This is a genomic window from Brakhagea baltica (assembly GCF_052161605.1).
GTDB lineage: Bacteria > Planctomycetota > Planctomycetia > Pirellulales > Pirellulaceae > JBKCUI01.
On the sequence record NZ_CP197409.1, the window covers coordinates 3,287,276 to 3,344,946 of the forward strand.

Here is a 57,671-nt window from a genome sequence, read left to right on the forward strand (position 1 = left end):
GGAGAGTGCTTGCTCCGGACGGACCCCGCTGTTTTTCCAGGAACTCACGATGTTAAGGAACTCGCCTGGGGAGAGCATGGCTTCGTGGACCTTGATCTCTCGCAAAATCGTTCGTGCGACACTCTCCGCATCGCTCCGATCATAGATGGTGAACTTCTCGGGGTAACCAAGCACTTTAGCATGTCGCTTTAGGATTTGGACGCAATGCGAGTGAAAGGTACCGATCGCAGGGCGGGGAGGGCTGGGCTGGCCACGGCGAACTCGCTTGGGAATTTTTAGCTGGTGCGAAATGCGCTCATGCATCTCGTGGGAAGCTTTATTGGTAAAGGTGACTGCAAGGATACGATCGGCTTTGGTGCCATTGCGGATCAAGTTGGCAATTCGAAAGGTAACGACGCGAGTCTTCCCGGTCCCCGCTCCTGCCAAAACAAGAAGGGGGCCAGATAATGTGTCGACTGCACTTTGTTGTGGAGGGTTTAGTTCTGCCATGCAGCCCAACTTACTGACTGCATGAATTTAGAAAAGAGCAACTGGAAAAGTCATGTTCGCAGCAGCTGCAAACACTTCCACCCACCTACATTAGGTCAACTATTTCGAACTTTAGACTTCGCTAACGGGTTCTTTTTTGTGTGTTGCAGCGAAAATCATGTACAGCGCTGGAACCACAAAAAGGGTAAAAAATGTTCCGATAACCATCCCCGCGACTAGCACAATACCAATCGAATTTCTCGCCATTGCTCCTGGCCCCTCGACAATGACCAGTGGAAAATGCCCTAGGACCGTTGCCGCCGAGGTAATTAGAACAGGACGTAGGCGTGTCTTGGATGCTTCGTGGATCGCATCAAGCTTCTGTAACCCTTGCTCCTGAAGCTGGTTCGCGAACTCGACGATCAGAATTCCGTTCTTGGCAACCAACCCTACCAAGGTGATCAAACCAACTTGTGAGTAAATGTTAATGGTGGTTAACCCCAGGAAGGTCAAAGCTAACGCTCCCGAAATGGCCAACGGAACGGAGCCCAGCAACACGATGAGGGGATCGCGAAACGAATGGAACTGCGCTGATAGGACCAAATAAATTAATACGAGTGCAAAGCCGAGCGTGATGGTGAGCGATGAACCTTCATTGCGAATCTGCCGAGACTCTCCCCCGTAATCGATCGAAACGGATTCCCCAGCCACTTCGCGAATGATCTCTTCCATCTTTCTAAGGCACGATTCCTTCGTCAGCATCGGAATCGGTAGGGGCTCGCCAAATATTTGTATGGCGGCTTGTTGCTGGAATCGCTTGAGAGACCTAGGTGCAGTTATTGGTTCGATTGAGGCAAAACTAGAGACCGGGATAAGCTCTCCACTCGGTGTACGGATTTTGAGGTCCATCAACGAAGAGATCGACTTGCGTTCCTCCTCAGCTAACTGTGGGATGACTTGATACGATCGATTGAAATAGTTGAATCGGTTGACATACCCACCGCCAAGCAAAACACCTAGTTCCTGCGCGACGCTAGCCAAGTCCATTCCCAGGTCAGCCACCTTTTCGCGATCAACGATCACGCGGGCTTGTGGCAAGTCGAATTTTAGATCGGTATCCGCGAACATGAACATCCCAGTGGCCATTGCCTTTTGGACAATTTCCTGAGCGAGCTTCACGAGCTCCTCTGGCGGTGCCTCGCTTTTCAAAAGAATCTCAACGCCATAATTGCCCGCACCTGGCAGTGGAGGAACCACCACAGGAAAGGCCTGCAATCCTGGATTTTGCATCGCAATAGCCATGATGTCGGGCACCATGGCCATAGTGGTGCGACTGCGTTCCTTGAAGTCTTTAGTAATCACACCGCCAAAGCCACCTCCCGCACTTGCGAGAGCCCACATGTATTTGGTTTCCGGCAAGCTATCGAAATCGTCGGCAAGTCTGAGCGTTGCTTGCGTGGTGGCCTCTAACGTAGAATCGGGCGCCGCCTGCAGCATCACTGCAATGGCACTCTGGTCCTCGACCGGTGCCAATTCCTTGCCGCTGAGCAGATATAAAGGAACAGCTGCCAGTGCAATAACCAACGTTCCGAGCAGAATTCCCCATTTCGCTTGAATGGTGACGCCCAGAATAGAGCCGTATACCGACTGTAAACGCGAAAACTGGCGATTGACGAATCGAGTTAAGAATCCTTCTTTGCCGGAGGGACTAATCATGTAGGCACTCATTACGGGCGAAAGCGTTACAGCCACCAAACCGGAAACCAGAACCGCCGATGCCAGAGTAAAAGCAAATTCTTTGAAGAGCATCCCGGTCAAGCCGCTTTGCATACCGATCGGCGCATAAACCGTAGCCAGCGTAATCGTCATGGCGATAATGGGACCGACTAGCTCCCGCGCGCCGACCAAGGCGGCTTGAATTCTCGTCATCCCTTCCTGCACGTGGCGTTGGATATTCTCGACAACGACGATTGCATCATCGACCACCAGACCAACAGAAAGAACGATGGCTAACAGCGTGAGTAGATTCAGGGAAAAACCCATGATCAACATGATCAAAACGGCTCCTATGAGGGACACCGGCATCGCGATCAAGGGAACGATCGCCGTACGAAGCGAGCCCATAAACAGGAAGACAACGATGCCTACAATAACAATCGTTTCTACCAAGGTCTTAGAAATCTCGTTGATCGCATTTTCCATAAACATGGTCGCATCGAAAGCCAATTGCATATCGATATTCGTTGGTAGCGACTCCTTGAGTTTCGCCATCTCCCCTCGCAGATTATGAGCGACCTCGATTTCATTGCTACCTGGAAGAGGCCAAACGGAAACGTAGACCGCCGGTTTACCACCATAGATAGCGTTCATCATCGGCTCTTCGGAGCCCAGCTCGACTTTGGCAACATCGCCGAGTCGGATGGTGGCATCGTTCCTTTGAGCAACGATCAAGTCGCGAAACTCCTCCGGGGTTTTCAGATCGGTGTTGGTCAGCAAGTCGATTTGAACCGATTCGCTTTTAATGCGCCCAATCGCTGCTAGATAGTTATTGCGTCTGAGAGCGTTAAAGATATCCCCTGGGGTCAAATTGACTTCCGAGAGCCTCTCTGGGGAAATCCAGATTCTCATTGCAGGAAGCTGGCCGGCTTCGATCCCGATTCGTTGAACCCCGGGCAATGTCTTGAGTTGAGGTTGAATGTTTCGGATCAACCAGTCGGTGAGTTGAGAAATATTTAGATCGTCTGATGTAAAGCTTAAGTAAAACGATGCATACGGTCGATCCGCACGATTCAACTCCACTTGTGGCGGTTCTGCTTCGGCTGGGAGCTCACGTCGGACCTGCTGAAGCCTGGCGCTGATCTCCGCGAGGGCCGTGGTGCTGTTGTGGTTTAGCTTGAGCCGTACCGTAATCTTGCTGACCCCGGCGGTCGATTCCGATTCGATATAGTCGATTCCCGCGATGGACGAGACCGCTTGTTCGATCGGTGTTGTTAAAAAACCTCGTACGGTTTCGGCGGATGCACCGATGTAGACCGTTGTGATGACGATCGAGGTGCTCTCGAGCTTTGGGTATTGCTGCACAGGCAAGGAGAACATACCTCGGACCCCGATGAGAACGATCATCAAGTTGAGGACGATCGCCAGCACTGGGCGTCTGATAAAGATATCGGTAATCGCTTTCATGGTTCGCTGTCTAGTTCTTCTGCGATACGGGCTTTACCGATTTAGCTTCTGGGTTCGATTCCACAATCAAGCTGCCAGGCATTAGTTTGAACGAGCCAAGGGTGACCACGCGTTCGCCGGCTTTGACGCCGCTCATGAGGGCAACCTCGTTGCCGATCGACTTGATAACTTGAACCATTCGCTGGGTGGCACGCAATTGTCCCTTACCGTCATCCTCTGCCACAAACGCCAGGGCCCCTTCTGGTGTTCGGCGAAGGGCTTCCACGGGAATGGCAACTGCATGAATCTCGTCCCCGTATTCGATTTGGATTCGTACGCTGTCGCCTGGTTTTAGGAAAGCAGGTGCATTGCTGATTTGCGCTCGGGCCATGATGTTTCGAGTTGCCTTATCGGTCCGAGCATCGAGTGCAAGGATTGTGGCTGTGAGATGCGATTCCTCAGCGATGAGGTTGATCGATTGACCAGGCTGAACATACGGTGCCACGTTTTGGGGAATGGTAAAATCTACGAAGAGGTAGTCGTCAACACTTTGCAAGGACGTAATCTGTGTTCCCGACGGTAGATATTGGCCTTGGTGCGTATCGGACAAACCAACACGGGCCCTGAAAGGAGCCAGCAGGGTTTTCTTTGCGATGACGGCCCTAAGTTCGGCAACTTTCGCTTCGGCTTGCAACACTTGCGTCTGTGCTTCTTCGAGTTCAAGCTCAGTCAACGCGCGGCTTTGATATGCTTCACGCGTGCGTTCAAATCGAGAGCGAGCGATAGCTGCTGCTGCTTGTGCGCCCTCCAACTGGGCCTGCTCGATGCTAATGTCGAGTTGGAGAAGCACGGTTCCTGACTCAACAATCGCACCTGGCGCAAGGTTAGTCGTGACCACGGTACCAGGCACTTCGTTGCTGAGAAGAACCGATCGGGGCGCAATTACGGTCCCGATCGCCGTCGAAGTCGAACGAAACGATAACGGGTGAGCAACTCTCGTTTCAACGAAGCTGGGGGTTTCCGGGGGCGCAGCTTGAGCCCCCATTTGGGCGAATTGGTATTGTTTGATGGCGTACAATCCCACTCCGATTGCAGCGACTCCCACCAAGACAACAATGGACCCAACCACTGAGACAAGCCACTTAGGACGTTTCATTTTTAACACGATTGATCATTACCTGTTAGAACCTCAAGAAGCCTTTGAAGTGACTCACGAACTTGTGCGATGCGATCTGTTTCCAGCGGTGCCAATTGAGTGACCCATCGCAACCAAATACCATCGATCACTGCTAGCACCAAATCGGCGATCGCAGAGTCGTTCATCTCCGCTTTCATCTGAGCCAGTAAGTGACGATAGAAGATATGCAACGGCGTCTCTTTGCCTGAACAATGAACCATGACAGAAAGCAAGGCGGTCGAGGTCCGCCTCAGCTGCTCGTCCCACTCCGTCGCATCTCCAAGGCAACAGCTGATCACCCCCCTCACCGTGGGACAAGGACCGGCGGGTTGAGCCGCGATAACGCGATTCATGGACTCGCGCCAGCACTCTACGGTTCGGGCAACCAAAGCGTCAATTAAGACTTCTTTGCTAGGGAAATGGTGCAGCAGCCCACTTTTGCTCAAACCAGCGGTTCGAGCGACCACCTCGAGCGTGAGCTTTCCAACCCCCTGGTCGACCACAACCGCTTCTACCGCGTCGAGGATTTGAGTCCGGATTTCTATAGAAGTGGTAGCACACATAACTCCATCTTACAGACCGACCAGTCGGTCTGTCAAATCATTTTTATTCCTCGATCAATGCTGGATGGTCTACTCAGGTGTCGCAAACGAAACGGAAAAGCCTTCGCAGCCGGAAAACTCTATCTATCCTGCCAGATTTCCCAAAGGATTTCGGTCCCCGCTGTCGATACGAGATGAGACGGGTTGTCGACTGCCTCAGAGGAACATGAAACCTCCGCAGTCGATTGCCAGAACTAAAGCTAGCAGGGAGGTTGTGTCAGTGAAGAGCCAATCGGAGGAGCCAAAACGCGAAGTGTTGCTAATCGCTTTGCTCGTAGCGCTTTTGGCTTCCAGCTTGACAAGTTCAGCCGCTCTCGGCGGCGATATGGATCGAGCCGCTGGAATCATCCGGCTTCAAGCTATCCCCGGCAACACGGACTGCCCCGTCATTACAGCTATGGATATCTCGCCGGATGGAAGATTCCTTTCCGCAGCGGGTGATGATCACGCGGTCCGATTGCTCGAGCTACCAACACAGAACGGGAGCGACGCTACGGCCTACTCCCTCGCGGCTAACAATAGCACTGCTTCTGGCTCAGGTGCGACCGATGAGAGACTATGGGAACCGATTTCGCGATTCACCTGGACGTTGCACTCCGATTGGGTTCGCGCCGTTCGTTTCTCTCCATCGGGCAAACTCGTCGCTTCCTGCGGCAACGATGGGCGAATTCTGGTTCATGAGGTCGCGAGCGGGAACATCGCTGCGAATACGCTGGTCGACCATGCCTTACAGGATTTGTGTTTTGCCAGCGATGACACGATCTATGCTGTGGGATTCGATGCCAACGTCTACCGCTGGAACATCGCTCAGCCACATCCGACCGTTGACCACAGCGCGGACTGCCAAGACCTGCGCACGATCCAATTCTCTCCGGAATTGCAAATGCTAGCTTATGGTGGGAGAGATGGTGTACTACGACTTTATCACGTTCGAGAGGGTAAGACTGAGGTTTACGCACTGTCTCCAGCCCATTACAGCCGGATTCGCTCGCTTCAATTCTTGCCTGACCAACGAACCTTACTGTCGGTTGGTGAGGATCGCAGATTAATTCAATACGACATTCCGACGAAAGCTATCATTTCGACATCGGACTTTCCCGGTGGAAAATTATTTGGACTTACCAGCATAGATCCTGATCAGCTTGCCATCGCTGGTGCAGACAACACGATCAAGCTTCTTGATGCGAAAACAGGTCAGGTCCGAGCCAAACTTATTGGTCACGATGGGACTGTCACTCTTCTACATGCCAGAGGTGGCGTATTAGTTTCCTCTAGTTTCGATACTACCATTCGGATATGGAATATAGATCGAGCAGCCCGTGAATGTGACGATCAAAAACGTTACTACCATCCAGTCGCTGCTCAGTTCGAGGATTCTGGGGCTTTGGAGAAGCCGGGTATTCTCGTTAGCAAACCTAATCAATAAACAAACGTAACCACCGCACTTCATTTTAAAGACGAACCGAGGATCGATATCGTGTCTTGGAAACGACGCATTGATCAATGGAAAAAATACTTGACCGTGCGGGCTCCGTTCTGTCGCGAGACTTCTTCTAGGGCAAGTAGAAGTAGTGATGCGGGCTTCACGGCTCAAGCACGAGGGCGGGAATATGTTCGAAGATCGATTCTAGAAGCACTCGAGCCTCGAAATCTTTTCAATGCCGATCCCATCTGGGTCGGGGGGGTGTTTATTGAGGAGGATATGGGATCCGACCTTACGCCCGATCGCTTCTTCATCCAATTCAAAGGTGGGGCGGAGAACACTAGGCTCACTAAGATCGTGATCGACACGGATCAAATGCCTTTAGGCTGGTCACGCGGTGATATATTCTTTGATACAGAACCGGGCGGGCGAGGTGCAGATTATTCTCACCCGTTCCGAGTTGTCCCCAATGGAAAATTCTCGGAAGCGAATGTACGAGCTGAAGTCGAGGATGGCGGCAAATTGCTCGTCATCTATTTTGACAACTTCATGGCAGGTGACGTTTTTGAATTTACGATCGACGTCGACGAAGTTCAGTATCTAGAGGATGCGGACAACCTCGACATCTTCAACCGAGATGTCGATCCAGTAGTTTCTGGTGTTGAGTTCGCCAGGTCAAGGCTGACCGCGCACTTCGTAGCACCGCACTATGAGGATGCCCTAGTAACCACAGCCTACGTGAACGAATACGATTTCCAGATGATTCCGTCCGGGCTCGATTTGCCGCTTGACGATGATAACGGCCTGCGAGATCGAACCGCTGGTACCGCTGTTCAGTTGGTTCAGACTCCCAAGCCGATCTCACTGGCGGGAACAGTGTTCGTCGACAACAACCTCAATCTCATTCGAGACCCAGGCGAAGTCGGAATCGCCAACGTACCTCTGTCGCTGTATCGATTTGAGAATGGCCAATACGTGCCAACCGGGCATCAAACAGTAACAAACGCCCAGGGGCACTATGTTTTCGGCACTTCGCTCGGCTTGATGCCAGGCAAGTACCAAATTCGCCAAACCCAACCCACGGGTTTCTTCAGCGTTGGTGCGATTCCAGGCTTGCTCGACGGAACAGGCCCCCTGGGGGCAACGGTTTCCACGGATAAAGATATTCTGATCGATATCGAAGTCCCGTTGGGTGATACGCACGGCACCAATCTGGATTTCGCAGAAGCCCAGCCGATCGAAATTTCTGGGTTCGTTTATCACGATCGAAATAATAACGGTATCAAAGAAGCCGGCGAAGAAGGTATTGGCGATGTCGAGATCCAAATTATCTCCATAAGTAGCATCGGTGCTCCAGTTTCCCAAACGATTAGAACGGCAGCGGATGGATCCTATAGACTGACCGGCCTCCCTCCTGGGTTATATCGCATCGTCCAAACGCAACCCGCCGGTTACATCGACGGCAAGGATGCGCTCGGTCGTGTCAATGGCCAGCCGCGCGGTACCATGTCCAACGATCTATTTTCCAACATTCGCATTGATGGAAACGAAGTGGCTGTCGAGTACAACTTTGGCGAACTCCTTCCAGCCACAATTTCAGGAACCGTCTATCATGATGCCAACGATGACGGGATTATGCAACCTAACGAGGTCGGCATCCCTAATGCGCTGGTGCGATTGGTTGCCAGCGATGGTTCGATAACGGAAAAATTCACCGATGCGTTCGGACGCTATAGTTTCGGCGGACTTCACCCCGGAACCTACACAATCATTCAAACCACTCCCGTTGGATTCCTGGATGGAAAAGATCGCGTCGGTACCATCAACGGGCAAATCGTTGGTGTTCTGAACGAAAGCGATGTCATTGGAGCAATCGCAATCGCGTCGGGGCAACAGGGCGTTAACTACGACTTCGGCGAGATTCGCCCAAGCAGCTTGGCCGGTCAAGTCTTTGAGGATATTAACGGGGATTCGATTCGCAATCCTGGTGAACCATCCATCGTAGGCGTCAAGATCGAACTCCTTAATAGCAACGGGACCGTTGTCGCGGTAACGCACACAGATGCCCAAGGTCGCTACCAATTCAATCAACTGCGACCAGGAACGTACTCTGTCCGTCAGACCCAACCCGATGGATATATCCAAGGTGGCCATAAAGCTGGTACGGCAGGTGGTGATGCATCGATCACGGATCTCGTCCAGTCGATTGTTCTGGGGCAAGATATCGATGCACAAGAATACGATTTTTGGGAGCAACGACATGCTTCCCTCTTCGGGGCCGTATTTGTGGATACCGAACGAAACTGCACCTGGGATCCCGGTGAAGAGCCACTCGCTGGTGTGAAAATTGAATTGCTCAACGGTTCAGGAGCAGTCATAGCAACAACCTTTACCGATGCGAACGGTCACTATCGATTCGACAACCTGGTACCCGGTACTTACACCGTTCGTCAAACGCAACCAGATGGCTACTTCCACGGCGGTCAAAAGGCTCCACCAGGAGTTGGACTCACCGATCAAGCGGATTTGATCCGCGACGTTCGATTGCTGTCTGGTCAAAATCAAGGGGAACTGAATTTCTGCGAGGTACCACCCGCCGAGATTACGGGATTCGTCTTCCAGGATGGGGTTCCGCTCGTCACGCCAGACGGTGCACCCCCTCCGAATTTGCAAGACTATAAGACAGGCGTGCGTGGACAGTCGAGCATTCCGATTGCTGGAGTTCGATTGCAGTTGCGCACCCTGACTGGTCAGCAGATCCCCTCCGCAAATGCATTGCCCGGAATCTACGATGGTGAATTCATCGAGGTCATTACCGACGAGAATGGATTCTACGAATTCAAAGGCTTGCGAGAGGGGGCATACCATGTCTATCAAATCCAGCCGATTGGGTATTTCGATGGGATCGATCAACCAGGTTCGACGTTCGGTAGCTTTGCAGTGAACCCATGGTTCGAACTCGACCCAATGGCTTTAGGGATTCTGTCCATGCTTACGCTGTCGGCGGAGACGGATCCCGGCAACGATGCGATCCTGATGATCAATCTGATGGCGGGAGCTCGCTCGGTGGAAAACAACTTCAGCGAAATCCTGGTCACTATGGCCGAACCACCTCCACCTGAGGATCCTCCCGCGCCGCCGCCGCCACCGAGACCGAATCTGCCTGAACCACCACTAAGCGCAGGGACCTATCCTGGACCAATCGACAGGTATATTGTTCTGCCACCGATCTTGCCTGCCAAACAGTTCGAGCCTATCGGCGGGTACAAGGAGGAGTTTTCCTGGCAACTAAGCATCATCAACGCTGGGTTGCCGCGCGGTCATAAGCAAGAGAAAGCCGTGACTCGCGACAAAGTGAAAGACTCAGCAGTCGTACTCAATCCGGTTCAGTGGACGATCGATTCGGTTGACCGGGGACGTTGGACCTATGTCTCCACCAATAAGGTTCGCATGACCCGCGAAGCATTCAATGTATTGGGTGCCAAGCAATTGGCCGGTGACTTTAACGGTGACGGTCGCGCCCAGATTGCACTCTTTAAAGACGGAGAGTGGCTCATTGACATCAACGGGAACGGCATCTGGGACGAAGGAGATCTCTGGATCAAACTTGGAGAGCAGGGTGACCGCCCGATCGTCGGCGATTGGGACGGTGATGGCAAAGATGACATCGGTGTATATGGCAACACTTGGAGGGCCGACGAACTAACCTTGGAAAGAGAACCGGGGTTGCCCGATGCTACCAATCAGCGATTAACCCGCCCCAAGAACCTGCCACCCGATAGAGACTCCGTGCGCGAACGTCTAATGCAACGCAGTTCCGAGGGGACCCCTCGTTCTGATGAGGTTGATCACGTATTCCGGTTCGGATCGAACAACGACACACCTGTGGCTGGTGATTTCAACGGAGATGGGATATCAACAGTCGGCTTGTTCAACGCGGGGCACTGGACACTTGATACCGACGGCGATGGACGCCTAACCGAGAAGGACTCGTACTTCCAGTTCGGACAAGCGGGAGATATTCCGGTTGTCGGCGATTTTGACGGCGACGGAATCGATGAGATTGCTGTTGTCCGTGGCAACAAACTCATCGTGGATAGCAACGGTAATGGTGCTCTCGATGCTGCTGACAAGGTCTTTGAAATCGAAGGCGAAGGCGAAGACGTGATCGTTGGGGACTTCGACGGTGACGGAATCGACGAAGTCGCTTTCTATCTGAACCTGCCGGTTTCCGATCAAGCCGATGGCTATACCGCCGCCAGACCGTAACCCCAGGTTCAGGCTAAAAATAGGCTAAGCCTGGTGGTTGATCTCTATCTCAATGGGGTAAAATGAGGCTATCCGATCGCTCGGGTTCCTTGTTGTTTTTGACTTATACGCTACGACGGAACAGCAGCTTGCTGTACCGTTTTTTCTAAGTCATCTAACCAAGGGACCGTGTCTCGCGAAAAGTCCCCCCCTCCCATATTTTCAAGGTGCATCATGCAGCGTCACTCACGGTTAGTCGTATTGACCAAGGCCACGTTTGGTTTTCTCCTCGCAATGAGTTCCTTTTCCAGGCTCCTCTTCAGTCAAGAGCCAGTGGCAATCGACTCTCTCTCACCCGTCAAGCTCTTTGAGGTCGAACGCTACACCGAGGGGGTCGTGTTTGACCATGAAGGTAATGGCTACATCTCCTGGGACAAGACTATCACCAAGTTTACAATCGATGGAAAAACATCGGTGTTTGCTATCACCGGTGCACCCAATGGTCACAAGATTCTCGCCGATGGAACCCATTTGGTTTGCGATGCCAGTCATCGTGCGGTTCTAAAACTGGATGCGACGGGACAGATGCTGGAACCTGCGTCCACCTCTTGCGACGGAAAACCACTGCGAGGTCCGAACGATCTGACGTTAGATCCCAAAGGAGGTTTTTACTTCACCGATCCTGGCGATTCGAGTGCTGAGAGCCCGATCGGAACGGTCCATTATGTTGATGAATCAGGCGTAACTCACTTGGTTGCCGACAAGCTCGCTTTTCCTAACGGAATTGTACTAACCCCGGATGGCAAAACGCTGCTGGTTGCCGAAAGCCAACGGAATCGCGTATTGGCTTATCCTGTCCTGAGCCAAGGCAAGGTGGGAGCGATGTCGGTCTTTGCAGACTTGCCCAAAAGTGAGTCGGGCAAACTTGAAGACAATCAGCCTGACGGAATGTGTCTGGATGCCGAAGGAAACCTCTATGTGGCACACTTCGGAATGAAGCAGGTTCAAGTGCTCGATCCCAAAGGAAAACTGATTCGTCGATTTGACGGTGGGAACCAACTCACTAGCAATGTGGCCTTTGGTGGCCCGAAGGGTGACCAACTCTTCGTCACCGGAAGTATTAAATTCGATGGAACACCTGGAGCCGTATTTCGACTCGATATCGAAACAAAAGGGCTCAAAATATTGCCAGATCCTTTGTAATCGCTATCCGCCCCAGCTTACGGTTCGGTGAATTGAGCCAGGAGAATACCGGTTTTAGGTTCCAAAAAGTGGAATTTGTCCTACAATCCTGGCGACTCTTTTCGATTGATTGGAACCTGACATGCTAGAGCGAAAATACATCTTCCCCAACGTCATAGAACTCAATGTTCAGGCAGGGCACCTGATCGGCTGCAATGTTTACTTGATTCACAATGGTGAGGAGTGGACACTGATCGATGTTGGATACGAAGAAACCGTCGACGAAATCGTTGACCTGATTCGAGATCTCGATTTTGGATTGTCGAAATGTGCTACTTTGATCGCGACCCATGCTGACGTGGACCATTGCCAAGGACTGGCCAAGCTCAAACAGATTCTCAAAACGTCGGTATCCGCTCACCCGCATGCCGCTGAATTATTGGAATCTGGGGATAGATTAAAAACCTTTGCTGAAATTGAAGCCCAGGGAATCCACGAGGAAATGCCCCCTGTCAAAGTGGAGCACCATCTATCGGACGGTGATATTATCAAAGTGGGTAGCTTGGATTTGGAGGTTTGGAGTACCCCCGGTCATGCCGACAGCCAACTGGCGTTCCGTTTGGGGAATCTTCTCTTCAGCGGAGACAACATCTATCGCGATGGGGGAGTGGGAGCCATCGATGCCCACCACGGGAGCGATATTCCCGCCTTTATCGAATCCTTGACCCGGATCCGCGACTCCGATGTCGAGTGGCTTCTACCAAGCCACGGTCCCTATTTCCGCAAAGATAAAGCTATGATCAACAAAGTGATTCAGCGGCTTGAGGGATATCTCCACCTATCCGACTTCGGAACCTGTGCCATCGATTGGCCCCTGATGGATCAATGGGAACGCGAAATCGCCGAAGGCAAATTGCCAACGTAATCGATCGGATGCTTGACTGCTAAACAGAATGGTGAATTGTGGCTAACCCGGGCGAACAACTAGACGATCAATCACTTCGCGCCGGCGATTCCCAACAAGTTCGCGGTGCTCATAACCCGGCTTCCGATCAAGCCAAAGCGGATCGAGATCGCACTACAGCAAGGCTGTTGATATTGGCGATGTTGTTTTTCGTAACTGGTTTCCTGGGGTTACCCGTTCTTTGGATCAGCAAAAGCTTTAGCTTGACGGAGAAACTGATCTGGAGCATTGTCAACACGATTTACACTTGTGCCCTCATCGCAGGAACCATAGCCATTTGCGTCTGGGCATTGCGTCCTCTTTTTTCGACACTCGCCTTTAATTAACAAGAGGATGGAGCGAAGAGTTGAATAGAAATCATGAACGTCCCATATCAGAACCGATTCAGCTATCGGGCGTTTGGGAAATGGATTCCATAGACCAAGCAGACGGTATTCTGGGTAGACAAACAGAGGGATTTGTCTATCGGCGGGATGGCCATCCTAACGCAGCATCGCTTGAACAAACGCTGCGTCAAATGCACGGAGCTGATCACTGCATTGTCACCGCGCAAGGCATGAGCGCCATCAGCGCGGCTTGCTTGGCTTTGCTGGAACCAGGAGCAGAGGTATTGCTTGGGCAACCTCTTTATGGCAAGACGTCCTACCTCGTCAAATCAGAACTGAGCCGTTGGGGAGTTCGCCATCAAGACGTCGATGCGTGCGACCTGTCGTCGTGGCAAAACGCGCTGAGGCCCTCTGTCCGAATGGTAATCGTCGAAACGATCACCAATCCCAGACTTTCGGTCCCCGATCTTGAAGCTATCGTTAACCTGGTAAAGTCAGTATCCCAAGACATCGTCGTGATGGTGGATAACACTTTCGCGACACCAGCGCTCTGTCAACCCATGCGATGGGGAGCTGATTTGGTAATGGAGAGCTTGAGCAAATTCGTTTGTGGCCACGGGGATGTAATGCTCGGTATGCTGGCGGGGAACGATTCCATTTGGAAACGCATTCGCCCCGTGGTGAGCGCGTTTGGTCTAGCGAGTAGTCCCCTCGACTGTTGGTTGACCACGCGTGGGCTAGCAACCCTCTCGGTACGCATGAAACAAGCATCTTTTCTAGCCAATGACTTAGCCACCAGGCTAAGTGGACATGCCGCGCTCGACGGTGTCGACTACCCCGGACTACAAGATAATCCGAGCTATGAGACGGCCACTAGGCTTTTGAATGGCAGTTTTGGAAACATGGTAACGATTCATTTGAAGGAAAAATTGGGGCGAGACAACAAGGCAACAGCCCAGCAATTTATCGAGCGCATCGCCCATGTCGTTCCCTTTTGCCCATCCCTTGGTGATGCGAAAACAACACTCAGTCACCCCAAGTCAACCAGCCACCGTTCTTATACCGCAGACGAACTATCCCAGCTCGGGGTCCATGCTGGAACGATTCGGTTTTCCTGTGGGTTGGAAGAACCTGACGACATCATTCCCGCAATCGAAAAAGCACTCAATGAGCCGATGTAGACATTTCTAGTTAAGGCATCCCAAACCACGCGTCGCGAGATCTGAGTCTGAAATGATAAATCCTTACCAGCCTCCCGAAACGATTGTTCAGCCTTTGAATCATGACGCATTGAGAGAAAGTATTCGCTTGCGATTATCACGCCCCGCGACAGCGCTGCTGGTGATGTCGTCCATTCACTCCGTATTTCCCGCGATCGGGCTAGTCTCGTTTGTATTTGTGGTGTTGTTTGGCAGCCCCGTCGGTCCCGATTCTATCCCGGTTCTAATAGTACTAAGTCTACATTTCATCGCACAAATTACGATCTCGATTGGTGCTGCTAAGATGGGTCAGTTAGAGTCCTTTCGTGCTGCAAAGATCAGCGCCATCATGTCCTGCATTCCCGGAATCTCGCCATTTATGCTGTTCGGAATCCCCTTTGGCATTTGGTCACTACGGTTACTCGCTATCCCCGAGGTGAGAGCCGCATTCCCTGACGTATCAAAAGGCAATCCCCCAATCAGACATGAGAGCCAAGCTAAGGGTTAAAATTCCTTACCGCCTACTTGATGCTTAGCCTCGTTTTCCAGGTTATAGGAAGTTCGGGGTATAGGCTTGTTATGAGTTCCGAAAGCTGCTTGGCCTCATCCCTTTTGTTTTGCAGGATAAGAATTTGAATGCTCCTCGCTCGGCAATCCAGCCATGGTTCGCTGGCTTCACGAAATCCCAATGCCAGCCGACGGAATCGAAACAATGCCTCGTCTCTATAATCTGCGTTTGTAGATAAGAGTCGAGCCGCTTTGTAAATCCACCACGGGTCGCGTGGAGATCCGGCCTCTCGTGTCTTGAGCTCCTCAATGACCGCCTCACGCTCACCGCTCAAATATCGAGCAGTCAGCCTATAAAGCTCTAAGTGCATTTGAAATCGATTGGCTAGTTCATCGCCGAGCAACTGGGCTTCATTCGCTTGCAGCATTGATCCTGACTGCCTCAGGATCTCGATCATAGCACCAAGATCCGCAGATGGCTCTGCGGCCAGCAGCATCACGTTCTGAAACGCTATTTCGCATTGCGTCCAGCGATGAACCAGTCTCATTAGGGGAGCGTCTTCCCCCCAAGCTTCTACATCAAGAGGTACGACTGGCTCCCAGCCGATCTTAAGAAACCGTTGACGTAACAAATCTTCTGTCGTGGTTTCCGTGGCATGCGTTCGCGATGATAGATTATGAAAGCGTGAAAACTTGTCTATAACAGAGGGCAATGCATCGCTGGGAAAGATTCGATCCTCTAACCAAGCTGTTCCTCCTAGGGCACTTACCAACGCAAACCAAGTGGCTGCACGACGAAATAAGGCTTGCATATTCCTCGGGTCGATTGACTGAGGTTGGACTTTTTCTAGCCGAAGCAGCCACATGTCTAGAATATCGAGCACTTTCATTTCGCTTAACAGCGTTAACTCGAGCTCCAAGCTTGCCGTGTCAGCTTGTGGACTACTTGGCCACACGCTTATAATGTCTCGTAGAATCTGTTTCCTGAGAGCTAACGTCTGGAGCAATTCTTCCGAACTAGTGCCGCCTGTTTCGTTCTGAATTTGTCTCAACTGCTCTTTTATCATACCCACTGCATTGAGAGCCGCCTCTGAAGCTCGCGGTTCACTGGGGTATGACATAGCGGCTCGATGGAACTCACTAGCAGCATTGCCGAACTCCTTCTGAAGTCCCCAAATCGCGGCAGTCTGCATAGCGAGCGTCAGAGCATCAGCGGTGGCGTTTCGCTCTGCTAAAACAAATTCGGTCTGCGCCATCTTATCGATAGCATCAAGCGGACGATTCGCCAAAAGCAACTGCCGAACTTCAGTGCGTACCAGCTCCAGCGACATTTCAGTGTTCGCTGTCGATTCGACGAGGCCAGGCTGGCTGGCGAGCATAATTGCATCCGCCCGGCTTCCCCAATAAGTTCCAAAGAGCGAGCCTATCTCCTTTTTCATTGCCAGAGCTTCCTCGAGTTGCTCCTTGGCCGACTCGGATTTGTGCGCGTTGTACAAAATATTGGTAAACGACTCGATGGCAAGCGACGGATGAGTTCGCCAACCACCAGCTCGTTCAATCCAGGCGTTTGACTGTGGGAGGTCGCCTAGCATGCGGTTCGCTTCTGCGGCGATAGCTGAGGAAGCAACGAGCAAGCTCCTGCTCGACAACTTACCTGCATTCCACATAGCATCAATGATTTCAAGGGCCTTCTTAGGCAACCCTAAAAAAGCTTGGCTTCGCGCTCGAGCAACTAGCAGCTTATCGCGGTCGGCCCAATCGCGGGCAATTCGTAATTCTGCTTCATCAAGTGTTCGCAACATTTGCGATCCAGCAGCAAGTCGATCATCAGAGCCAGCTGGGTAGGTCGTCGCGCGAAGACTCAGTAAGTCACATTTCAGCAAAAAGGTATCGGCTAACAACGAAGTAACCTGAGAAGCATCGATCGCATCTGGCTTTAAAGCGGGCAAGTCACGCGTCGGCATGGATTTGATATCTTCGATAAGCCTATCAGTCTTATCGATCGTATCGCGAAGTTCATTCAAGCACCATTGCCTGAGCTTGGATCGCGTCGGTGCAGCTAAATGCAATGCCGTACCACTTCTCAAGACAAACCAGCGACACCAAAGCGACTTCCACTCTAGCCAAGGGGTACGGGGATCCTGCCCAGCTGCGAGCAGTTCTTTTCGAATAGTCGCTAGAGGCTCGTTGGTTGCTTCCGGATTGTCATATCGACTGTCAAGATCCGTGCAGAGCTGTGCGGCTCGAATCTCGGCACGAAGTATTAGCCACTGTGCGTCAGCATTGGATAGTTTCGAATCTGACTGAGCTCGAGCTGTGAACCGAGATTCCACAAACTGCAGGGCAAGCTCGTGTAGTCCAGAAGCAGTTAGTGATTGGACATAGATTTTGTCGGGGTGTCCGTAATCGACATTCAGGCCAAAGGCAAAGGAAGTTTGCGCTTGGCAGCGTGAGCATACGAAAAGGGCTGTGAAGATGGCGGTAAGGAATAGAAGCCAGCCCCTCCCTCGCCCTACCAAGCTACTAACATACCCGGAACAAAGTCTCTGGTGAACGCTCAGTCGTGGGCTGAAAACCGGTTTGTAGCCAAAAGTAATTCGAGGCCCGATAGTCACATGCAAACCTAGTTGGAAGGTGATACACTGCGTTGGCAGGCGAAACAAAGCATTAGCAAGAGAAGTGAAATGGAGACGGGCGGAGTAGAGCGGGTGAAGGGATTCGAACCCTCGACTTCCAGCTTGGGAAGATAGCATTCAAAAAGCGGTTCTGCAAGTCCTTAACTTGTAAAAATACCAATGTTTTTATTGGTGAAACGCATTTTTTGGGTTGCGAAAACTCTCGGAATTATAGGTGCGAGTTTTGGGAAAGTTCCCACGGGTCATGTGCAAACGGCTAAGGGAAGTCGTCTAGTAAAGTGACCTCATCACCTAACGGGAGAAGCAAAATGGCGAAGCGAGAGAAGGACAAGGAGACGGAACGTGTACCGAGTTACCGGAAGCACGTATCCGGACAAGCACGGGTGACAATTGCGGGGAGGGACTACCTGCTAGGGCGTCACGGATCGGCAGCAAGCAAGATGGCGTATCAGAAGTTAATCGCCGAGTGGTTAGCGTCAGGGGGATCGGGATCGTTCAGGACGCCGGTCGAGGAGTACACGGTTACTCAACTGATTGCCGATTACATGACTCATGCCCGGAGCTACTACAAGGCGACGATGCGGGCAGAGTTGAATAACCTTAGGCCAGCCATGCGTAGCTGGAGGGAACTGTATGGGAAAACCCCGGTCATCGAGTTCGGTCCGCTGCAATACAAGGCGGTACGGGAGCATATTAGCAAGCAAGGTGACCGGAGCCGAACGTACGTCAACAAGCTATGCGAGAAGATCGTCAGGGCGTTGAGGTGGGCGGTAGCGGAAGGCCGGATACCGGCAGAAGTTGCCAACGCGGTCGGCATGGTTCCGGGACTCAAACGCGGTCGAACGAAGCTACGGGAGGCTGAGGAAATCGGTCCGGTGGACGATGCGATTGTTGAGAAAACGCTACCTCATCTAAACGAAGTGGTGCGGGATATGGTCAAGATCCAGCGGTTATGTGGGGCCAGACCAGGGGAGTTATGCGAGTTTCGACCGGGCTTAGTCAATCGTGACGGTGATATCTGGGAAGTGCACTTGGATCGTCATAAGACTAGTTGGCGGGGCAAGAAGCGGGTTGTCTACCTGCCTAAGGCGGCGCAGGAGATCCTATTGAAATACCTGCTCAGGCCGGATGACATGTTTTGTTTCGCTCCCCGAGAGGCAAAGAAGAACCGGGCGTTCGAGATCAAGCGGAAGCCGGGAGTGCTACGGCAGCGTGGGAAAAGTACTCCCCGGAGTCGGCCAGGGTACAAGTTTACCACGGCTACTTATCGGCAATCGATTCAGAGGGGGTGCGAGAAGGCTTTCCCCCCGCCAAAGGGATTGTCCAAGGCGGAGGTTAAGAAGTGGAAGGCCGAACATGTTTGGTCCCCAAATCAATTGAGGCACAGTTTTGCAACGTCCATCCGGAAGGTTGCGGGGATCGAATCGGCTAAGGCTCTACTCGGGCATAGCTCAATAAACGTGACAGAAATATACGCGGAAGTGGATAGAGAAGCAGCGAAGCAAGCGTTGAGGAGGATGGGATCATGAGTATTGGCACAATGACGGAATTGGAACTCGCGGTCGAGGATTACATTGCTTACAAGGTCGCGGAAGGGCTTAAGCCAAGCACGGTGAACGACATGCGTTACCGGGTAAAGCGATTGATTCGCGAACTCGGGGTCACTCGATTCGAGGAGGTGAAGGAAAAGGATGTAATCCAGTGGTTCGTGGACTTTGGCGCTAACGAGGAAGGCAAGGATCGGCCTAAGGTTTCGGCCAACGGTCGCAAGCTGCAATGGGTCTATTGCAGTGGTTTTTTCCGTTGGGCGGTAGCCATGAAGTTCATCGGGGAAAACCCGGTGGAAAATGCACCGCGACCCAAGAAGTTCAAAAGCGATAGGCGAAAGTTACGTCGCGCGATGACAGCCGAGGAACTGGAAAAGCTAATTTTCGTGGCTAAGGTCAGGCCATTGGCCGAGTATTGCAAGAGTCGAATGATCGGAAGTCGGCACACCGATTACTGGCAAGCCAATCCCATAACCCTGGACAACGTGGGGCAGCTCGCAGAGACCGCTACCAAGTACCGGAACGCGAAGCGTACTACGGACAGGCTGAGAAAAGACGGGGAGAAGTGGGCGTTGGTCTATCGGACGTTGGCACTAACGGGGGTCAGGTGGGGTGAACTCGGTAATCTCAAGGTCGGCAGACTATCTCTAGACGATGAGAAGATGACGTTGGATTCCCGCTATACGAAAAACGGGAATAGCGACGTGTTGCCCGTACCGGGGGAGCTTGCTCGCGACCTAAAGCAATGGATAGAGGAGAACAAACTCGGTCCCGATGACAAGCTATTCCTCATACCGGGGAAAGGGGTCAAGCGGTTCTATCGTGACATTGAGGTTGCGGGAATCCCTCGGGTCGATGCAGAAGGTAGGCAGATCGACATTCATGCACTGAGGTATTCGTTTGGGACCATGTTGGCTCGCGCCGGTGTGCACGTATCGTTAGCCCAACGGCTAATGCGGCACAGCAAGCCGGAATTGACTATCGGCATTTACACGTGTCTGGACTCGGGCGAAGCAAAAGACGCATCGAATACGCTACCGGCGATCGGATCGGGCAAGAAGCCGGAACCCAAAGAGGAGCCTAAGCCGGTCGAGTCAGCATCGACAACGCAGACTCCAGCGGCATCGGCAAACGATGGGCTACTGAAAGCACTGCTAGAGACAGCAGACGCGGAAACGCTACGGGCTGCGCTCCTGAAATCTATGCAAAAGTAACCGCATCAATGCGGATCATTTGGGAGATTTATCTCCCAAAACTCAGTCTCGGAACGGGCGCTAAAGCGCCTAAAAGGCGGGCGCTAAATGGCGCTTTAGCGCCTATTTGTGCAAACAACTATCTATTAAAACCCAGGAAATATCATGCTTTTGTGGAAAAAAATTGAAAGGCGAGACAAGATCGGACTGTTGGCTTGCGCGGCCATAATCTTGAAGAGCGCTCAACACGATGAAATGCCGCCGGTGAACTTGGTGGCGGCGATCAACTCGGTTGAACAACATGTTGCTGATGGTGCGAATGTCGAGATTGGCAGCTTCCGGGACGATCCGGTTGTCGTGTTGATATGGGACGAAGGGAGCCTAGCGGTATGGTGTGTACCGGAGGTGCGAAGGCATCGTCTGGAATCGATTGCGTTGGGCTATGGGCTTAGTGAAGCGATTCGGGCGGGGGGGACAAGCATCGACTTGTTTTGCGACAGCTTGCCCGTCTACGAGATGGCCAAGGAATTGGGCTTCGTTTCATTTTCCGATGACCAGGACTTAGAGGAATGCCTTCTGTATCAAGTCGAAAAGGAGGTGAGCCGTGTTTATTAGCAACGAGACTCTGGTAGCAGCCCAGAGGGGCGATGTAGCAGCGATCAACTGCTTAATGGGGCATGCTACCCGGCTCGCTTGGTCGATAGGTCATAAGGAACTACGGGATCGTAGAGACGTGGAGGATATCGGGCAAGAGGTCGCTATCAAGGTGTATCGGCATCTCTCAAAATGCAATGCTGAAACGGGCGGTCAGTTCGTCCAGTGGGTGACCAAGGTTGCTTTGAGGACGTGTCTCGACCGAAACAGGAAAGCGGCATCCCGTCCAGACATGTTGGATCAGATTCCGGAGATCGAAGTGGATTACCGAACAGCGGAAGCGCTGGAAGCATCGGAGATCTTACTCGGTGTTGCCGATCGTGTTGGCACTGTCGAGGAGGTCCGGTTGGCAATCGATGGTTGTTCTCATGCTGAAATCGCGAAGCGACTCGGTATCGGAAAACGGCAGGTTCAAACGGCGATCGAAAGGCATCGGGAAGCGGTGCATTATGCGGTAAAGGAGGAAGCCGTTAGGCGCTTTAGCGCCTAAGGTTGGATCAAAAGGTCTAAAGACACTTTGGTCGAGTCGGAACCAAAATAGGCGCTATAGCGCCCAAAGTCAGAACGCTGGAACGTAAAAACTCCAGCGTTTTTTCATTGTTGCGTTGGATTTGAAGCGTGTGGGATGGTTTCCGATGATTTTGGGTGGTTTGGGAGGCAAACCAGAAAAAACCGGCGTCTAGTAAGGTGAGGGCTGTTTTTTTACCTACACAGAAAGAGAGAAAGAAAATGTCGGCAGCAACAAAGAACTTCCGTTTGGTTAAGGACTTGGCAACAGAGATCTATGGTCACACTCCCCACAATAACACGATCCAACGATGGATTCGGGGCATCACGGTTAATGGCCAAAAGCGAGCTTTGCGGGCCGTGAGACTGAACAACAAGTTCTACACGACAGAGCAATGGCTGCGGGAGTTTTTGGAAATAGACAACTCGGGCCAACAGCATCAAGAAAGACCACCAACAGACACGCAAGTTAAGCGAGCTCAATCGCAGGCAGAGCAAATCTGCGAAGAGTTGGGAGTCTAGCCAGTAAATGGAAAAGGCTACGTGTGGGTGCACGTAGCCTCAAAGTCGGTGTGGTCGCGTTCGTTACTCGCAACCACTAATAGCGCGTCATTCATTCCACCGAATAACAAATGCAATATACATTCAATGCCGGGCGGCGGCAACTTGCCGAGCCCTTTTTTACGCTTCCTGAAAGCTTTGATCCTGCCCAGGTGTTACCGGCCAAGCTCAAAAAGCGGCATGATGATGCCCGATACGCGGTCAGTCTGATAATGGGCAAGATGGCGGCGGGCAAAGTCGATGAACGTGGGCGGGTGCCTTTGATGGCCAGCTCTTTGGCTAATGTAATGGCCGAGGATGATTGCAAAGCAGTCATTGAGTGTTTGCTTTGCTCAGGGATTCTTCACAGAGACTACTATGCAGTCGGCAAGAAGCCGTATTCATACTGGCTGGACTCTCGATTCCAGAATGATCGGCATGTGAGGCGGCCAATTGAATGCAAGAGATTGAAGCGAGCTTTGAATCGCTTATCTGTCGCGCGCGAGGCGGAGCAGGAAAGCCGCATTCTACCGATTCACAAATACTTGCGTGACATGCAAGCATCTTTGACGATCGACATGGATCAGGCAACGCGGATCCTGCCCAAGATCGGAAACTCTTTTGATACGCAGTCCATCTTGGTGAACAGGTTGAATGAGCGGGTCTATTCCTTTTCGGTCGGTACGTACGGCCGAGTTTCGACCTCAATTTCTAACCTCAAGAAAGAACTTCGTTCTGCACTCCGTTTAGAAAACCAACCTCTCGGTTGTTTAGACCTCTCAAATAGCCAGCCAGCTTTACTGGGAATGATCCTAAAGGATCATGGAAAGAAAGAGAACCGGGAGGGGGACCGCACCGACAACCATATATATGATCCGGAAAATGAGGTCCGAAAAATTGAGTTGAACGAAAAGGAGGTCGCCGACTATTGCGAGTTGGTTCAGACCGGGACGTTCTACGAGTGGCTTAATCTTGGATTCCCGAATCTGACTCGCAAGGAGGTACAGAGGCGGTTTCTGGCTGATGTGTTGGCGAAGCTTGGGAAGTACCCGTCAGCGATCGAAGATTACTTCAGGAAGCGGTTCCCGAGTATCTATAGGTTCATTCGGGCTTTTAATCGTCGAGACCATGCAGCATTGATTAGGCAGCTACAGGTTGTCGAATCGGAGTTGGTGATTGAGACGGTATCAGACAGTTTGCGAGTCGGACAACCGGGCATGCCATTCTTGACTTTGCACGACTGCATTTTTGCTGCACCCGATCGACTCGGGGATGTTCGGCAAGCGTTTGATTCAGCTTTTCAGGCGAACGGCTTCACAATGAAGCTGAAACTCACAGAAGATCTAAGTAACCCAAAGGAGGTGGCAGCATGAAGACAAAAACAAACGGCAAGGGGCCAGACTTGCGCCAAACGGAGTTCAACTGGGAGAGGCCGACATATCGCACTCAGGCGGGAGCGAAGCGGTTAGAGAGCCTATTAGCCATTCCCGGCATTCACAGGGGTTCAGATTCCCGATTTGTTGTCCGTGAGCCCAGCAGAAAAACTACCGGCATGAGGATATCCAAATGAGCACAGCTTTTGTTGAACTAACCCAGGCGGAACGAGACGAGTACAACCGACTAGTCAACTTCGTTCGTGCACGCAGGGAAGCCTTCCGGGAGGTGCTGGAAGCGATCGAAGTAATTCATGCCAAAAAGCTATATCGCGAAGCGTACTCGACGTTTTCAGAGTTCTGCTTGAAAGAGTTGGGCATCGATCGGAACAACCTTGACCGACTTCAGCGGGGCAAGGTTAATATGGACAGGGTCCAGAAGCATGCACCGGAAGTTAAGTCCCGGCTAGCCAGTCTTGCGGCAATCAACGCCCTGGAGAGCATCCCAAACGCCGACATTCGGGACGTCGTTGTTGCTGCCGACACTGGCAGGCCTATGGGACCGACAGCGCGAGATATCAAGAATGCAGCGGTCCGCTTAGCTGTCGATCACAAGCCGGTACTTCGCAATCAATACGACATTCAACCGAGACTGTCCGATTTGCCGCAGGATGACGTTCCAGGATGCGACTCCATCGAAGTGAAGATCATATCCGACGCCAAACGCGCCATTGAGAAATTCTTCAAGCGGATTCCCGGCGTTGAGGAGCAAGCGGCATTTATCTGTAAGTACCACCGCGATCTAGCTTTAGCTGTCCATAGGAGGATGCAGGATGCGCAATCCAACTAAGGTAAGCGACGATACCCCGATCGAGAGCCTAGCGTTGTGGAAGTCGCATTTACACGCTTTGCAGCGAGCGAATGTTAAGACAGCGGGAGACATTCGACGCATTGAGGATGAAAGGGGCTTGCTGTCGATCGACCACGTATCCGTAGGAGCCCGTAGGCGGATCTTGGAATCCATCGGAGACGATGCTGGTATCAGCTTGCTAGATGACCAGTAGTAGCCAAGGTGCAAAATTGCACTTTGATTACATGCCCAGTTCGGGCGCTTTAGCGCCTATTTCAGACGATAGTTTTTTCAAAAAAAGGCAGGGAAAATGAGCAAAAAAACAAACCGGGACGATGTTTTGCGATACCTATGGGGGTGCTTGACGATAGCGGCCAATGACTTCGCAGACGGAATGGACGACTTGGATGAGCAGACGCTAACAGCGTTGATGCCCATATTGGAAAAGATTGCCGACGCGCAACAAGCTGTTGAGCGAACCTACTTTGCCACGGCGGAGAACCCGGATATACAGGGCCGGAAAGTCGCGCCATACATGCCAGTTCCAGATGACCTTGAGGATGAGATTCGAGCATCCTTTGCCGTGTTGCAGTCTTCGACTAATGCTGAGAACGTGTTTGAGCAGCTCGAATCCGAGTTGAAGACTTTCCTTGCGTTGACGCGGCAGCGTAAAACCCTTGGTGTTGGCGTAGCCGGTGTTGCTGCCCGTTTTCGTCAACGAGCCAAGCGTATGCAACAGCTAGCATCAGAGACGATAGGTAAGTCCCAAATCGACTACGTTAGCCAGTCGGTTCTAGACGAACTACGCGATGCAGTTCGCCATGAGTTCGACCAAAAAATGCTTTCCGCAGCGGCAAGACTCCAGGAGCTTCGCGACCTAGTTCGAGCTAGGAAAGCCGAGATCGAATAGGCGCTTTAGCGCCAATACCGGCAGTTCAACAATTCAACTTTTGGGCGCTTTAGCGCCTATTTCCAGGACCAGACAGGACCAAAGATGGCTAGACTAGAGTTAAATTTTCAGGTGTACCGATTGCCCATGCCGGCAGATCCAGAACTTGCCGATGCGGTCCAAAAGACCAATGAGGAAGCAGACCAGCTTGCAGCCTTATGGCAGTCCTACAAAGAGGCGGAGGAATCCGCTATGGCGATGTTGAGAGGCGATGGCCTAGCCGGTATCAGCTACTCAGTTATGCAGTCAGCGCATGCTAGATCGATCGATACAGCGATTGAGATCATCCGGCGGGAGCATCCGCTCTGCGATGAGGTCAGGCGGCTACTGGACCGACTAGCCACAGCCGAGGAGATGACATACCAGCGGGCAGCCACTATCCGTGTTGAGGTTGTGACCTCGCACAACAGATGCAGTGCGTTCGCCACCAGGATTAAGCAGCATCTATCGCGCAGTTTGTTCGCGACGTTGGACGCGTAGCGAAAAAAAAGGCGGCCAGGGAACGAAAAACCCAGCCGCCCAACTCCCAGCCCCGAGCCGAGGTAGTTTGATTCTGTACAGCCCGTTCGGTAGTGTCAACTTTGGCCGATATTACGGGCGAAAAACGGAGGAAAACGGGATGAGCGATCGAGACAACAAAGGAAAGTTTCTACCAGGCAATCAGGCCAAAAAAGGTAAGGTAAAGAAGTCTTACTCTCAGATCCTGCGCGAGGTACTCGACGAATCGGCAGCGAAAAAGATCTTCAAAAAAGCCGTTGAGGATGCTAAGGCCGGGGATCATCAAGCCAGGACTTGGCTGTTCAGCTTTGTGCTTCCCAAATTGCACTCGGTCGAGCATCGCGAGGTTGTTACACAGCCCGTTTCCCAGGTTAACGGCAGCGACTACGCGAGTCCGGAGTACCGAGCTTTGCTTGATGCTTGCCGGACGGAGGACGAGGTAGAATTCTTCATTCGTATCAGCGACAGGACGCAGAGTTCGGGTAATCCTTTCACCGATTTCCTTGACAGGCCGCTCGACCAAGAAAGCAAGACTTTGTTGGATGCGATGACCCACGAGGAGCGGGACCAGTACGAGAATCTGTTGGATAAGGCGGCAGAGCGTCACAGACGACAGCCCAGTCCGTAAGATGACATTCACGCCGCATTTGGACTAGTCGTCATCGTCGCGCATGGCATCGCGTCTACGTTGAGTCCGTAGAGCGTACATAGCATCCTTGCCACGTTTCGTTTCGACGTGGGCGTAGTACTTCCATAGCTTGCGTCTGACAGCATCGGCGAAGGCCAGAGACTTAGTTTCGAGCCATGCGGCTATGCTCTTGTTGCACGAGTCGATCAGATCTTGGGGCAGGTAATCATCTATTTCCGAGCCTATTTCCGGTTCATCTTCACCAAAAAGGGAGTCGAAGATTGATTCATCCCGCTCGATCGCGTGACTATACTTGCCACCCAGTTCAGGAAATGGTTCATTCGAAACTACCCTACGGACCAATTCGGCAATGTCATCAGAGCAATTCAGCTTGCGCTTCCAATACGAAAATGCCTTTCGTTTCTCCGCATGCTCGCGTTGTTGCCTTTCCACTTCCGGATCAGACCAATCAGCATTGAGGAGATCACTAGGCCGGGGTTGGAGGTATTGCAATGCCCAGATTTTTGAGGCATCTTCACGGGGAATTCCACAGACCGTTTCGGGCAGATCATCGCGATCGAGATTATTCATCTCGCAGCCGATGTAGTCGAATTGATCTTTCCCGTATTGCGATATGAGATCGAGCCGTTCCAGCATTCGGACATACCAATGGTAATCCAGTCCTATAGCGTACTCGGTCCTTTTGAGCGGCAGCTTATGGGCCAGGGCGATTTGTATGGGAGTGTACCCGGCAGCATGTTCCGCCCATATCTTGGTTAGTTCCGTTCGGGATAATTCCCTATCTAAATTCGGATCATAGACAGCCCGTTCCGCAGCGGTAGCCTTGGTTTTCTTGGTCCGTTTTTTCGGTACGCCGATGGTAGATGGATCGTCAAAAAGATCTTGCATTTGTTGCCTTCCTTCATTCTTGGGACATTGTGAGCATCAATGTTCGATTACCAATAGTTACAGGGCAAAAAACAATGTCAGAAGATACCGACGTAATGTTCCGAATCGGGGTTATGGATCATCCAGAATCCAAGTCAGCATTACAGAGCCTTGCCAGCAGCGTTGAGGCAGCGCAAGCCAGGATGGACGCTGGCGTAGCCGGTATCGGCAGGACAGCCAGCAGAGTATCCGGCTTGGTGGATTCGTTGGCCAGCAACCTGGACAGACTTAACAGTTCATCGGGATCGATGCGTTCAGCCGTACCGGACTCAGTGCAACCAATGGGATCTGGGATCAGGGGCGGCGTACCCGATTCAGTAATTGCCCAGGTCGCAGCCTTTGACGCTTCGATCACCAAAGTTCAGGACCGCTTGAGCAACCTTGACACTTCAGGGCTGTCTAAGTCCGTCAAAGGGTTCTTCACTGAAATTGAGTCTCTTTCGGCCAATACGGGGCAAGTCATCACCCAACAATGGGAATCCCAGCTTACGGGGATCGTGACATCGTTTTCGACCAGCATGGAGAAGCTATCCGAGAGTTCAGCCGCAGCGATGCGTGGACGTTCATCCGTTCCCGATGCTGTTCGACCTATGGGGGATGGTGTTTCCAGCGCCGTACCAGATGCAGTCGTTCAGCAAGCACAGGCGGCAGAAGACGCAATCGATTCCGTTCAGGCCAGGATCAACGATTTCGACGTTTCCGGAATGACTCGAGCAATGCAGAATGTCTTTGCTGAATTGGCCGTTGATTCGACTTCATCCGTTGATGAGATCGTCGAGCAGTTGGACAAGTCCGTTTCGTCGCTTGCGAGTAATGCGACAGCACAAGCCACGATAGCACGCGAGGCTTACGCCGGTTCAATGGTAGCCCATTCCGAAGCCTACGCAGCTATGGCGAAAGACCTAGACGGATATATCGCGAAAAACGGGTCCACTATGGACCAGATAGCGGCTAACTTGCGGATTGGAGAGGGGCATCTCCAGCGATACCGCGATGCGGCGGATAAGGCGACAGCCGACGCCGGTAAGAAGTTCGTTGAGGCCGGGATCAATGCAGCCCAGGTAGCGCGGGGGCTTGCTACTATCGGCCTAGTGTCGGAAGAAAACGCGGAAAAGATGCTTCGTTCCCTTGCCGTGATTCAAGGGACGTTCGATGTAGTTAAGGGCGGGATTAAGGCATATACCGATCTTTCGGACGGACTGAAAAAGGCCAGAGAAGCACAGCAGTTACTATCCCGAGCCCAGACGACACAAGCAGCGTTGGAGACTGCGCAGCTAGCAAGATTGAAGGCTTACCATGCTTCGTTAGTCCAGGAAGCGGCGGCGGCCAACACAGCAGCGGCTGCTAATGGTAGATTGGCAGCAAGTCGAGTAGCAGCGGGGGCGGCAGCCGGGGCTAGTGCAGCCGGGGGAGCTGGATCGATGCTTGGTAACTTGGCCGGCATGACCGGCTTACGCGGTGTTGCTTCAATGGCCGGTAGGGTTACACCACTCGCAGTTGCGGCGGTAGCAGGCAAAGCCGTTTACGACCATCAAACCGGATCATCCACTACCAGCGACAGTTCGATGCAGGCAATGACGATGCGTTTAGGTGCCTACCTTGCAAGGTTGACCGGCCAATTCGAACGGTTGGATTCCCCGATGAGTCGCTTTGCACGTGGGCTTTCCGATGTGAATGACCGAGTGTTCAGCATGATTCCGGGCGGTGACGTTCTCAGGGCAGCCGTTCCCCCATTGCATTTGGCCGGTGACATTGCGGGACTTGCAGCTTCACAGGCTGGAGTGGATCGGGGCCAGTTATCTTTAGACCGGAACCGCATCAACAATGAGGCAGACCGCGCAACAGCGAGAGCAGAAGCGGAAACGCAGCGGCAGTTAGCCCGAATGCGATATGCTGATAGTTCAGATTCGATTCGCCGGCAATCGGCATTGACCACCGAGCGGTTCAGCTTTCAGGACGGTGCCGGAGATCGGGATTTTGAGCGCGAGGCCTTACGAGACCGAATGAGGCTACGGACCGAGACCGATGAGGGGATTCTCGGTTCCGCAATGCTTGGTCAGTTATCGAAAAGCTCAATGCGAATGCGTTCCAGACCCAATGAGAATCTCGAGATGTTGGGAGGCGAAGCGGCAACCTATTCCTTGGCGGTTCAGGAGTACAGCAAGGCCAAGCAGGAGTTAGACAGGGCTCTTGCCTTCGCGGGGACCAGCGAGGAAGACCTAGCGTCAGCCATGAAGGAAGCCCAGCATTATCAGAACGAAGTGGTTCGTAGTCTTGAGAAGCAAGCCCAGCTTGCTCGCGCATACGGTACAGACCGTTTAGCGATCGAGCGGGAAATCCAGCAAACCATAATGACGGGCATCGACCAGCAGGGGGCCAAACTGGATGCACTTGAGGGTAGGCGGAAATCGGCAATGCGTTCCTTCGTGGACATGGACGCAATCGAACGGGATATGGCAACTCGGGCATTGGGTAAGGCACAGGCAGGCGGCGGGGCAGCGTTGAGCAAGATGGAGCGTGACCTACTCAGCCGCGTTGGAACCGATGAGACTTCGCGATTTGTCGATGAGTCAGTTGCATCGGATGCCAAGCGGTTGGGATTCGATACCACTTTCGGCAGTTCAATGGACATGACCAGAAAGCAGCTTGAGTCTACGAGACAACAGTTGGAAGCTCAGCTTCAAGCGTCGTTCGATGTTTCCATGAAAGTGGAAGCCGATACTGACAGAGTTGTGGATGCGATCCTACCGGAAGTGGAACGGGCAATCACCGAAATGTCAGAATCCGTGGAGCGTAAACTCCGAATTGAACTCCAAGACGTGAAGATGGAGATCAGTACCCAGCGAAGCAAGGATTGGGCAGCGGCTAAGCGTGGTTGATTTGAGGATGCGCATTTATGCCAATCCAGCCCATAGTTGAGGCTTGCTAACCTATTCCTACCCTTGGTGTTTTATTCCGAGGGTAGGAGGTGGCAATGCACAACGGGCGAATGGGGCGTAAGGTCAGTCAGCAGACCATCGAGAGAGCCCAGCAGCTATTTAAAAAAGGACTCACGCCGGTTATCGTAGCCAAACGTCTTGGTATTTCCGAGTCGATGGCGCGGAACATTCAGCGAGAGATCCCTAAGCCGGAGGTTACCGAGTCCACTGGTTGGAGTCAGTTACCCGAGTCGGGCGGATAGAGGATGTACCAATTGATACACCCTCAACAGCAGCCAGTTGACCGAGCCCGGATCAGCAGAGTAGATTACTTGGATCGAGCCAGCGCGGTGGCCTAGTATCCGTGACATGCGTGACGATCGGTACTACGACGCATTAGCCCCCAGCAGTAGTTGGGGGTTTTTTTATGCCCGTTACAGTCGCGGCATTCATCCGTAGCCAGCAGTTCTATTCCGAGTCGGCATTCTTGCCGTTCGATTTCCGGTAGCGTCAGAAGGGCCGATTTAGAGCTTTGACGGGATACCCGAATAGCAGCAAAAAAGTATTTGGGAAAGTTCCCAAGAAAAGAGTGTGCGTTTTAGGAATCCTATTGTTTTCATTGGTATTCCTTGTACACTTCCGATGGGGTTCGGAAAGTACTCAAACTTGCGAATCCCTGGAAAATTACAGGGGATTTCTTTCAGGCTTGGGCCTATTTTGGGAAGCTAGCACTCTAGCCACTGAGTTACACCCGCAATGGACTTGATTCTTACCTTCTCTAGCCGATTGTCAACAACACAGGCACTAAATTTGTGCGAGCCGTAGTTTATCGTCGTCGAGCTCGACACCTTTCGGTTTACGTTCATCTCCGCTGTAAAAAATCGGAGAAAGGAGCAGTAATTCTCACTAATCGACACTACTAAGGAGTCCACCGGTTTGCGTAGGCAAGCGAAAATAGTCTTCTCGCTGTGTGGAAAGCCCGTTTAGCCCGTCCAGCAGATCGTTCCGTTTCCGGTTGACGAGTCACATTTTGCGAATCCGGCCGGAAACGCAAGCTTCTCCTGGACGAGCAAGGAGCATTCGCGGAGGGGCTCGTTCGTGCTACCAACTTTGGTTCCTATGGAACGACGAGAGTCCCGTTAGGGACGGCAGCATCGATGCCATCAGGTACAAAATGCCGTTACACGCTTTCTGCTGACGGCATTAAGCCGGGGATAGATCCAAGACGGTGGCAATCGTGACCCTTATGAGTGAACGGTTGGTTACATGGAAACCAAGCAATGAAAGATAAATGGCACAAACTGAGTCGCGTGTACAGGAAGAAAGCTCTTGCGTTTACGCCGATATGTCGAGCTGAGACGTTTCACCATCGTCTGCGGGAAGATGGAGGCTGTCACTTCCAGTCGCGGTGTCCTCTGCCGCAGGTTGCTGATCCGCCTCCTTATCCGCATGATGCTGCATCGGACCATCGTATCGCTCGTTCGCATCGCGATCACCGGCTTTCTGCGATTGCTCGATTGGGCTTACGGTTTTAGACGCAGATTCTGAGGTGCTTGCGGAACTGGTTCGTTGTGACGACAGACTCTGCTGTGCATGTGCCGCTGGGTTGGCCCAGCCTGCTGGTGGTACTTGCATGATCATTCTCCTTCTTATCCGAGAGATCAATGACTGTGATGATTGGTCAGCCGACTACACAATTTTTAGGCTAACGACCTGCCCCCCCTCCCTTATCTAATGCGCTGGGTAGTTGCATTTGACCCATCAATCCCACATTGCTTCGGACGATAGGGTCTGTCGTCGTGCCGGAAACTTCGATGCGAAATAGATTTGACGAATAGTCCGCTTGCAATGGACGCATAACAGCCCCGACCAACGTCCGCCGACTGACATTCGCATCCAAATTCAAGTGTAACGCCCGCCTCATATTGACCCAGCCGTTCCCCCGGAGAGAAACGAGATTCCCATCTAAGTTTAGCTCATGGATGGGAATTCGGTCTCCGTCGATTCCAAAATGAATATCAACAGCATCGAACGCACTGTGGTCCGGACGAACTGATAAAAGATTGAACAGTCGAATCATAACAGGCAACTGATATAGGTTCGCATTTCGGAGCCATACGTTCCCATTTCCTTCGATGGAAGCCATGTTGGTAAAGGAGCCCGCGACTTCACACTGCATCCAAAGACTACCATTGGTTTGTGGATTCGGCTCGCCGAGATCGAGCAAGCAATCCTTGAGGTTAGCATCAACCAATCGAACTCGGTACCGAGCACGTCGACCATCGAGTGGCTCGACTCCACTAACAAACAGCTTTCCACTGAGAGCTTCCGCGGTGATGTCGTGGGCGGTTATATCGAGTTCAGGACCATCTATAGCCTGCCCCTTCTTTACAACGCTCTTATGTCCAAGAGCGGACTGAGATAGTTTGACGAAACGAGCGTCCAAACGACTATGCATGACACTTTTGAACGAGGCTTGAGAAATCTGCTGGCCTTGATCCGCCGTAGTCGACTGGGCAAACGCCCATTTCACGCCATTTTGATTGGTGCTCTCTAGGGCAGCACGTTTTTGCATGACATGCTTTTCCTGCCAAGCCACTGCGTCACGCCCGAATATTAAATCCTCGCTAGTTAGAGCAAACGGGCCAGTTAATCCTATGACGGGAATTCCCTTGATTGCCAAAGCATCGAACTCAAGCGTCCCGTAGGCCATAGGCCCACTGTCGGTATTCTCGCCGGTCATCGAAATAGTGCCACGCATTCCAGAGGCTATTCCTCCTCCACCTAGTCTGCCGTCTTCGATTTCTAGATCAATATCCCATGAGCGAACAACCGATTCCAGTGGATGGCGAGGAGACGACACGTAGGTCGAGCCGGATATGCTCACGGGCCCCCTAAAGTCAAGCCTCAGGAGCGGATCTCTCAAGTAGGGCGGTAGACAAGACAGTAGAGTCTGGTCCACTAGAAATCTTGTTGAAGGGATCCATTGAATCGTACCGTCCCAACTCCCATCGCCATAGATGCGGTAGTGTCCCTCCGCATTCAGTCGGCTAGCATCATGAGTTCCCGTTAACGACAAAATGTCGATACGGCCGGGATTATACGCGATATGGCAAGAAACATCATTGATCGAATAAGGGAGCGAACGAGGGCGAAATGCCAACGAACGACCAACACCCTCATCTTTTATGCTGTCTTTTTTCATTTCGACACGCACGTCGAGCGAGTCATCCCGCGATCGCTTGGTCATCTCGACTTTCGCATGCCCCATCATACCGACCGGCTGAATCTCATCCCAAAGACTTTGAACCCCTTTTGGCAACGCATTCCGCAACTCTTCGTCCATGGCCAAATCATAGCTGTCGAACACTAGATCTAAAGAATCAAGTTGGGAATCTTCAAGTTGGCAAACGCCAAAGGCCTTAATCCGGGTTGAGTCATTTCGTCCCGCAAAATCTCGCAATACAACTCGGTCATTGTCGACTGTTATTTCACCATGAACATTATCGATCGGATAACGAAACTGGTCATACCTAAGAGTACATTCTGAAAAAATCAGCTCTAAGGATCGGTCAATCCGAGTCGGATCTTCTGCTGTTCTCCGAAACCGTGCCTGTTTTAAATGTACAGTACCAGTTGGCCGCAAGGAGTCGACAAAAGATTGAAAGCTACTTGGTTGCGATTCGTTTCTTGGGGTCAGCGCGTTTAATAGACTCTTGTCAATCGCGATCGGCCCTTCTGACGAGAATTGCAAATCCATCAACCACTTGGGGTCCGCCCTCACTAATTCCAGCGAACCGGTTAATCGTTGCTCGCCAGCATATGCCACGAAATTGTTCGCTTGGAAGTGACCATCGTTGTAGGAAAACTTTCCACCGATACGGTGGAGGGGGTAGGGAAAGAACTCCGCGTTGAGCGATAGATTCTTGGTCTCCACTTCAACATAGGGATGCCACTGATATCCGTCGAATGTTATCGTTGCCTTAGCGTCCAAATGGCCGCGAGCTTGAAAGCGGTGCCAAATATCCTGCATGGGCTCCGGAAGGGACTGAAACAATCGTTGATCCAATTCTAAATCTTTGACTTCGACCACTGCCATCATCGGGGACGGTATCTCGAGACCATTCATGTCGATGGAGGCCCAAAGAACCGACGAACCGCACTCGCCCCGCAGATTACGCAACCTTAGTTCTTGATTGTTAAGAAACAGCTCGCCACTCAGATTGTCCAGCGGGTAGTTTAGTCGCGGATGAAACCACCTTCCCCCATCGGCTTTGGTGTATATCTGATAGGTCAGGTCCTGGTCGATACTTGCAATTTCAAAGCGAGTACTCGATCGAATGCTCAAGCCGTCGACCGATGTGAGGTGAGACTGTAAACAACTGGGAATGTTCGCAGCAACGCGGGGATTGAATTCCAAGTTGGTCAAATCCCCACGTACGCGCCAGTTACCATTGGAAGGATCCAGCCTCGCCGAAAGATTGAGATCCTGAAAGTGACTACTCTTGATTCTTGCCTGAATCCCTAGGCATGCAGAGTTCCCCGCAGCAGACGCCATTTCCGATGGTAGCAGGGAAGCGACAGCGGTCAAATCATGAAAGATGAGTTCGGGAGATTCCGATCCGACCTCATGTCCTAAGCGAATGAGCCCCGACCGTACTCGTATGGTTGGGAACTCTGGCGTAATCCGAAACGTGCCCTTCGGTTCTGGAAAACACCATGTTCCATCAGCTAATGGCCAAACAGAAATCTGGACTCCATCTGCAACTACATTCTGTACCGGGACCTGGCCCTGAACCAATCCTAACCAATCCAGCGGTCCCTGACATGCTATCCTTTCTGCTCGGAATACTTCTCGGTCTTGATTTTCAACCCGCTTAGACAATCGCAGCCCGTTGAGTGTAATCGATTGACCCGATTGTAACGAAGCATTGTCCAACTCTACGTGGTAGTCCGGGAGTAGCGACTGGATCCTAGACCTAATCTCTAGCGTGAGCTTCGAATCTGCTTGGCTTAAGAAATAGTAGTAACCGAAAAAACCGATAATGCAGAGCAGGCCAGTCCAAAGCAAAACGCCACCGGAGCTCGGTTCCTTTCGAGGTACCGAAGCCTGTGCGCTTGGTTGGGATTCCGTTCCGCTATCTGTTGCCATCCTTGGCTACGAGCTCCTCATTTCGTTCTTGGAGTTGTTCCGTCTCCGCTGGCGCCAGCAGTCCAGGATCCAATTCGCCCCACATCCTGCCAAAACGCAAAGGACGAGAATCGCTGGTTGTCGGTACCTGACCGAACCAATAAACGCCATGTGTAATATTCCAAAGTAAAACATCGGTACTGCGAACAACCATGCGCCAAGGCTGTGACGAGTCGCCCAGAGGCCCAAGGCACCGAGCAACAGGATAACCAAATAAGCCACCCCCTCTGCGACCCTGATGCTCTGCCCTACCACCTCTACCGCGACCGGCAACGGTCTCCAGGTTTTCCAGAACTTTACCATTCCAAGCCGAATAGCGTCAGATGGATTTTCTCGGACCCATGAAATAGCAGCATTTCGAATTCTGCGGTCCAGTCTCCATTCTAAGGTCGATTCTTTTGTTTCCCCCCTTGCATCTCGAAGGCGATCTTCTTCAAGCTGCTCGATTAAAAACTGTTCAACAAAAGCCATGCCTTCATCGCTGCTCCCCGTTGCACCTGGATGCCAGCCGTCGTAGAGACTAGCCCCCACCTGTAGTGTGGATGGCACAAATTTCCCTGTGATTTCAAAATTTCTAATCCACCAAGGAGACATTGCTAGCACTATCCCGACAACATAAACGAGCCCATACCGTACGATGTCGCGAAGGGAATGCACACCAAGATTCCCAAGGTATACAAAAAGAATGTAGATCCACAAAACTCCAGCCCACAGCCCCCAGCTGGGACGAGCTAGGCACGCAAGCCCGGTAAGCAAGCCCGAGAGAAATACCCAATGCAAAACACTACGTTTGCTACCTCCAGACGAGGCCACGCTGCGACTGATTGCTAAACTCGAACACGCTAAACTAGCTAACATAAGAGGACAAAAGACCATCTCGCTCAGAACAAAGATACTCATCCCAATTGAGCCAGGATAAATTGCTGCCAAGAACGCCGCTACAAGGCCAGCTCGCATCCCGGCCAATCGAGTTGTAATGCTCCAGACGAGCCATACGCAGAGTGTACCTAATCCTGCTCCCAAGATTCTTACGGCTAACGCAGTTCCTGAAATGTCGCTTAATTCATGTCCACTCGCAAAGTAAGCGAAAGGAGAGAGCACGATTGGGTAAAGTGGAGCTCGGAAGATTCTCGCTTCATCGCTGAGATATCTGTACGGTTCGCCGCTCGCAATTCGTTGGGCATGAACCCAGTAAGTGTCACTATCGCCAAATCGGAAAGCACTCGATCCCTCCGGCACGGTGGACTGCCAATACGTAGCAGCAAACACTCTCAGTAAAAAGGCGACAGCAAGCAGCCAATAGATTACGCTTCGAGAGTTCATGATCAAGCCTACCAAACCGACGAGCAGTGATTGTGCGTGTCAGGAAAAATCAGTTCTCAAAAGCAATCGTTGCCTCGCTACCCAAACTGATCAATTTCGTGATCTCTCGACGCAGATCGGTTTCCAGGCGGCTGATCTCTTTGAGTTTGACTCGATCTAGCATTCCCGAGTTGGTCGGCTTGACAGGATCAATCGGCCACCACCAGTCTGCATAGTAATACTCAACCCAAGCACGGAAGCTCATTGTTGGGTTTGCATTGGACGAGTCAAATGCGTAGCCCAAAACCAATCGGGCAGGAATCTTTTGTTTTCTGAGCACAGCAATCAGCGCCATCGATTGCTCGACGGAGTTGAGACGGTTTGTAGGCAGTGCCAGATGCAACTTTCTCACTTGATTACTAAACTCTTCCGAGACATACCTCTGCGATAACGCTTCTGCAATAGCGACAACTCGTTCGTGCCCCACAAGGCTCGAATCTGTCGGTATCGATTGATCGAGGAGAGACGAGACAGCCGGCTTGCTTAGATCAAGCCAGTCCGCTAGGGAGCTATCAGCCGAGATAGGCTTGTCGGAAGCATCAATACCTAACGGGAGTTCTTCACGATCTTGAAGTCGAAACAGAGTAACTTCTGCGGTAAAGGCGTTCAGCGACCGAACTCGCTGGTTGCAGCGATTAGAAATCAGCTTGTAGGGATCCGACTTCGACATTTGCATTTTGTAAGTCAATTGGCTCTCCTTGGCTAGGGCAGCGGAGTACAAGTCCAATCGCTGAGGTTCTACCAGAAAAGCAATCTGCTTTGAGGAAACAAGCGAGAGGTCAAAGTCGCTTTCGACATCCTTGTAGGTATCCTGCTCCACTTGAAAGGTACGAATATCCGTCGCTGGAATGTAAGTCTTTAAGAGGACACCATCCTCATCGCTCCACAGAATGGATTCGCTTATCGCCTCTCCCGCCTGATTCGAGACTGAAATTTCACGCAAGAGCTTAGACTTGCCGAGCATGGTAGGAGACTTATACTTCTCCCTGGCATCCAGCTTTGCTTCGACAATCCTCGCAGCGATCGGATCCAAAAAGCGAACCAATCTTGACTCGTTATCTCTCAACGGTTTTCGCATAATAGATTGTTCGATAGCGAAGGGGCCACGGATCTGGCTTTCCCAGACAATCTCAGCCCTCTGCTTGGTGCCGTTCGCAACCAATTCCAAGATGGCCTTTGCACCTTCGATTCTAACTACAAGATTCTGATTATTCTCATTAGAAACCGTCCTCGCCGTCAGACTGACGAGTTCCCCATTGGCACGCTCAATGGAAGTAAGCGTGTATTCCTGACGCTGGTATTGCCCATCTCTCGTAAAGCGAACCACGCTACGCAGTTCGTTCGTGACCAGCGAATCCACTCCGCGATTGGTTGATGTTGTTTTTCTTGCCGTATAACCAATCGGAGCATTACCTTTGTAAAGGACCTCCCAACTTAGTATCGGCGTGGATAGATCAAACATCCAGGGCGAGCTAGGATCATCCTCTATCAATTCGGACGAACTGGAGATATCAGGCACCGAATCAATTTTCAAAACGGCATCGCTTCTCAAGCTGGATGGAGCTGCTCGCTGTGGATCGATTTCCTTCTCATCGACAGCACCTTTAATCGTTCCTTCCTCCACATTGAGACGGAGTAGTTCGGTCGCACGGTTAGCGATGGTCTCTGAATCGGTCGTGTTGACAGCAACCCCTTGGGGTTCGCTGGAACGCGTAAGTTCTCGCAACAACTCATCAGAGCGATTAAGCCCCTCGGTTTTATTTTGGCATCCTAAAAGCAGAATGACGGTGGACATCAATACAACACTCTTTATCCAATCAAACAAGCTGGCAGCTTCTATTGACTTCGATGGGGGCGTTAAGCAACTCTTCATCTGGGAATAGGGAGGGTACATAGTAAATCGATATAGTTCTCAAAGCTCCGACAAGGGACTTAGGTTGCGAAAACCATTCTTCACACCTGTCATCCAGACTACTAAATGTAACCCAAATTTCCGTCCTTAAGCATACGACTTGCCCACAAAACGAGGCTTGCCGAAATCTAGCCCGATTGTAGCGATTGTAACGACGCAAAAATAAACGGTTTTCTTGCATATTCCAAAACTATTCTACGAACCTGACCTAACTTTGGTTGTTCCGCACCGGATGGGGAACGCGTATATGTTGAACAAAACCCGTACTATTGAGAATGATGATGGGAAACGCTTCTGGATTCCCCAAAAGCAAAAACAGCACCCAGGCCGAATCGGCCCCAAGGTCAACCCCAACTTCGAGCTTTGCAAAACTGACCAACGAAGAGCTCGAAGCTCACATGGGTGTTTTTCGATATGGTGCATTCGATCTAACCGACGCGGTTCGCCCGTCTTACGACCTGCAAGTTGTACCGAGACAGGGGTTTCGGTATGATTCGTATGTCGATCCCAAGAACAATATTGACGTCCCTGTAATCATGGCGTCGGCATCACGGGAACGGCTCTTCGACCTGCTTCTAGATCTTATCGACAGCCTGGGCGACGAAGTCGATGTCGTGTTAGAGACCAGTCACCAAGGAGAGTCCGATGAACACAACGATCTCTATCGTGAACATATTGATGTGCCTGTTTTGAAGAGCATACTCTGCGATCACGAAGAGCTGATCTTGAACGACGGCTGCACCGGAATAGCAGTACTGAATCCCCGAAAGCAACAAGAGATTCAATTTGATGAACACAAAATGATACTGTGCTACGGTAAGCCTCTAGATGGCTTCGAAAAGATTCTCATCGAACATGATGTTTACCCGGATGATTCCATTCGATTCATTTCCGAAGCGGAACACGTCCATTGCAGCAGTGACAAATTCACGAGCGAATTCGAAAAGCTGACGGCTGCTCTCGGTATGGATGAGGCTAGACGACGGGGTGCAGACGCCGATCTCATCTGAGATTAGCGTTGGTACACAGTACAGCTCGACGATCAGTCTGAATATCGAGGCCTCATTCTTTTCCTAGAAACTCGAATGTCGCCTCTTTATGTTGGAAATCAACCACCAGCCATCGTTCGTTATGCTTCTCAAGATCTAATTGCACCCAACGAGGAATCTTGCCCGGCATAATATCTGTTTGAACCTCAACATAGACGTTCATTCGCACTCTCGCCGCCGGTTTGTTGCCGACTTTCGATAACTCGATAGCATGTACCCCTGTAACTTTGGCTACCTCAAACTTTAGTCGCGGAAGCATCGAAACGGCTGACGCAACCTGTTGGGTATGATCCGGGTGTATGCGATTTTTCACCGCCTCAAAGCGGTTATCTTGAAGCTCTGCCGCTGCCTCTTTGAGGACTTTGCGAATCTGTTCGCGGTCTGTCTCTACGTATAGATTCAACCAGATCAAAAGAAGGGTCAGAACAAGCATGCCTAATGCCAAGTACGCTGCAACTTTATGCCCGGTCTGGATCCACCCAAATAAACTCAAACCTGTGAGCAATGCTCCTAGAGTTCCGATGATGTACGGGTGTTCAAAGAAGTACTCTGACATGGTTTTGACCGTGTGTTAAATCTGAATCAACAAATCCTGAAGGGCCTGCACGAGACGGAACAATTGACACCAATCTTCGAAACTGACCATACCGCTATTCTAAGCAATCGACTGCTTGCCGTGTCGACTTTTCTGTTACCCCGAAAACCAGGGAAGAAAATTCGTGAAAAAGTACTCCCACTCGCATGTGTAACCTACGCTTCGAAAGCCTCGTAATCGAGAACTCTACTATTTGTTGGACTCGCTCCTGTAAGAAACTGCCATGTTGGAAACTATGCGAAAATATTGGATCGGTGGCCTAGTACTGGTCATGGTCGGTCTGCATGCGAGCATAGTCGGTCTAATCCGCTATCAGGCCTCGCAAGCCAAGGTGGACATTTCCTGCGAAGTCGATCTTGGACTCTTTCTGGCATATCCGAACGAAAACAACGTTCCGGTCTCCATGCGCCTCCACGCTATTGTGCCCGTGAACCATCGAGTTAAAAGTCGTCAGCTCATCGAACTGAACCAAGCCCAGATTCGCCAATCGATCGAGGAGCATATCCGACAGGTGGATCATCGTGTATTGCGCGACCCCTACCTGTCCGATCTGCGAACACAGTTGCTCGATGTGCTTGTACAGACTATCGGTGCAGCCTCAATTGAAGATCTAGCAATCACCGAACTCCAGAAGACGAGCATGGAATATGGTCTATCCTTTACCAACACGAGCCATCCACGTCGTCCAAAGCTGGTCGCAACCTTGAGGCATGAACTCAAGACTGATCACGAAGAGGAGCATGGACATAATGAGCACGGACATGATGAGCATGGAGATCAACATGACCAATCAGGCCATGGATCGGAATCACACTCGGATGGCGCTCACGAAGACGATCACCACGGCGGATCAAACTCCCATGATTCCACAGGCGGACACAAATCTCAGGATCCCCATGCCTCGAGCCACGGCACCTCTCATGGTGGTCATGGCGAGGGCGATGGGCATGCGAAGCCAAAGGCGAAAGCGGCCGTAAAGTACACCCCGGGAATGGGTAAGAAAAAGAAGGAAGCCGAAAGCGGCGGTCACGGATCCGGGCACTAGCCAGGCAAACGTAGTCTACAGGTTAACGATTTCACTCGAGCAGCAGTCATTTAAATTCACCGGATACCAATCACTATGAAATCAAGCTTACGAAGTCGATTATTTATCGATAGCCCTGTCCAGATGATGCTGGTTGGGCGTGTCCTGCTCCATTGGTTGATTTTTTTCGGACTGTTCTTCCTCACTCTTCTGACAATAGAGTACTTTCTCCGAGATCCGGGCGTGACACTATTGGATTGTGTTTCGAACATCCGAACCAAGCATTCTGTTGTAATCGTTCTTTCGATCGCTTTATTACCGGTATTTCTTTATGACACGATCAAAATGAGCAATCGTTTCGTTGGTCCAATCTACAGGTTCCGTAAGAACTTGAAGTCGTTGGCCGAGGGAAAAGCAGTTGAAGAGATGAACTTCAGAAACAAGGATTTTTGGGCCGAATTGTCTAGCGATTTTAATCAGGTTGCGAAGCGACTTAATCAACAAACCAATACCAGTTCCCGGAGCTAGTGCCAGCATGGGTAACCAGCATTTTCTCGCAACCCTTTGGCGAATGATCGACCGTGCTTCCCCCTCGGATCGGTGCGAAATGTCGAGCATGAATTTGACGCACTCGACCATAGGCCGTCAACAGCTGCTGCCGAGGAAGCGACGCGGTGCCGCCGTCGTAGAAATGGCGGTTTGTTTACCCGTGGTCGTGCTAGTAGTGTTCGCTTCACTCGAGGGGGCAAATATGCTCTTCGTAAGGCAAGCAACTGTGCAGGCCGCTTACGAGGCAGCAAAGTTTGGGAGTCGTCGAGACGGTACACGTGTGCATGCAGAGCGGCTAGCATCCGAGGTGTTGTCAGCAAGAAGAATCAATAACCCGACCATCACCTTCGTGACGGGTGACCCCGCTCGTAACCGAAGCGGGACAGACATCACAGTTCGCGTTAGCGTCAACTCCGACGATCGGCTCATTACGGGGTTCCGCATCTTCTCCGGTCGACGGATTGAAGCAACTGCAACTATGCAAAAGGAATAGGTAACTGTGAAAAATCCAACAAGACTTAATTCTCGATACCCAAGAAATGGACGACGCGGTGCAATGGCCATCCTAATGGCTGCCGTGATGATCCTGCTCTTTATCGGAGCGGTATTCAGTGTGGATACTGCTTATATGCATATGGTTCGAGCCGAACTAAGAACCGCAACAGATGCAGCTGCTAGAGCTGGCGCCAGCACTCTGTCTAGAGAACAAGACCCTGTGGCTGCGAGGATCGCTGCTATCGAATACGCCAGCAAGAATCGTGTTGCCGGTCGGAGTCTAACCATTCTTCCTAATCAGATTAGTTTTGGAACGATCCGCGCCCAAGGTCAAAAAATCGAGTTTGTTCCCACGATAAACCCTTTAGTTGCCGTTCGTGTCGATGGACGGCGCGACGACACATCGCCAGATGGAAACGTCACGTTATTCTTCGGCTCACTTCTCAATGTAAATCGATTTCAGCCTCGGATGTCTTCAACCGGAGCCGCCAACGTCAGGGACGTTGCTCTAGTGCTGGATATCTCAGGCTCCATGGCGACTCGGTTAGGATCCGGAACTCGGCTATCCGCATTGAAATCTGCTGTGAGCGTGTTCCTTGCCGAGCTGACGGACTCTAGTCCATTGGCGCAAGTCTCTCTCAGCGTGTATTCGACGACCTCTTCACCTATCACACAACTTACGGATGATTTTTCACTCATCCAAAATCAAGTCAACGCGCTGCCTGCGACCGGACTCACCGCTATCGGGCTGGGACTGCAAACAGGAATCGATTCGCTAAGATTCGACCCTAACACTCGCCCGTTTGCTGCTAAGACCATCGTTCTAATGACAGACGGAATTCACAATAGAGGAGTCAGCCCCCTCATTACCGTTGGAAACGCAGTCGCTAATAACATGACAGTACACACGATCACCTTTAGTCGAGATGCAAATCAAACTCTCATGCGACAAGTCGCTCAAGCTACACAGGGTGGTTTGCATTTTCACGCCGATGATGCCGAAGACTTGAATGCCGTTTTCCGGGAGATTGCAAAGAATCTTTCCGTGGTGCTGATCGAATAAAGATCGGTCTCCCAAGTTTTTTCTGCACCGAGGTATTGGCTTATGAAACTATCGAAAAAGAGAATCAAAACGAAAATGACGATGTCAAATCGTCAAGGCGCAACAGCAGTCGAGTTTGCAATGACCGCTCCCATAGCCTTTCTGCTTTTGTTTGGTGCATTGGAACTAGGTCATGCTAATATGGTCTACCACTCCGCTGAGGCTGCCGCTTACGAAGGGGCCCGAAAGGGAATCGTGCCAGGTGCCACTGCGGCAGAATGCATTTCGCAGACCGATGATATGCTGAGACTTTGCAGGGTTCGCGGTGCAACTGTCACGGTGACGCCAAACAATCTCACACCTGCCGACCTCAATGTCACTGTACGAGTCGAAGTCCCCTACCGAGACAACTCCATCGTCGTGCCATTCTTCACGAGGAATCTGGTCATCAACCGTGAGTGCAAACTCAGCCGGGAACGTGGAAACTAAGTTGGAGACGGTGTCGCTGGGACCATCCAGAAAAGAACCAAGAACACCGAAACGATCATGACCAATAGGGAAAAAGGAACCCCTATCTTAAGAAAATCCACAAACCGATATCCACCCGGCGTCACGACGAGAGTATTGACGGGAGATGAGACCGGAGTCATGAACGCTGTGGAAGCAGCGAGCGCAACCACCATCGCAAAAGGATAAGGGGATTCGCCGAGTCGATCAGCGACCGACAGTGCAATGGGAACCATCAATACAGCCGTCGCTGTATTGGAAATGAAAAGGCCCAGAAGCGATGTGGTGAAAAAGATTACCAGCAACACACCAAACACCCCAGATCCCGAGGTTATCATAGCCAGCCCGCTCGACGCCATCTCGACGCCACCAGTTCTCGTCAATGCGATAGGAAACGGTAGCATGCCAACAATGAGAACAATCGTCTTCCAATCAATGGACCTATAAGCACTTTCGAAATCGATACACCCAAAGGCCCCCATCAAGATACAACCAATCAAGGCGGCCTGGACGTTGGGGACAACCCCAGAAACCATCAATCCAATCACCACCAACAACACCGCCAATGCTTGCCACAAACGACCGGGTACAGGCACAACCTCTTCGAATTCCTGCGGCAAATGTAACGGAACCAAATCTCGACCTGCTTGAGAAATCGCCCCCCGGATGGATTTCCAAGGTCCGATGACCAGCAGGGTATCCCCCACTCTTAACTCTTCATGTCGTAATTCGGATTCTATAGCAGTAACTCCACGCCGCAATCCAATCACCGAAACGCCAAATCGGCTACGGAATCCGGATTGCAACAAAGTCTTGCCGACCAGATCCGAATCGGCGGTAACGATCAGCTCCGCCATGCCAATCTCCTGTGTGCGATCCGTGAAGTGAGTTCCCGTTAGAGGTAGCAAAACTAGCTGGTATTTGTCCGCCATGGATTCAATATCTGCGGCGACGGCATACAAATCCAAGAGCAGAATGTCGCCTGCTTGGATCTCTGATTTAGCAGTGGGATGCAGTAACTGCCTATCGCGCTGAATCGCGACAAGATTCGCCCCGGACTCCTCTCGCAAATTACAATTCTCAATTTTGAGCCCTACGAGGGAAGAGTCTGGCTTGACCAATAAGCGATGCTCGCGACCTGCCAAATGGTACTTCTCGACCCATTGTTTCAATGTGGGACGCCCCGCATTACCGTTAGCTCCATTGCCATTACCTTTAGGTAACCACCTTTTGGCAAAGAGCATATAAATCACGGCCAGTCCCAAAATGGGAATTCCGAATGGAGTAAAACTAAAAAAGGAAAACCCCTTTTCCCCACGTCGCACAAGCTCAGCGTTGACCACCAAATTAGGTGCTGTAGCGACCAACGTCGTCATCCCACTTATCAATGCAGCCATACTTAGAGGCATCATCAACTGACTAGGCGAGATACCCGTCCGTCTACAAATCCGAATCACGACAGGGATAAAAATTGCTGTCACGGCGGTAGAACTCATTGTTGCCCCCAACAAACAGACGGAAACCATCAGCAAAACAATCAGTCGATTCTGACTAGTTCCCGCAGTCGCCACGAGCCAATCTCCGATCTGCCGGGCAACACCTGTTCTTACTAACCCCTCACCGATGACAAACATTGCCGCAATCAACACGACGTTCGGATCACTGAAGCCAATAAGAGCTTCCTTGATCTCAATAACTCCCGTCAGCGGCAAGGTGCATATCACAAGCAGTGCGACGAAATCCATTCGTGGTTTATCGATGGTAAACATCACGACCGCTACAAGAAGCACCAACAAAACCAGTACGAGCTCCAGGGACATCAGTTCTTCCTAACTATTCCGTGTTAGAGTGCTGCGTTAATTGGTGACAGTTAGCATTCGATCGCGGGCTTTCACTCGCCAAGTCTCTACAGCCGAGTGATCTCGTACGACCCACACATGACTATGCAGAGCAACTGTCGGACAAATATGCTTTGGAATGCCATAAAAAACAGATCCGATGGGTATCTCCAGCGCCCTAGGTGTTTGAAGTACGAGATGCTCCTCACTATGTACAACCGGAATTGCGTCCTCCAAGCCAAAAAACTGGACTCTGGGATGAGGCATCTCAGATGCAACGGCTTTGTGCCCTAAATCTAAGCAAATGCGATCCTCTGTTGGTCGGCTAACCACTCTGGCCATGAGTACCGCAGCATTCAGAAAAGACAAGTTGGGGCAAGTTAACTCCTGACCAAAGTCCCAGAGAACCGTCGTGCCTGCACTGACCTGAATATTCTCACTCTGTTGAGCTGCGATCAAATGCGAGGTTGGGGTGCCCGACATCACAATAGATTTTACTGGTATGCTGTTGTTCACAAGGCGATCGCGAAACGCAAGCACCTGATCCAGCACCGACCGGGATTCGGGAACAAGCTCCTCAAGATCGGGAATGCCCAAGTGCCCGTCGTACGCATGAATACCCTCAAAATTGACGCGACCATCGCTCTGCGATTGCTCGTTCAAGTATCTACAAAGCTCGAATGCTCGGTCACCAATAACGATTCCTGTTCGGTGCATCCCAACGTTCAAGTCGATAAACAGATTGAGCCGACTCCCTTTATTGTTTAGTTGCCCTACCATCCAATCTAAATGGGATAGATCGTCAACGATGGACGAAAATTTTACGTCAGGAAACGACTCTATCAGCCCTAAAAATCGGCGAAAGTTATCTCCGACTAGCTGCATCGATAGCAAGATATCCTTGCCCCCAGCGTGGGCTACCATTTCGCATTCCGCAATGGTTGCCGCTTTAAACTTTGCAATCCCCTTAGCGAGCTTCATCCTTACGATCTCGGCCAGTTTGTGCGTCTTGACATGGGGACGAAGCTTGGAAGGGTCTTTTGTCCAAGCGATCATGCGATCCAAGTTCTCATTGATGCGATCTGGATAGAGAAGCAGGGCTGGAGTTGGGACTTCATCGGCGTTGTTTAGTTGCCACCAATTATGGGAACTCATGAGGGTTGATCGTACCTGGATCGGGAATAATTTTATCTTAAAGATAGTGCGGCAAGTCTCTGCAGAGCAACTATCTATCCGTTTGCGGAACAAGCATACCGGCCCCCTCCGGTAGTTGATATACGAATTGGATTTCGTCCGCTTCCAGGGCGCGATCAAAAATGGCAAGATCGTCCATAAGGCCGACATAATTCAAGCCAAGCATAATTGCCGCCTGATCGATATCCCAAGTAAATGTTTGCAGTCGAGGCGAGAGCGATGCTACGAGGAAGCCATCTAGGTAAAGCTTCGATGTCGCATCAGCCTTTTGGTTGTTGAAATTGGAGAAGGTGAAAGCAACGTGGGTCCACTTTCCTTTCTGAAACGGTGGATTCTCGACAGTTGCGAGCGGTCGCTTCTCGGGAGGGATCGCAGCAAAATCTGTCCCATCTGGGTTCCATACTTGCTTGTCAGCGTAGACCCCCAAACGGAAGGGAACTTTGCTAGATCGTTTCTCAAACTCCACAAAAAACGCTGCGTCATCCCACTGCTTTGAGGTGATTTGGATTGGATCGCAAAAACCTTCTCGCAACTCAGTGATCGGGTCCGTGTTGAGCCAAAAGGAAACAGTTCCAGAACGCCTCTCTGAGGGTGTCGGGAAGTTACGGGCTGCTTTGAAGAAGACGATTTCTTTCGATGGCCTGTCGAATCGAAGACAGCCAGAAAAACGTCCCCCCTCTGACAGCAACTGAATGGGCAACACACCGGCTGTCCAAGCTTTTGCCGTTGATCGATGGTCGATCGAAGTAGCTTCATGCAAGGTTGCTTCCCCTTTTGCGAAGGTAGCATCCACCTTGTTATCAAACGGAGCATGGAATAGTAGAGCCGAGGAAATTGCGACTCTCATGTCACCGTCCTGCGAGTAGACATGCTCTGTACCTATCGAGAAAGCGATTGCTAGGCCGATTAGCCACGCCGAAATGCTGCTATTGGATTTGTTGTGCATAGGACTTTGGTGAGGATGGGTTAATAGTACTCTTGGGTCAAACACGACATGCTTCTACCATCAGTATACCAATTCGCAGACGACTCGGTGTTTTTCGACAAAAGTGGAACAACCGGTCGGGCCGCCAAATGGTTGTCGGATTCCTGCGAAGTGGTCTTCAGAATCCAGGAAAGATCATCGATACCCCGCATCGTACGGTTCTTAACAATCTTGATTTAAGGCGGACTTCAAGGGAGTTGGATAGACAAAAAACCAGATAAATACACAAGCTAGGAGATTTCATGGCCCCAGAGATTCCTTGTAGCTCGATGTACGCATTGTCCCCCGCAAAGGATAAGGATAATCCGACTTCGAGTGTTCTTTCTATTATTGATGACCTTTCAAAAGCTCTCAACTTTGCAATTTGTGAGATTCGAGAGATCAACGAAAATGCAAAATTGCTGTCGCTGAACGCACGGATCGAGGCCGCTAGAGCCGGTTCCAGCGGAGCGGCCTTTGGTGTGGTGGCTCACGAGATGCAGTCCCTTTCCGAAAAAACGGCGGGGGTTGCTGATGAAATGGCTAACCAAACCACAAGTACTATATCTAATCTGCTCGATTTCATCGGTGGAAATGTTCGAGGTACCAGACTTGCCGATCTGGCGCTGTCCAACATAGATCTGGTGGATCGCAATCTCTACGAGCGAACTTGCGACGTTAGATGGTGGGCGACGGACGCCGCGATCGTTCAAGCTCTCATATCCCAAAGCGAAGAGGATTTCCGATTTGCATCAGAGCGCATGGGGTTGATTCTAAATGCTTACACGGTTTACCACGATCTCGTGTTATGCGATTTGAATGGTACTGTTGTTGCGAACGGCAGGCCACAAACCTACCGACTGAAAGGAAGAAAGGAAGCAAAGAGCTACTGGTTAACCAGTGCGTTGAAGCTAGCTTCGGGAGACCATTTCGTGTGCCAACCGCCTCATGATTCCGAATTAGTACCGGGCGAAAAAGTAGCTATTTATGCGACTGCGGTTCGCGAACGAGGCTTATCCAACGGCAGACCAATCGGGGTTCTCGCGGTAGTATTCAATTGGCAAAGCTTGGCAAATGCGATTTTGAATAGCTCCGTGTTTGACCAAGAAACGTGGAGAATGTTCGTTGATGGGAGTGGTAACGTTCTGGCTGCATCACCCAATGTTCCACCAAATTTTCGCTTCCCGGTACAACGCTACGAACAAGTCTTTAAAATGCCTAGAGGTTATGTAGTGGATCAGTTTGAAGGAAAGGATGTGTGTATCGCCCATGCGTTATCACCCGGATTTGAGACCTACTCAACAGGTTGGCATTCCGTGCTTATCCAACCGTTGTACTAGAGCTTTATTCGTGCTGTCCGAGACAGTGCGATGAGATGTCTAGAACTTTTTTCCGGGATTGGAGGCTTTGCAGCTTCCTTTCCCGAGGTGAATATCGTGAAAGCGGTCGACATCGACGCGATGGCGACGCGTGTTTACCGAGCTAATTTTTCTCATCCTTGTGAAGCAAGAGAAATTGCCAGCCTGCCGACGGACTGGTTCGGTGCTATCGACGCGGACATGTGGTGGATGAGTCCCCCCTGCACCCCTTTTTCTCGAAAGGGCCTTTTTCATGATTTGGATGATCCGCGATCCAAAGCCCTGTCGCATCTCACCAATGTAGTGTGCGACGTCAAACCTATGACTATAGGTATCGAGAATGTCGTTGGCTTTGAGGACTCGCAGGCGTTTGCTCAACTAAGGTCTCGTTGGACTAGAGAAGGCTACAGGATCGAGGTTTGCCAGTTTTGCCCAACACAAATTGGCTGGCCTAACCGACGTCCGAGAGTCTACATCCTGGCAAGCATCGATCCGAAGATACGGCTGAATAGAACCCATGAGGTCGAACGCAACGTTTCAGTCGCCGATATGCTGGTCAACAAACCTGAGGAATCGATCACGGATGCCGATATGCCGCTACTCTGGCTGCCCATAGAGCTGGCAAACCAATACAAAATGGCAATTGACAAAGTAGATGGCAGTGATCGAGCAGCGGAAACAGCCTGCTTTACTTCATCCTACGGAAGAACAGTCATTCGGTCGGGTTCCTATTTGAGGGTCGGCGATCGATACCGTCGCTTTGTACCGAGAGAAGTGGCGAGGCTACTCGGGTTCGAGGATAGTTTTCAGCTCCCCCCATTTCTTGACCTGCGTACGGCTTGGCGCTTGCTCGGGAATTCTCTGAGCATCAAAGCAATTAGACACCTCTTCCGAGACGTGTTTCCATAAAAAAAGGCCACCTCTTTTGAGGCGGCCTCTTTCTTATAGCATAGAAACACCGTAACAATGCGTTAGCATATTTAGGACGTGTACGCGTTGAACTTGTACGAACCGGAAAACTACTTGAGTTCTACAGTTGCACCAGCCTCGGTGAGCTCGGCCTTGACCTTCTCTGCGTCTTCCTTGGAGACTTGCTCCTTGATCTTGGCAGGAACGCCTTCGACCAACTTCTTCGCATCCATGAGCGAAAGACCTGTGAGGTTCTTGACAACCTTCACAACGTCCAACTTCTTGTCACCGAACGAAGTCATGATGACATCGAATTCGGTTTGGACCACAGCGGCAGCTGCAGGCCCAGCATCGGCAGGAGCGGCCATAACCACTGCACCGCCGGCTGCTGCCTCGATACCATGAACTTCTTTTAAATAGTCACTCAATTCCTTGGCTTGCTTGAGCGTCAGGCCGACGATCTTCTCGCCCAGGGTCGTGATCTCTTCCGCGAAAGCGGTTGCTGATTCAGACATAATTCACTAATCCTCAAAATGGAAAGAACTAACTAACGAAACTCACCGGCGAGAAAAAAACCGGCTGTTCAACCACGTACCTCAAAAAACTAGCGACTACTCGCCAGCTTCCTCCTGGTTCTCGATCATCTTCTTGACCTGACCAGCAATCTTGCGAGCTGGGCCGACCAATTGGCCAGAGAGTGTTGCTCCCGGCGACAAGATCTGACCAACAAGCATCGAAATTTGCTCCTGACGGCTCGGCCACTTGCTGACCTTCTTTACTTGGTCTGCAGTGAGCGCCTCACCATCCATCACCCCACCCTTGATCTCGAGTTTCGGGACGGTTCCCGAATCCACCAATTTGGTGATCTCCCGAGTCAAGGAAACAAAATCTTCACATCCCCAAATGACAGCCAAACTCCCTGTTTGGTTGTCAAACGCGGACCTCAACGATGTTCCCTCGGTAGCACGTGCCGCCATGGTGCGTTTCACCACCAACAGGCCGATCCCCTTTTCACGAAGGGTCTTGCGGATTCCATAATTCTCTTCGCCCGACATGCCAACAATGTTTGCAACGACCGCATCATTTACACCTTGCAGTCGATTGGCAATATCTCGAGCGACGTATTTCTTAACAAGCTTACTCATAGCTCCCTATTCTCCTTTGCAACGCGCCTAGCTGGCGACTCTCACACTTGGGGACATCGTGGCGCAGATTGCGATCGATTTGATATAAGTTCCTCGAACCGAATTCGGCTTGAGCGACTGAACAAAGGAAACAAAAGCGGAGATGTTCTCCTTGAGCTTGGTTTCATCAAAACTCAGCTTTCCGACAACCGCATGGACGTTCCCGCCCTTATCGTTCCGGAACTCAACCTTACCGGCTTTGTATTCTCTGACCGCCTTGGCTACGTCCGTGGTGACAGTACCGGCTCTCGGGGAGGGCATCAAACCTCGTGGTCCGAGCACTTTACCGAGCGGTCCGACCACGCCCATCATATCAGGGCTGGCGATACAAACATCAAAGTCTGTCCAACCTTCCTTGATCCTTTTGGCCAAATCATCTGAGCCTACTGTATCCGCACCCGCCTCTTCGGCTGCCTTCGCCAATTCACCTTTTGCGAAAACCACAACTCGCTGGGTCTTGCCAATCCCGTGCGGCAATACAACCGATCCACGCACAATCTGATCGGCCTGCGAGTTGTCGATTCCAAGATTCATATGAATCTCAACCGTCTGGTCGAACTTCCGCCCACCAAACTTCTTAAGTGTCTCTACCGCTTGCTGCAAAGGCACAGGGTCCTTGCCCGGTGTCTTAGCAAGCATCGCTTTCATCGCCTTGGTTGGTTTTACCATTTTATTGCTTGCTCCTCTGCTTAACCTTCGATCTCGATACCCATACTGCGGGCGGTTCCCTCGATCATACGTTTAGCATGATCAAGATCCCGGGCGTTCAAATCCGCCATCTTCTTTTTGCAAATATCCTCGACCTGCGCACTGGTCACCTTCGCAACCTTGACCTTGTGAGGTTCGCTCGAACCACTCGCAATCCCAGCGGCCATCTTAAGCAATGCCGAAGCAGGGGGACTCTTTGTGATAAACTCGAAGCTGCGATCAGAATAAACTGTCACAACTACAGGAATGGGAGTTCCGTTGAACTCGCGCGTTCGGTCATTGAACTGAGATACGAATTGTCCCAGATTGATCCCGAATTTACCGAGCGATGTACCAACGGGAGGAGCAGGAGTTGCCTTGCCCCCTGGCACCTGAAATTTTGCTTGTCCTACGACTTGCTTGGCCATGTGTCCGTGAACCTTGTGTCGTTTGCCTAAATATTATGTGTTAGCCGCACTTCCAATAAGCAAATCGTTAAAACCTGCTTACTAGAATTTCGGACCCGATTTCGTCTGCGAACCGTTCTAATCATCCCCGTTCATGCTGGGTAACTCAGCGAAGTAAAACGAACATCACGCTCAATTTCTTCACGTCAAACCAACAATCTACTTACAAGGACTCAACCTGCCAGTGATCCAACACGACCGGAGTACTGCGACCAAAAATATTAATGATCACCGTAACACGACCGTTAGCTTCGTCGATTCGATCGACATCACCCTCCAGGCTCTGGAAGTTTCCTTCCTTTACCCGTACCCGATCACCGGGCTTGAACGGAATCGCCGTCTTAAGTGCCTGGTCCTCGTCCGCGTCAGGATATGCAAGCTTGAGGATTCGTTCTACATCCTCGTCACTCATAGGTGTCGGCTTACCCGCCGAACCGGTGAAGTCACCAACGCCCGTGGTCTCTCGTACGAGAAACCAGGTGTCATCGTTGATCACCATCCGTATCACCAAATACCCAGGGTAAAGCTTTTTCTTTACAACCCGGCGCTTGCCTGCGCGTGTAAACTCCACAACATCTTCGGTCGGGACAAGAATTTCACCAAAAGACGACTGCAAGTGAGAGAGGCGTATCCGCTTCTCCAATGCCTCGCGAATGGTGTCCTCGCGATTAAACTGAACCTTAAGAATGTACCAGCGCATATCTGCACTAGCCGATTCAGTCGTTGATTCTGTGGAAGTATTCACTCGTAAACCTTGCGCCAGTGCTGACGAACCACCCCAACTCAGCCACATTTTGTAACTGGAGCCCGATGGATCTCCTGGCCCTTTCAATGCTTAACGCCTCAGACCGCCTGAGGAATTTTGCTTTGTATCTAAATGTATTTGTCGACCGTCGGGCGAAGATAATTTGTCAATTCCCTCGTGGCCAACGCTTTGATTTTGCAAACCCTGTTCGCACTCAAGCTCTGTTCGTCCGACACTTGCCCTAAATGCCTAACTGACACGCAACCAGTCAAAGATTGCTTGCCATAGCATGTCGAAACAAAACAGAATCGTTGCAATAAACGCCATTGTGAATATAACAACGCCAGCCGCCTTGTAAAGCTCATTTTTGGAAGGCCAGGAAACCTTGCTCAACTCCGCTTCCACATCGATCAAAAAGGAAGCAAAACGAGGCCAGCAAACAATACGAAACCCGATCCACATGCCGATCAAAGCGGTCAGAATCGGAGCTCCAATGATGATGTACTGGCCAGACGGAGATTCTCTTAAACCAGGGAGTATGCCGGACCGCAATGTCTCAAAGAGCTGCCAAGACCCCAGCCAAACGACAACCCAAATGGCAAGAGCGGTGAGCTGCCTAACAATTCTTCCCTGGCGAGCCTTGGTGACCCTCCCTGTGAATAGCTCGGCCCAAAAAGAACCGCCCGCTGAGGAATCTTCTGTTACTGCTGCCATAAAAACACTAATCTTCAAATTACGAATGATTCGTTAGCAGGGGCGGCAGGAATCGAACCCGCAACCCCCGGTTTTGGAAACCGGTGCTCTGCCAATTGAGCTACACCCCTAACGCAACCTGCCGCATCAGTTCGAGCGGCAGGCCTATTTTGTAGACGGAGCGAATTCCCCCGTCTATCTCTGTTTGAACAAAAACCCCCACCGAGGTCAGCTCTGATTATCGTTACTCAACGATCTTGGTAACAACACCCGAGCCAACGGTCTTGCCACCCTCACGGATAGCAAACCGAACGCCGTCATCGATTGCGACAGTCTTCTGGAGCTCTACCGTCACCTTGACATTGTCACCAGGCATGCACATTTCGGCGTCAACCAAGTTTGCAGTTCCGGTTACGTCGGTGGTGCGGAAATAGAATTGTGGTCGGTATCCAGAGAAGAACGGAGTGTGACGTCCGCCTTCGTCCTTGCTCAAGCAATAAACTTCAGCTTCGAACTTCTTGTGAGGAGTGATCGATCCTGGCTTCGCCAATACTTGACCACGCTCGATGTCTTCTCGCTTAACACCCCGGAGAAGGCAACCAACGTTGTCCCCAGCCTTACCTTCCTTCATTTCCTTGCGGAACTGCTCAACGCCGGTGACAGTCGTCTTCTTCTTCTCTTCCATCAAGCCAATGATTTCGACTTCTTCACCAACCTTGATCATGCCTCGCTCGATACGACCGGTGGCAACAGTACCGCGACCTTCGATCGAGAAGACGTCTTCAACTGCCATCAAGAAAGGCTTGTCTTCTTCTCGAGTCGGCTGAGGAATGAAGCTATCGATTGCAGCGATCAAGTCGGAAATGCACTGGCTAGCACCTGGATCGGCTGGAGCATCGTAAGCTGCTTTTGCGTTTCCACGAACAATCGGGGTCTCTTCCCCAGGAAATCCGTACTTGCTCAATAGCTCTCGGATTTCTAGCTCGACTAGCTCGAGCAACTCTTCGTCGTCGACCAAATCGCACTTGTTCAAGAACACAACGATCGCCGGAACGTCTACCTGACGCGCCAGAAGAACGTGCTCTTTGGTTTGTGGCATCGGGCCGTCAGCCGCACTGACAACCAAAATGGCACCGTCCATCTGAGCAGCACCGGTGATCATGTTCTTAATAAAGTCGGCGTGGCCGGGGCAGTCGATGTGAGCATAGTGCCGGTTTTCCGACTCGTACTCAACGTGCGATGCTGCAATAGTAACCGTCTTGGTCGCGTCCCGAACCGTTCCACCCTTGGCGATATCGGCATACGACTTCGCTTGCGCCAGCCCCTTAGCGGCCTGAACCGCTAGCAAAGCACCGGTGGTCGTTGTCTTGCCGTGGTCGATGTGACCGATTGTTCCTACGTTGCAGTGGGGCTTTTTACGCTCAAATTGCTCTTTGGCCATTATTAACTCACAACACCTAAACTAAAAAAACTCGAACACTGCGCCGCTGGGCTCAACCCGAATTGCTTGTCGTCCCGAGCAAGCACCGCTTGCCTCCGTGAGCAAGCACAACGCAACAGTTAGTTGACTACGCTCCGTCGAGTGATCCGTTTGCGACGATTCCTTGTCGCGACCGCCACCAAACCATTCGCGAAACCAGCCTATGATTCGTCACAGACTCCCGTCCCAAAGAACCGAAGCAGCAACAGGCAGTTTTCAACAAATAAGGCCAGTGTCGACAGAGCTGCTGATGGGACTTGAACCCATGACCTCTTCCTTACCAAGGAAGTGCTCTACCACTGAGCTACAGCAGCTTATCACTGATCAATCGCGGAGAGCGGGTGAAGGGAATCGAACCCTCGTATTCAGCTTGGAAGGCTGCTGCTCTACCATTGAGCTACACCCGCAAAATTTTCTACCGAACCCTTAGTTGTCTCTCGAATCACCTGAATTGTCTATATCAGTTTTGCAGATGCCCTCGATGGAGGACGGTTGGCCAACACCTCCGGGGCGAAGAACCGCCCTCGGTGGCAAAAAGCCAATTCGACTTCATCGAAAAACAGCAGGATCGAAAAACAATATTTCAGTGGGAGGTGTAGGATTCGAACCTACGTAGGCAATGCCAACGGATTTACAGTCCGTCCCCTTTAGCCACTCGGGCAACCTCCCATCTCAGCACCGGCTAGCAATCCTAACCGACACGCTTAACCAACCTCGCAACGCTCTCGGAAACGGTTACCGTACGCAATTTGCGCTGCACAAGAGCCGGCGAAGGGACTCGAACCCCCGACCAGCTGATTACAAATCAGCTGCTCTACCAACTGAGCTACACCGGCATCTTTTCCCAAAACCTCTCAAAACCACCTGTCGATCGGTTCAGAGTCGCACTAGTGTACAGATCGACCCTACCGCTGCAAGATGAATTCGGGATAGGTGATCATGCAATTTATGCGATTTCCAAGCCCAAATAGCCTCGGAACTTCTGCGAGCCCCTTACATCGTTTTCTAAACTAGACCCTCACCAGCAAATCAGCATAAATTTCAAAGGTTTGTATGCTATGCTGTCCTGCTGTTGTCCTTCCTGCTCTCGATAAACTCATACCAGGGATCAACATACACCAGGGACCGGATCAACCGCCAAATGGTTCGGCCCCGCTTGTTCTACATAAAATCCAGCCCCACCCCACACCTAGCTCGCAACCAAAAAACAGTTCGCTGCAAACACACGAAACCATGGATAGCTCGAAGAACCCTCCCCCCGATGTCGCACTCCGGGATTTCCAGGCCCTCATCAAGACGATGTATTACGAAAAAGACAGGGAACGAGGCGTTTCGGGCACCTTTATGTGGCTCATGGAGGAGATTGGGGAACTGGCTTCCGCACTCCGATCCAACCACGACCGAAACAATCTCGAAGAAGAATTCGCCGATGTCCTGGCGTGGCTTACCACCATTGCTAACGTTGCAGAAGTCGACCTGGCCGCAGCGATCGCAAAAAAGTACGGCAGCGGTTGCCCTGGCTGCTACAAACTGGTTTGTACATGCCCCAACAGCGAGAAGCCCTGAGCTTTGTAACTTTTTCCGATCTCGACTTTGCAAATTTTACAAAACCGCAAGCCTGAGCCTCGACAGCCCCTCGAATCGCCATCGGCCTAGGAGGAATAGGTTGACTAGGGAAGCTTTCCTGGGGCAAGATTGGCCAATATTCCCCTTTCCAAAAGTTTTTTGCCTTTGGCACGGCATCTGCATTACCAGTTCTTTCGAGCAGTTAGCTCAAAGGGGTCTCGGTGGAACCGAGAACACGCTGTCCTTGGCCGGTTGGTCTTGGTGGCCCCCGAACATGGACGTACCGTGACCTTAGCGGCGTCGAAAGTCCCTCGAGGACAAAACCGACAGACCTACTACCCTAGGTTGGGCCCTCCTTTCA

50 protein-coding genes and 5 tRNA genes (1 of these 55 cut by a window edge) are annotated in these 57,671 nt (G+C 51.4%); 29 read left to right on the plus strand and 26 right to left on the minus strand.

What is annotated here, in order from left to right; genetic code table 11:
- The 4 genes from SH449x_RS12195 to SH449x_RS12210 all read right to left on the minus strand — a co-directional run.
- Positions 1-489: the 5' end (the start) of an ATP-dependent helicase gene (locus SH449x_RS12195; RefSeq protein ID WP_482381612.1), read on the minus strand. Its footprint begins 1,587 nt before the window's first position; only the first 489 of its 2,076 coding nucleotides appear in the window; the start codon lies at positions 487-489; the stop codon falls past the left edge of the window.
- A 111-nt stretch (positions 490-600) separates the two neighbouring features.
- Entirely contained in the window at positions 601-3,651 is a 3,051-nt protein-coding gene (locus SH449x_RS12200) for an efflux RND transporter permease subunit (protein WP_482381613.1), read from the minus strand.
- 10 nt (positions 3,652-3,661) lie between these two features.
- Positions 3,662-4,786, minus strand: a complete 1,125-nt coding sequence (locus SH449x_RS12205) for an efflux RND transporter periplasmic adaptor subunit (RefSeq protein WP_482381614.1) — start codon at positions 4,784-4,786, stop codon at positions 3,662-3,664.
- A gap of 2 nt (positions 4,787-4,788) precedes the next feature.
- Entirely contained in the window at positions 4,789-5,370 is a 582-nt protein-coding gene (locus tag SH449x_RS12210; RefSeq protein ID WP_482381615.1) for a TetR/AcrR family transcriptional regulator, read from the minus strand.
- Between the two features lie 259 nt (positions 5,371-5,629).
- Between SH449x_RS12210 and SH449x_RS12215 the strand changes: the two genes are divergently transcribed.
- From SH449x_RS12215 to SH449x_RS12245, 7 genes are all read left to right on the plus strand, one after another.
- On the plus strand, positions 5,630-6,835 hold the full coding sequence (locus tag SH449x_RS12215; RefSeq protein WP_482381616.1) for a WD40 repeat domain-containing protein: 1,206 nt from the start codon (positions 5,630-5,632) through the stop codon (positions 6,833-6,835).
- A gap of 51 nt (positions 6,836-6,886) precedes the next feature.
- Positions 6,887-11,101, plus strand: a complete 4,215-nt coding sequence (locus SH449x_RS12220; RefSeq protein WP_482381617.1) for an SdrD B-like domain-containing protein — start codon at positions 6,887-6,889, stop codon at positions 11,099-11,101.
- Between the two features lie 213 nt (positions 11,102-11,314).
- A complete protein-coding gene (locus SH449x_RS12225; RefSeq protein ID WP_482381618.1) occupies positions 11,315-12,283 on the plus strand; it encodes an SMP-30/gluconolactonase/LRE family protein in 969 nt (322 codons plus the stop codon).
- 121 nt (positions 12,284-12,404) lie between these two features.
- Positions 12,405-13,187: an MBL fold metallo-hydrolase gene (locus tag SH449x_RS12230; protein WP_482381619.1), complete on the plus strand. Its 783-nt coding sequence runs from the start codon at positions 12,405-12,407 to the stop codon at positions 13,185-13,187.
- A gap of 38 nt (positions 13,188-13,225) precedes the next feature.
- Positions 13,226-13,552 (plus strand): hypothetical protein, encoded by a 327-nt coding sequence (locus SH449x_RS12235; protein WP_482381620.1) that lies wholly within the window; start codon positions 13,226-13,228, stop codon positions 13,550-13,552.
- Positions 13,553-13,572: 20 nt separating this feature from the next.
- Positions 13,573-14,733, plus strand: a complete 1,161-nt coding sequence (locus SH449x_RS12240) for a trans-sulfuration enzyme family protein (protein ID WP_482381621.1) — start codon at positions 13,573-13,575, stop codon at positions 14,731-14,733.
- 52 nt (positions 14,734-14,785) lie between these two features.
- Positions 14,786-15,259 (plus strand): hypothetical protein, encoded by a 474-nt coding sequence (locus tag SH449x_RS12245; RefSeq protein ID WP_482381622.1) that lies wholly within the window; start codon positions 14,786-14,788, stop codon positions 15,257-15,259.
- 13 nt (positions 15,260-15,272) lie between these two features.
- Here the strand turns inward: SH449x_RS12245 and SH449x_RS12250 are convergent, their stop codons facing one another.
- Complete coding sequence (locus SH449x_RS12250) at positions 15,273-17,873, minus strand: hypothetical protein (protein ID WP_482381623.1); 2,601 nt, start codon at positions 17,871-17,873, stop codon at positions 15,273-15,275.
- A 329-nt stretch (positions 17,874-18,202) separates the two neighbouring features.
- On the opposite strand from SH449x_RS12250, the gene SH449x_RS12255 reads away from it, so the two are divergent.
- The 11 genes from SH449x_RS12255 to SH449x_RS12305 all read left to right on the plus strand — a co-directional run bounded on the left by SH449x_RS12255 (position 18,203) and on the right by SH449x_RS12305 (position 26,633).
- A complete protein-coding gene (locus tag SH449x_RS12255) occupies positions 18,203-19,423 on the plus strand; it encodes a tyrosine-type recombinase/integrase (protein WP_482381624.1) in 1,221 nt (406 codons plus the stop codon).
- Positions 19,420-20,655 (plus strand): tyrosine-type recombinase/integrase, encoded by a 1,236-nt coding sequence (locus tag SH449x_RS12260; RefSeq protein ID WP_482381625.1) that lies wholly within the window; start codon positions 19,420-19,422, stop codon positions 20,653-20,655. The genes SH449x_RS12255 and SH449x_RS12260 overlap by 4 nt, the downstream gene beginning before the upstream one ends.
- A 144-nt stretch (positions 20,656-20,799) precedes the next feature.
- Positions 20,800-21,249 carry a hypothetical protein gene (locus tag SH449x_RS12265; protein ID WP_482380939.1) on the plus strand — a complete coding sequence of 150 codons (450 nt, stop codon included), beginning with the start codon at positions 20,800-20,802 and terminating at the stop codon, positions 21,247-21,249.
- The gene (locus tag SH449x_RS12270; RefSeq protein WP_482381626.1) at positions 21,239-21,778 is read left to right on the plus strand and encodes an RNA polymerase sigma factor; all 540 of its coding nucleotides are present in this window, start codon (positions 21,239-21,241) and stop codon (positions 21,776-21,778) included. Before SH449x_RS12265 ends, SH449x_RS12270 begins: the two co-directional genes overlap by 11 nt.
- Positions 21,779-22,017: 239 nt before the next feature.
- A complete protein-coding gene (locus tag SH449x_RS12275; protein ID WP_482381627.1) occupies positions 22,018-22,317 on the plus strand; it encodes a hypothetical protein in 300 nt (99 codons plus the stop codon).
- 110 nt (positions 22,318-22,427) lie between these two features.
- A complete protein-coding gene (locus SH449x_RS12280) occupies positions 22,428-23,708 on the plus strand; it encodes a hypothetical protein (protein ID WP_482381628.1) in 1,281 nt (426 codons plus the stop codon).
- 193 nt (positions 23,709-23,901) lie between these two features.
- Positions 23,902-24,558 carry a hypothetical protein gene (locus tag SH449x_RS12285; RefSeq protein ID WP_482380935.1) on the plus strand — a complete coding sequence of 219 codons (657 nt, stop codon included), beginning with the start codon at positions 23,902-23,904 and terminating at the stop codon, positions 24,556-24,558.
- Positions 24,542-24,772 carry a hypothetical protein gene (locus tag SH449x_RS12290; RefSeq protein ID WP_482380934.1) on the plus strand — a complete coding sequence of 77 codons (231 nt, stop codon included), beginning with the start codon at positions 24,542-24,544 and terminating at the stop codon, positions 24,770-24,772. Before SH449x_RS12285 ends, SH449x_RS12290 begins: the two co-directional genes overlap by 17 nt.
- A gap of 96 nt (positions 24,773-24,868) precedes the next feature.
- Complete coding sequence (locus tag SH449x_RS12295) at positions 24,869-25,468, plus strand: hypothetical protein (protein ID WP_482380933.1); 600 nt, start codon at positions 24,869-24,871, stop codon at positions 25,466-25,468.
- Between the two features lie 84 nt (positions 25,469-25,552).
- Complete coding sequence (locus tag SH449x_RS12300) at positions 25,553-25,987, plus strand: hypothetical protein (protein WP_482381629.1); 435 nt, start codon at positions 25,553-25,555, stop codon at positions 25,985-25,987.
- 139 nt (positions 25,988-26,126) lie between these two features.
- Positions 26,127-26,633 (plus strand): hypothetical protein, encoded by a 507-nt coding sequence (locus tag SH449x_RS12305; protein ID WP_482380931.1) that lies wholly within the window; start codon positions 26,127-26,129, stop codon positions 26,631-26,633.
- A 24-nt stretch (positions 26,634-26,657) separates the two neighbouring features.
- Here the strand turns inward: SH449x_RS12305 and SH449x_RS12310 are convergent, their stop codons facing one another.
- Complete coding sequence (locus tag SH449x_RS12310) at positions 26,658-27,542, minus strand: hypothetical protein (protein ID WP_482380930.1); 885 nt, start codon at positions 27,540-27,542, stop codon at positions 26,658-26,660.
- A gap of 74 nt (positions 27,543-27,616) precedes the next feature.
- Between SH449x_RS12310 and SH449x_RS12315 the strand changes: the two genes are divergently transcribed.
- Together SH449x_RS12315 and SH449x_RS12320 are read left to right on the plus strand one after the other, a co-directional pair.
- Positions 27,617-30,460, plus strand: coding sequence for a hypothetical protein (locus tag SH449x_RS12315; protein ID WP_482381630.1), 2,844 nt, complete (start codon positions 27,617-27,619; stop codon positions 30,458-30,460).
- 95 nt (positions 30,461-30,555) lie between these two features.
- Positions 30,556-30,762, plus strand: a complete 207-nt coding sequence (locus SH449x_RS12320; protein ID WP_482380172.1) for a hypothetical protein — start codon at positions 30,556-30,558, stop codon at positions 30,760-30,762.
- Positions 30,763-31,834: 1,072 nt separating this feature from the next.
- On the opposite strand, the gene SH449x_RS12325 is transcribed toward SH449x_RS12320, so the two are convergent.
- The 4 genes from SH449x_RS12325 to SH449x_RS12340 all read right to left on the minus strand — a co-directional run bounded on the left by SH449x_RS12325 (position 31,835) and on the right by SH449x_RS12340 (position 38,847).
- Positions 31,835-32,134, minus strand: coding sequence for a hypothetical protein (locus SH449x_RS12325; RefSeq protein WP_482381631.1), 300 nt, complete (start codon positions 32,132-32,134; stop codon positions 31,835-31,837).
- Positions 32,135-32,204: 70 nt separating this feature from the next.
- On the minus strand, positions 32,205-35,651 hold the full coding sequence (locus tag SH449x_RS12330; protein ID WP_482381632.1) for a hypothetical protein: 3,447 nt from the start codon (positions 35,649-35,651) through the stop codon (positions 32,205-32,207).
- 6 nt (positions 35,652-35,657) lie between these two features.
- On the minus strand, positions 35,658-37,013 hold the full coding sequence (locus SH449x_RS12335) for an ArnT family glycosyltransferase (RefSeq protein ID WP_482381633.1): 1,356 nt from the start codon (positions 37,011-37,013) through the stop codon (positions 35,658-35,660).
- Positions 37,014-37,062: 49 nt separating this feature from the next.
- Positions 37,063-38,847, minus strand: coding sequence for a transglutaminase-like domain-containing protein (locus SH449x_RS12340; protein WP_482381634.1), 1,785 nt, complete (start codon positions 38,845-38,847; stop codon positions 37,063-37,065).
- A gap of 392 nt (positions 38,848-39,239) precedes the next feature.
- Here SH449x_RS12340 and SH449x_RS12345 point away from each other — a divergent pair, with 392 nt between their 5' ends.
- Positions 39,240-39,974: a hypothetical protein gene (locus SH449x_RS12345; RefSeq protein ID WP_482381635.1), complete on the plus strand. Its 735-nt coding sequence runs from the start codon at positions 39,240-39,242 to the stop codon at positions 39,972-39,974.
- A 52-nt stretch (positions 39,975-40,026) separates the two neighbouring features.
- Here the strand turns inward: SH449x_RS12345 and SH449x_RS12350 are convergent, their stop codons facing one another.
- Positions 40,027-40,569, minus strand: a complete 543-nt coding sequence (locus tag SH449x_RS12350) for a hypothetical protein (protein WP_482381636.1) — start codon at positions 40,567-40,569, stop codon at positions 40,027-40,029.
- A gap of 274 nt (positions 40,570-40,843) precedes the next feature.
- On the opposite strand from SH449x_RS12350, the gene SH449x_RS12355 reads away from it, so the two are divergent.
- The 5 genes from SH449x_RS12355 (at position 40,844) to SH449x_RS12375 (ending at position 44,207) form a co-directional block, all read left to right on the plus strand.
- Entirely contained in the window at positions 40,844-41,653 is an 810-nt protein-coding gene (locus SH449x_RS12355; protein ID WP_482381637.1) for a hypothetical protein, read from the plus strand.
- 75 nt (positions 41,654-41,728) lie between these two features.
- On the plus strand, positions 41,729-42,160 hold the full coding sequence (locus SH449x_RS12360; RefSeq protein WP_482381638.1) for a hypothetical protein: 432 nt from the start codon (positions 41,729-41,731) through the stop codon (positions 42,158-42,160).
- Between the two features lie 7 nt (positions 42,161-42,167).
- On the plus strand, positions 42,168-42,674 hold the full coding sequence (locus SH449x_RS12365; RefSeq protein WP_482381639.1) for a TadE/TadG family type IV pilus assembly protein: 507 nt from the start codon (positions 42,168-42,170) through the stop codon (positions 42,672-42,674).
- A gap of 6 nt (positions 42,675-42,680) precedes the next feature.
- Positions 42,681-43,739, plus strand: a complete 1,059-nt coding sequence (locus SH449x_RS12370) for a vWA domain-containing protein (protein WP_482381640.1) — start codon at positions 42,681-42,683, stop codon at positions 43,737-43,739.
- Positions 43,740-43,820: 81 nt separating this feature from the next.
- The gene (locus tag SH449x_RS12375; RefSeq protein ID WP_482381641.1) at positions 43,821-44,207 is read left to right on the plus strand and encodes a TadE family protein; all 387 of its coding nucleotides are present in this window, start codon (positions 43,821-43,823) and stop codon (positions 44,205-44,207) included.
- Here SH449x_RS12375 and SH449x_RS12380 read toward each other — a convergent pair.
- From SH449x_RS12380 to SH449x_RS12390, 3 genes are all read right to left on the minus strand, one after another.
- Entirely contained in the window at positions 44,204-46,045 is a 1,842-nt protein-coding gene (locus SH449x_RS12380; RefSeq protein ID WP_482381642.1) for an SLC13 family permease, read from the minus strand. The genes SH449x_RS12375 and SH449x_RS12380 overlap by 4 nt on opposite strands.
- Positions 46,046-46,081: 36 nt before the next feature.
- Positions 46,082-47,218, minus strand: coding sequence for a D-TA family PLP-dependent enzyme (locus tag SH449x_RS12385; RefSeq protein ID WP_482381643.1), 1,137 nt, complete (start codon positions 47,216-47,218; stop codon positions 46,082-46,084).
- Between the two features lie 70 nt (positions 47,219-47,288).
- The gene (locus SH449x_RS12390; RefSeq protein WP_482381644.1) at positions 47,289-48,203 is read right to left on the minus strand and encodes a LamG domain-containing protein; all 915 of its coding nucleotides are present in this window, start codon (positions 48,201-48,203) and stop codon (positions 47,289-47,291) included.
- A 281-nt stretch (positions 48,204-48,484) separates the two neighbouring features.
- Here SH449x_RS12390 and SH449x_RS12395 point away from each other — a divergent pair, with 281 nt between their 5' ends.
- The gene (locus tag SH449x_RS12395) at positions 48,485-49,561 is read left to right on the plus strand and encodes a methyl-accepting chemotaxis protein (RefSeq protein WP_482381645.1); all 1,077 of its coding nucleotides are present in this window, start codon (positions 48,485-48,487) and stop codon (positions 49,559-49,561) included.
- A gap of 30 nt (positions 49,562-49,591) precedes the next feature.
- On the plus strand, positions 49,592-50,488 hold the full coding sequence (locus SH449x_RS12400) for a DNA cytosine methyltransferase (protein ID WP_482381646.1): 897 nt from the start codon (positions 49,592-49,594) through the stop codon (positions 50,486-50,488).
- Between the two features lie 110 nt (positions 50,489-50,598).
- Here SH449x_RS12400 and rplL read toward each other — a convergent pair whose 3' ends face one another.
- From rplL to SH449x_RS12460, 12 genes are all read right to left on the minus strand, one after another.
- Entirely contained in the window at positions 50,599-51,003 is a 405-nt protein-coding gene (rplL, locus tag SH449x_RS12405; RefSeq protein ID WP_482381647.1) for a 50S ribosomal protein L7/L12, read from the minus strand.
- 96 nt (positions 51,004-51,099) lie between these two features.
- The gene (gene rplJ, locus SH449x_RS12410; RefSeq protein ID WP_482381648.1) at positions 51,100-51,633 is read right to left on the minus strand and encodes a 50S ribosomal protein L10; all 534 of its coding nucleotides are present in this window, start codon (positions 51,631-51,633) and stop codon (positions 51,100-51,102) included.
- Between the two features lie 27 nt (positions 51,634-51,660).
- Positions 51,661-52,341 carry a 50S ribosomal protein L1 gene (gene rplA / locus SH449x_RS12415; RefSeq protein ID WP_482381649.1) on the minus strand — a complete coding sequence of 227 codons (681 nt, stop codon included), beginning with the start codon at positions 52,339-52,341 and terminating at the stop codon, positions 51,661-51,663.
- 20 nt (positions 52,342-52,361) lie between these two features.
- Positions 52,362-52,787, minus strand: coding sequence for a 50S ribosomal protein L11 (gene rplK, locus SH449x_RS12420; protein ID WP_482381650.1), 426 nt, complete (start codon positions 52,785-52,787; stop codon positions 52,362-52,364).
- A gap of 202 nt (positions 52,788-52,989) precedes the next feature.
- Positions 52,990-53,571, minus strand: coding sequence for a transcription termination/antitermination protein NusG (gene nusG / locus SH449x_RS12425; RefSeq protein WP_482381651.1), 582 nt, complete (start codon positions 53,569-53,571; stop codon positions 52,990-52,992).
- A 249-nt stretch (positions 53,572-53,820) separates the two neighbouring features.
- On the minus strand, positions 53,821-54,285 hold the full coding sequence (gene secE, locus SH449x_RS12430) for a preprotein translocase subunit SecE (protein ID WP_482381652.1): 465 nt from the start codon (positions 54,283-54,285) through the stop codon (positions 53,821-53,823).
- A gap of 37 nt (positions 54,286-54,322) precedes the next feature.
- Positions 54,323-54,395, minus strand: a tRNA-Trp gene (locus SH449x_RS12435).
- Between the two features lie 113 nt (positions 54,396-54,508).
- The gene (gene tuf / locus SH449x_RS12440; RefSeq protein WP_482381653.1) at positions 54,509-55,705 is read right to left on the minus strand and encodes an elongation factor Tu; all 1,197 of its coding nucleotides are present in this window, start codon (positions 55,703-55,705) and stop codon (positions 54,509-54,511) included.
- 281 nt (positions 55,706-55,986) lie between these two features.
- A tRNA-Thr gene (locus tag SH449x_RS12445) sits at positions 55,987-56,058 on the minus strand.
- A 22-nt stretch (positions 56,059-56,080) separates the two neighbouring features.
- Positions 56,081-56,151: transfer RNA gene (locus tag SH449x_RS12450), tRNA-Gly, on the minus strand.
- Positions 56,152-56,331: 180 nt separating this feature from the next.
- Positions 56,332-56,413, minus strand: a tRNA-Tyr gene (locus SH449x_RS12455).
- 94 nt (positions 56,414-56,507) lie between these two features.
- A tRNA-Thr gene (locus tag SH449x_RS12460) sits at positions 56,508-56,580 on the minus strand.
- Between the two features lie 397 nt (positions 56,581-56,977).
- Here SH449x_RS12460 and SH449x_RS12465 point away from each other — a divergent pair.
- Positions 56,978-57,310, plus strand: coding sequence for a MazG nucleotide pyrophosphohydrolase domain-containing protein (locus tag SH449x_RS12465; protein ID WP_482381654.1), 333 nt, complete (start codon positions 56,978-56,980; stop codon positions 57,308-57,310).
- The last annotated feature ends 361 nt before the right edge of the window (positions 57,311-57,671 follow it).

What these genes read in the sequence shown, in the direction of transcription:
- SH449x_RS12295 (WP_482380933.1), top strand. Translation starts at nt 24,869, where the DNA reads ATGAGCAAAAAAACAAACCGGGACGATGTTTTGCGATACCTATGGGGG.
- SH449x_RS12465 (WP_482381654.1), top strand. Translation starts at nt 56,978, where the DNA reads ATGGATAGCTCGAAGAACCCTCCCCCCGATGTCGCACTCCGGGATTTC.
- SH449x_RS12350 (WP_482381636.1), bottom strand. Translation starts at nt 40,569, where the DNA reads ATGTCAGAGTACTTCTTTGAACACCCGTACATCATCGGAACTCTAGGA.
- SH449x_RS12335 (WP_482381633.1), bottom strand. Translation starts at nt 37,013, where the DNA reads ATGAACTCTCGAAGCGTAATCTATTGGCTGCTTGCTGTCGCCTTTTTA.
- SH449x_RS12225 (WP_482381618.1), top strand. Translation starts at nt 11,315, where the DNA reads ATGCAGCGTCACTCACGGTTAGTCGTATTGACCAAGGCCACGTTTGGT.
- SH449x_RS12375 (WP_482381641.1), top strand. Translation starts at nt 43,821, where the DNA reads ATGTCAAATCGTCAAGGCGCAACAGCAGTCGAGTTTGCAATGACCGCT.
- SH449x_RS12330 (WP_482381632.1), bottom strand. Translation starts at nt 35,651, where the DNA reads ATGGCAACAGATAGCGGAACGGAATCCCAACCAAGCGCACAGGCTTCG.
- SH449x_RS12275 (WP_482381627.1), top strand. Translation starts at nt 22,018, where the DNA reads ATGTCGGCAGCAACAAAGAACTTCCGTTTGGTTAAGGACTTGGCAACA.
- SH449x_RS12325 (WP_482381631.1), bottom strand. Translation starts at nt 32,134, where the DNA reads ATGCAAGTACCACCAGCAGGCTGGGCCAACCCAGCGGCACATGCACAG.
- SH449x_RS12380 (WP_482381642.1), bottom strand. Translation starts at nt 46,045, where the DNA reads ATGTCCCTGGAGCTCGTACTGGTTTTGTTGGTGCTTCTTGTAGCGGTC.
- SH449x_RS12245 (WP_482381622.1), top strand. Translation starts at nt 14,786, where the DNA reads ATGATAAATCCTTACCAGCCTCCCGAAACGATTGTTCAGCCTTTGAAT.
- SH449x_RS12230 (WP_482381619.1), top strand. Translation starts at nt 12,405, where the DNA reads ATGCTAGAGCGAAAATACATCTTCCCCAACGTCATAGAACTCAATGTT.
- SH449x_RS12395 (WP_482381645.1), top strand. Translation starts at nt 48,485, where the DNA reads ATGGCCCCAGAGATTCCTTGTAGCTCGATGTACGCATTGTCCCCCGCA.
- SH449x_RS12315 (WP_482381630.1), top strand. Translation starts at nt 27,617, where the DNA reads ATGTCAGAAGATACCGACGTAATGTTCCGAATCGGGGTTATGGATCAT.
- rplL (WP_482381647.1), bottom strand. Translation starts at nt 51,003, where the DNA reads ATGTCTGAATCAGCAACCGCTTTCGCGGAAGAGATCACGACCCTGGGC.
- SH449x_RS12305 (WP_482380931.1), top strand. Translation starts at nt 26,127, where the DNA reads ATGAGCGATCGAGACAACAAAGGAAAGTTTCTACCAGGCAATCAGGCC.
- SH449x_RS12400 (WP_482381646.1), top strand. Translation starts at nt 49,592, where the DNA reads ATGAGATGTCTAGAACTTTTTTCCGGGATTGGAGGCTTTGCAGCTTCC.
- SH449x_RS12285 (WP_482380935.1), top strand. Translation starts at nt 23,902, where the DNA reads ATGAGCACAGCTTTTGTTGAACTAACCCAGGCGGAACGAGACGAGTAC.
- rplA (WP_482381649.1), bottom strand. Translation starts at nt 52,341, where the DNA reads ATGGTAAAACCAACCAAGGCGATGAAAGCGATGCTTGCTAAGACACCG.
- SH449x_RS12205 (WP_482381614.1), bottom strand. Translation starts at nt 4,786, where the DNA reads ATGAAACGTCCTAAGTGGCTTGTCTCAGTGGTTGGGTCCATTGTTGTC.
- SH449x_RS12280 (WP_482381628.1), top strand. Translation starts at nt 22,428, where the DNA reads ATGCAATATACATTCAATGCCGGGCGGCGGCAACTTGCCGAGCCCTTT.
- SH449x_RS12310 (WP_482380930.1), bottom strand. Translation starts at nt 27,542, where the DNA reads ATGCAAGATCTTTTTGACGATCCATCTACCATCGGCGTACCGAAAAAA.
- SH449x_RS12360 (WP_482381638.1), top strand. Translation starts at nt 41,729, where the DNA reads ATGAAATCAAGCTTACGAAGTCGATTATTTATCGATAGCCCTGTCCAG.
- SH449x_RS12340 (WP_482381634.1), bottom strand. Translation starts at nt 38,847, where the DNA reads ATGTCCACCGTCATTCTGCTTTTAGGATGCCAAAATAAAACCGAGGGG.
- SH449x_RS12355 (WP_482381637.1), top strand. Translation starts at nt 40,844, where the DNA reads ATGCGAAAATATTGGATCGGTGGCCTAGTACTGGTCATGGTCGGTCTG.
- SH449x_RS12260 (WP_482381625.1), top strand. Translation starts at nt 19,420, where the DNA reads ATGAGTATTGGCACAATGACGGAATTGGAACTCGCGGTCGAGGATTAC.
- SH449x_RS12290 (WP_482380934.1), top strand. Translation starts at nt 24,542, where the DNA reads ATGCGCAATCCAACTAAGGTAAGCGACGATACCCCGATCGAGAGCCTA.
- SH449x_RS12390 (WP_482381644.1), bottom strand. Translation starts at nt 48,203, where the DNA reads ATGCACAACAAATCCAATAGCAGCATTTCGGCGTGGCTAATCGGCCTA.
- SH449x_RS12255 (WP_482381624.1), top strand. Translation starts at nt 18,203, where the DNA reads ATGGCGAAGCGAGAGAAGGACAAGGAGACGGAACGTGTACCGAGTTAC.
- SH449x_RS12300 (WP_482381629.1), top strand. Translation starts at nt 25,553, where the DNA reads ATGGCTAGACTAGAGTTAAATTTTCAGGTGTACCGATTGCCCATGCCG.
- rplK (WP_482381650.1), bottom strand. Translation starts at nt 52,787, where the DNA reads ATGGCCAAGCAAGTCGTAGGACAAGCAAAATTTCAGGTGCCAGGGGGC.
- tuf (WP_482381653.1), bottom strand. Translation starts at nt 55,705, where the DNA reads ATGGCCAAAGAGCAATTTGAGCGTAAAAAGCCCCACTGCAACGTAGGA.
- SH449x_RS12200 (WP_482381613.1), bottom strand. Translation starts at nt 3,651, where the DNA reads ATGAAAGCGATTACCGATATCTTTATCAGACGCCCAGTGCTGGCGATC.
- SH449x_RS12320 (WP_482380172.1), top strand. Translation starts at nt 30,556, where the DNA reads ATGCACAACGGGCGAATGGGGCGTAAGGTCAGTCAGCAGACCATCGAG.
- SH449x_RS12265 (WP_482380939.1), top strand. Translation starts at nt 20,800, where the DNA reads ATGCTTTTGTGGAAAAAAATTGAAAGGCGAGACAAGATCGGACTGTTG.
- SH449x_RS12345 (WP_482381635.1), top strand. Translation starts at nt 39,240, where the DNA reads ATGATGATGGGAAACGCTTCTGGATTCCCCAAAAGCAAAAACAGCACC.
- SH449x_RS12385 (WP_482381643.1), bottom strand. Translation starts at nt 47,218, where the DNA reads ATGAGTTCCCATAATTGGTGGCAACTAAACAACGCCGATGAAGTCCCA.
- rplJ (WP_482381648.1), bottom strand. Translation starts at nt 51,633, where the DNA reads ATGAGTAAGCTTGTTAAGAAATACGTCGCTCGAGATATTGCCAATCGA.
- SH449x_RS12210 (WP_482381615.1), bottom strand. Translation starts at nt 5,370, where the DNA reads ATGTGTGCTACCACTTCTATAGAAATCCGGACTCAAATCCTCGACGCG.
- secE (WP_482381652.1), bottom strand. Translation starts at nt 54,285, where the DNA reads ATGGCAGCAGTAACAGAAGATTCCTCAGCGGGCGGTTCTTTTTGGGCC.
- SH449x_RS12365 (WP_482381639.1), top strand. Translation starts at nt 42,168, where the DNA reads ATGGGTAACCAGCATTTTCTCGCAACCCTTTGGCGAATGATCGACCGT.